General features: G+C 34.5%; 54 protein-coding genes and 1 pseudogene (1 of these 55 running past the window's edge). 53 read left to right on the top strand and 2 right to left on the bottom strand.

Going from position 1 to position 57,671, the window contains the following annotated elements; all coding sequences use genetic code 11:
• Nucleotides 1-43, bottom strand: the 5' portion of a protein-coding gene (locus QRN68_RS01385) for a hypothetical protein (protein WP_285394806.1). The gene continues 104 nt to the left of window position 1, outside the view; the window shows 43 of its 147 coding nt (coding positions 1-43); its start codon is at nucleotides 41-43; its stop codon lies beyond the left edge, outside the window.
• Nucleotides 44-163: 120 nt separating this feature from the next.
• Here QRN68_RS01385 and prsW point away from each other — a divergent pair, with 120 nt between their 5' ends.
• From prsW to QRN68_RS01270, 23 genes are all read left to right on the top strand, one after another.
• Nucleotides 164-838, top strand: a complete 675-nt coding sequence (prsW, locus tag QRN68_RS01380; protein ID WP_285394805.1) for a glutamic-type intramembrane protease PrsW — start codon at nucleotides 164-166, stop codon at nucleotides 836-838.
• A 476-nt stretch (nucleotides 839-1,314) separates the two neighbouring features.
• Nucleotides 1,315-2,139 (top strand): spore cortex-lytic enzyme, encoded by an 825-nt coding sequence (sleB, locus tag QRN68_RS01375; RefSeq protein WP_285394804.1) that lies wholly within the window; start codon nucleotides 1,315-1,317, stop codon nucleotides 2,137-2,139.
• A gap of 16 nt (nucleotides 2,140-2,155) precedes the next feature.
• Complete coding sequence (locus tag QRN68_RS01370; RefSeq protein ID WP_285394803.1) at nucleotides 2,156-3,439, top strand: PepSY1/2 domain-containing protein; 1,284 nt, start codon at nucleotides 2,156-2,158, stop codon at nucleotides 3,437-3,439.
• An 84-nt stretch (nucleotides 3,440-3,523) separates the two neighbouring features.
• Nucleotides 3,524-4,183, top strand: coding sequence for a flagellar brake protein (locus QRN68_RS01365; protein ID WP_285394802.1), 660 nt, complete (start codon nucleotides 3,524-3,526; stop codon nucleotides 4,181-4,183).
• A 74-nt stretch (nucleotides 4,184-4,257) separates the two neighbouring features.
• Nucleotides 4,258-4,932, top strand: a complete 675-nt coding sequence (cmk, locus tag QRN68_RS01360) for a (d)CMP kinase (RefSeq protein ID WP_285394801.1) — start codon at nucleotides 4,258-4,260, stop codon at nucleotides 4,930-4,932.
• Nucleotides 4,933-5,034: 102 nt separating this feature from the next.
• A complete protein-coding gene (gene rpsA, locus QRN68_RS01355) occupies nucleotides 5,035-6,171 on the top strand; it encodes a 30S ribosomal protein S1 (protein WP_285394800.1) in 1,137 nt (378 codons plus the stop codon).
• Nucleotides 6,172-6,369: 198 nt separating this feature from the next.
• Nucleotides 6,370-7,680: a ribosome biogenesis GTPase Der gene (der, locus tag QRN68_RS01350; RefSeq protein ID WP_068982865.1), complete on the top strand. Its 1,311-nt coding sequence runs from the start codon at nucleotides 6,370-6,372 to the stop codon at nucleotides 7,678-7,680.
• Between the two features lie 209 nt (nucleotides 7,681-7,889).
• On the top strand, nucleotides 7,890-8,906 hold the full coding sequence (locus tag QRN68_RS01345) for an NAD(P)H-dependent glycerol-3-phosphate dehydrogenase (protein ID WP_285394799.1): 1,017 nt from the start codon (nucleotides 7,890-7,892) through the stop codon (nucleotides 8,904-8,906).
• 527 nt (nucleotides 8,907-9,433) lie between these two features.
• Nucleotides 9,434-9,646, top strand: coding sequence for a DUF2768 domain-containing protein (locus QRN68_RS01340; protein ID WP_285394798.1), 213 nt, complete (start codon nucleotides 9,434-9,436; stop codon nucleotides 9,644-9,646).
• Nucleotides 9,647-9,668: 22 nt separating this feature from the next.
• Complete coding sequence (locus QRN68_RS01335; RefSeq protein WP_285394797.1) at nucleotides 9,669-10,484, top strand: hypothetical protein; 816 nt, start codon at nucleotides 9,669-9,671, stop codon at nucleotides 10,482-10,484.
• Between the two features lie 92 nt (nucleotides 10,485-10,576).
• Nucleotides 10,577-12,055: a stage IV sporulation protein A gene (gene spoIVA, locus QRN68_RS01330; RefSeq protein WP_285394796.1), complete on the top strand. Its 1,479-nt coding sequence runs from the start codon at nucleotides 10,577-10,579 to the stop codon at nucleotides 12,053-12,055.
• 199 nt (nucleotides 12,056-12,254) lie between these two features.
• Nucleotides 12,255-12,527 carry an HU family DNA-binding protein gene (locus QRN68_RS01325; protein ID WP_004232618.1) on the top strand — a complete coding sequence of 91 codons (273 nt, stop codon included), beginning with the start codon at nucleotides 12,255-12,257 and terminating at the stop codon, nucleotides 12,525-12,527.
• Nucleotides 12,528-13,164: 637 nt separating this feature from the next.
• On the top strand, nucleotides 13,165-13,734 hold the full coding sequence (gene folE / locus QRN68_RS01320) for a GTP cyclohydrolase I FolE (RefSeq protein WP_285394784.1): 570 nt from the start codon (nucleotides 13,165-13,167) through the stop codon (nucleotides 13,732-13,734).
• A gap of 63 nt (nucleotides 13,735-13,797) precedes the next feature.
• Entirely contained in the window at nucleotides 13,798-14,016 is a 219-nt protein-coding gene (mtrB, locus tag QRN68_RS01315; RefSeq protein WP_049666799.1) for a trp RNA-binding attenuation protein MtrB, read from the top strand.
• A 332-nt stretch (nucleotides 14,017-14,348) separates the two neighbouring features.
• Nucleotides 14,349-15,116, top strand: coding sequence for a heptaprenyl diphosphate synthase component 1 (locus QRN68_RS01310; protein ID WP_285394781.1), 768 nt, complete (start codon nucleotides 14,349-14,351; stop codon nucleotides 15,114-15,116).
• Nucleotides 15,117-15,131: 15 nt separating this feature from the next.
• On the top strand, nucleotides 15,132-15,836 hold the full coding sequence (locus QRN68_RS01305) for a demethylmenaquinone methyltransferase (protein ID WP_285394780.1): 705 nt from the start codon (nucleotides 15,132-15,134) through the stop codon (nucleotides 15,834-15,836).
• A 19-nt stretch (nucleotides 15,837-15,855) separates the two neighbouring features.
• Nucleotides 15,856-16,830 carry a heptaprenyl diphosphate synthase component II gene (hepT, locus tag QRN68_RS01300; RefSeq protein WP_285394779.1) on the top strand — a complete coding sequence of 325 codons (975 nt, stop codon included), beginning with the start codon at nucleotides 15,856-15,858 and terminating at the stop codon, nucleotides 16,828-16,830.
• 86 nt (nucleotides 16,831-16,916) lie between these two features.
• On the top strand, nucleotides 16,917-17,333 hold the full coding sequence (ndk, locus tag QRN68_RS01295; RefSeq protein WP_053482577.1) for a nucleoside-diphosphate kinase: 417 nt from the start codon (nucleotides 16,917-16,919) through the stop codon (nucleotides 17,331-17,333).
• 115 nt (nucleotides 17,334-17,448) lie between these two features.
• Complete coding sequence (locus QRN68_RS01290) at nucleotides 17,449-18,486, top strand: tyrosine-type recombinase/integrase (protein WP_285394778.1); 1,038 nt, start codon at nucleotides 17,449-17,451, stop codon at nucleotides 18,484-18,486.
• A 10-nt stretch (nucleotides 18,487-18,496) separates the two neighbouring features.
• Nucleotides 18,497-18,703, top strand: a complete 207-nt coding sequence (locus tag QRN68_RS01285) for a hypothetical protein (RefSeq protein WP_285394777.1) — start codon at nucleotides 18,497-18,499, stop codon at nucleotides 18,701-18,703.
• Between the two features lie 154 nt (nucleotides 18,704-18,857).
• Nucleotides 18,858-19,307 carry a hypothetical protein gene (locus tag QRN68_RS01280; protein ID WP_285394776.1) on the top strand — a complete coding sequence of 150 codons (450 nt, stop codon included), beginning with the start codon at nucleotides 18,858-18,860 and terminating at the stop codon, nucleotides 19,305-19,307.
• Nucleotides 19,308-19,838: 531 nt separating this feature from the next.
• Nucleotides 19,839-20,459, top strand: coding sequence for a hypothetical protein (locus QRN68_RS01275; protein WP_285394775.1), 621 nt, complete (start codon nucleotides 19,839-19,841; stop codon nucleotides 20,457-20,459).
• Nucleotides 20,460-20,529: 70 nt separating this feature from the next.
• Nucleotides 20,530-24,615, top strand: a complete 4,086-nt coding sequence (locus tag QRN68_RS01270; protein WP_285394774.1) for an exonuclease domain-containing protein — start codon at nucleotides 20,530-20,532, stop codon at nucleotides 24,613-24,615.
• Between the two features lie 84 nt (nucleotides 24,616-24,699).
• On the opposite strand, the gene QRN68_RS01265 is transcribed toward QRN68_RS01270, so the two are convergent.
• Nucleotides 24,700-25,041 (bottom strand): helix-turn-helix domain-containing protein, encoded by a 342-nt coding sequence (locus QRN68_RS01265; RefSeq protein ID WP_285394773.1) that lies wholly within the window; start codon nucleotides 25,039-25,041, stop codon nucleotides 24,700-24,702.
• A gap of 156 nt (nucleotides 25,042-25,197) precedes the next feature.
• On the opposite strand from QRN68_RS01265, the gene QRN68_RS01260 reads away from it, so the two are divergent.
• The 30 genes and pseudogenes from QRN68_RS01260 (at nucleotide 25,198) to aroA (ending at nucleotide 57,527) form a co-directional block, all read left to right on the top strand.
• Nucleotides 25,198-25,374 carry a hypothetical protein gene (locus QRN68_RS01260; protein WP_285394772.1) on the top strand — a complete coding sequence of 59 codons (177 nt, stop codon included), beginning with the start codon at nucleotides 25,198-25,200 and terminating at the stop codon, nucleotides 25,372-25,374.
• Nucleotides 25,375-25,498: 124 nt separating this feature from the next.
• Nucleotides 25,499-26,848, top strand: a complete 1,350-nt coding sequence (locus tag QRN68_RS01255; RefSeq protein WP_285394771.1) for an S-layer homology domain-containing protein — start codon at nucleotides 25,499-25,501, stop codon at nucleotides 26,846-26,848.
• A gap of 168 nt (nucleotides 26,849-27,016) precedes the next feature.
• Nucleotides 27,017-27,667, top strand: coding sequence for a hypothetical protein (locus QRN68_RS01250; protein WP_285394769.1), 651 nt, complete (start codon nucleotides 27,017-27,019; stop codon nucleotides 27,665-27,667).
• Between the two features lie 314 nt (nucleotides 27,668-27,981).
• Nucleotides 27,982-28,665, top strand: coding sequence for a DUF6710 family protein (locus tag QRN68_RS01245; RefSeq protein ID WP_285394768.1), 684 nt, complete (start codon nucleotides 27,982-27,984; stop codon nucleotides 28,663-28,665).
• Between the two features lie 325 nt (nucleotides 28,666-28,990).
• Nucleotides 28,991-29,269 (top strand): hypothetical protein, encoded by a 279-nt coding sequence (locus tag QRN68_RS01240; RefSeq protein WP_285394767.1) that lies wholly within the window; start codon nucleotides 28,991-28,993, stop codon nucleotides 29,267-29,269.
• Nucleotides 29,270-29,467: 198 nt separating this feature from the next.
• Nucleotides 29,468-30,097 carry a hypothetical protein gene (locus tag QRN68_RS01235; RefSeq protein WP_285394766.1) on the top strand — a complete coding sequence of 210 codons (630 nt, stop codon included), beginning with the start codon at nucleotides 29,468-29,470 and terminating at the stop codon, nucleotides 30,095-30,097.
• Between the two features lie 124 nt (nucleotides 30,098-30,221).
• The gene (locus tag QRN68_RS01230; RefSeq protein WP_285394765.1) at nucleotides 30,222-30,773 is read left to right on the top strand and encodes a hypothetical protein; all 552 of its coding nucleotides are present in this window, start codon (nucleotides 30,222-30,224) and stop codon (nucleotides 30,771-30,773) included.
• A 603-nt stretch (nucleotides 30,774-31,376) separates the two neighbouring features.
• Nucleotides 31,377-32,288, top strand: coding sequence for a hypothetical protein (locus QRN68_RS01225; RefSeq protein WP_285394764.1), 912 nt, complete (start codon nucleotides 31,377-31,379; stop codon nucleotides 32,286-32,288).
• Between the two features lie 243 nt (nucleotides 32,289-32,531).
• A complete protein-coding gene (locus QRN68_RS01220) occupies nucleotides 32,532-33,893 on the top strand; it encodes a PriCT-2 domain-containing protein (RefSeq protein ID WP_285394763.1) in 1,362 nt (453 codons plus the stop codon).
• A gap of 127 nt (nucleotides 33,894-34,020) precedes the next feature.
• Entirely contained in the window at nucleotides 34,021-36,060 is a 2,040-nt protein-coding gene (locus tag QRN68_RS01215) for a DNA primase family protein (RefSeq protein ID WP_285394762.1), read from the top strand.
• 28 nt (nucleotides 36,061-36,088) lie between these two features.
• A complete protein-coding gene (locus QRN68_RS01210) occupies nucleotides 36,089-36,649 on the top strand; it encodes a hypothetical protein (protein ID WP_285394761.1) in 561 nt (186 codons plus the stop codon).
• Nucleotides 36,650-36,808: 159 nt separating this feature from the next.
• Entirely contained in the window at nucleotides 36,809-38,941 is a 2,133-nt protein-coding gene (locus tag QRN68_RS01205; RefSeq protein ID WP_285394760.1) for an AAA family ATPase, read from the top strand.
• Entirely contained in the window at nucleotides 38,919-40,097 is a 1,179-nt protein-coding gene (locus tag QRN68_RS01200) for a hypothetical protein (protein WP_285394759.1), read from the top strand. The genes QRN68_RS01205 and QRN68_RS01200 overlap by 23 nt, the downstream gene beginning before the upstream one ends.
• Nucleotides 40,098-40,345: 248 nt before the next feature.
• On the top strand, nucleotides 40,346-40,459 hold the full coding sequence (locus QRN68_RS26890; RefSeq protein WP_350224326.1) for a hypothetical protein: 114 nt from the start codon (nucleotides 40,346-40,348) through the stop codon (nucleotides 40,457-40,459).
• A gap of 210 nt (nucleotides 40,460-40,669) precedes the next feature.
• A complete protein-coding gene (locus QRN68_RS01195; protein WP_285394758.1) occupies nucleotides 40,670-42,040 on the top strand; it encodes a DUF4062 domain-containing protein in 1,371 nt (456 codons plus the stop codon).
• A gap of 344 nt (nucleotides 42,041-42,384) precedes the next feature.
• Nucleotides 42,385-42,966 carry a tyrosine-type recombinase/integrase gene (locus QRN68_RS01190; protein WP_285394757.1) on the top strand — a complete coding sequence of 194 codons (582 nt, stop codon included), beginning with the start codon at nucleotides 42,385-42,387 and terminating at the stop codon, nucleotides 42,964-42,966.
• 192 nt (nucleotides 42,967-43,158) lie between these two features.
• Nucleotides 43,159-43,893: a hypothetical protein gene (locus tag QRN68_RS01185; protein ID WP_285394756.1), complete on the top strand. Its 735-nt coding sequence runs from the start codon at nucleotides 43,159-43,161 to the stop codon at nucleotides 43,891-43,893.
• A 319-nt stretch (nucleotides 43,894-44,212) separates the two neighbouring features.
• A complete protein-coding gene (locus tag QRN68_RS01180) occupies nucleotides 44,213-44,968 on the top strand; it encodes a hypothetical protein (protein ID WP_285394755.1) in 756 nt (251 codons plus the stop codon).
• Nucleotides 44,969-45,174: 206 nt separating this feature from the next.
• Nucleotides 45,175-45,300 (top strand): annotated as a pseudogene (locus QRN68_RS01175) (nucleoside-diphosphate kinase); the annotation flags it as partial.
• A gap of 466 nt (nucleotides 45,301-45,766) precedes the next feature.
• Nucleotides 45,767-46,915, top strand: a complete 1,149-nt coding sequence (locus tag QRN68_RS01170; RefSeq protein WP_285394754.1) for a thiolase family protein — start codon at nucleotides 45,767-45,769, stop codon at nucleotides 46,913-46,915.
• Between the two features lie 15 nt (nucleotides 46,916-46,930).
• Nucleotides 46,931-47,698 (top strand): 3-hydroxyacyl-CoA dehydrogenase, encoded by a 768-nt coding sequence (locus QRN68_RS01165; protein ID WP_285394753.1) that lies wholly within the window; start codon nucleotides 46,931-46,933, stop codon nucleotides 47,696-47,698.
• Between the two features lie 230 nt (nucleotides 47,699-47,928).
• On the top strand, nucleotides 47,929-49,554 hold the full coding sequence (locus tag QRN68_RS01160; protein WP_285394752.1) for a long-chain fatty acid--CoA ligase: 1,626 nt from the start codon (nucleotides 47,929-47,931) through the stop codon (nucleotides 49,552-49,554).
• A 294-nt stretch (nucleotides 49,555-49,848) separates the two neighbouring features.
• Nucleotides 49,849-50,088 (top strand): hypothetical protein, encoded by a 240-nt coding sequence (locus tag QRN68_RS01155; protein ID WP_285394751.1) that lies wholly within the window; start codon nucleotides 49,849-49,851, stop codon nucleotides 50,086-50,088.
• An 84-nt stretch (nucleotides 50,089-50,172) separates the two neighbouring features.
• Entirely contained in the window at nucleotides 50,173-50,943 is a 771-nt protein-coding gene (locus QRN68_RS01150) for a CheR family methyltransferase (RefSeq protein ID WP_285394750.1), read from the top strand.
• Nucleotides 50,944-51,320: 377 nt separating this feature from the next.
• A complete protein-coding gene (gene aroC / locus QRN68_RS01145) occupies nucleotides 51,321-52,502 on the top strand; it encodes a chorismate synthase (protein WP_285394749.1) in 1,182 nt (393 codons plus the stop codon).
• Between the two features lie 3 nt (nucleotides 52,503-52,505).
• Nucleotides 52,506-53,597 carry a 3-dehydroquinate synthase gene (aroB, locus tag QRN68_RS01140; protein WP_285394748.1) on the top strand — a complete coding sequence of 364 codons (1,092 nt, stop codon included), beginning with the start codon at nucleotides 52,506-52,508 and terminating at the stop codon, nucleotides 53,595-53,597.
• On the top strand, nucleotides 53,594-53,962 hold the full coding sequence (gene aroH / locus QRN68_RS01135; RefSeq protein WP_285394747.1) for a chorismate mutase: 369 nt from the start codon (nucleotides 53,594-53,596) through the stop codon (nucleotides 53,960-53,962). Before aroB ends, aroH begins: the two co-directional genes overlap by 4 nt.
• A gap of 18 nt (nucleotides 53,963-53,980) precedes the next feature.
• Nucleotides 53,981-55,081 carry a histidinol-phosphate transaminase gene (gene hisC / locus QRN68_RS01130; protein WP_285394746.1) on the top strand — a complete coding sequence of 367 codons (1,101 nt, stop codon included), beginning with the start codon at nucleotides 53,981-53,983 and terminating at the stop codon, nucleotides 55,079-55,081.
• The gene (locus QRN68_RS01125) at nucleotides 55,078-56,175 is read left to right on the top strand and encodes a prephenate dehydrogenase (protein WP_285394745.1); all 1,098 of its coding nucleotides are present in this window, start codon (nucleotides 55,078-55,080) and stop codon (nucleotides 56,173-56,175) included. Before hisC ends, QRN68_RS01125 begins: the two co-directional genes overlap by 4 nt.
• 65 nt (nucleotides 56,176-56,240) lie before the next feature.
• Nucleotides 56,241-57,527, top strand: coding sequence for a 3-phosphoshikimate 1-carboxyvinyltransferase (gene aroA, locus QRN68_RS01120; protein ID WP_285394744.1), 1,287 nt, complete (start codon nucleotides 56,241-56,243; stop codon nucleotides 57,525-57,527).
• Nucleotides 57,528-57,671 lie beyond the last annotated feature (144 nt).

The raw sequence follows: 57,671 nt of genomic DNA, 5'->3' as shown, positions 1-57,671 counted from the left end.
CTGTGGCAAAACCATCTGCTGCTGATGCTTTGCTTTCTTGCAAAAAACATTGTTGGTCTAAAGCCTCCAGCGGATGTCACGGATTTTGAATTGTGCTAACATAATTTAAAGTTTGATCATAATTATGTCAAGGCGAAATTGATTTTTGAAAGGAGCCGGCAACATGATCATTTTATTATCAGCTGCCATTGCTCCCGGTCTAGCGCTTTTTAGTTACTTCTATTTGCGCAATCAGATGGCAACGGAGCCAAGAAGAACCTTACTTCAAACGTTTTTGTATGGCGCATTTTTAACGTTCCCAATCTTGTTTTTACAATATGTACTAACAGAAGAAGGGGTTTTTCGATATCTTTATCTACAAGATGTAGTTTTTTCTAGTGTAGTTGAAGAATTTTTTAAATGGTTTGTTCTTTTAATCGGAATCTACAATCATGTAGAATTTGATGATCCGTATGATGGCATATTGTATGGTGCAAGTATATCTCTTGGTTTTGCCACGATTGAAAATGTTCTTTATTTATTTTCATTTGGTTTAGATACTGCATTTATGCGAGCATTATTACCTGTCTCAAGTCATGCTTTGTTCGGTGTTGTAATGGGCTATTATTATGGACGTGCCAAGTTTTCGAAGCTTGCAAAGACGAAAGAAATGATTGCTATGGCGCTTTGTGCACCGGTAGTATTACACATTTTATATAATACAATTTTAACATTCAAAGGGTACTGGGTATATTTAATGATACCGTTTATGCTATTTTTGTGGTGGTTTGGGCTGCGAAAAGTCAAGCTCGCTCACTATCATCTTGTGCAACATTTGCATATGCATAAAAAAATATAAAGCGTAGAAATCTATAAAAGATTTCTACGCTTTTCTATTTTTTAACTTCTTTCAGCAAGTGTTTTATGTAACGTAAGTGAAACGGCAGTTACAAGTGTTTTATGTAACGTAAGTGAAACGGCAGTTACAAGTGTTTTATGTAACGTAAGTGAAACGGCAGTTACAAATGTCTAAAAACCTGCTGAAATATAGGAACTCAGTCTAAGAACGCCACGTCCTGTGGCAACGACTGAGTGACCAACATCACGTTGGCCCAAAGCCTCAGCGGATTTCACGTAATCGGAAAAGAGTTCAATATAGGATGTTAGCCTAAAATCGCTACCTGACCTGCATCGGTGCCGCTGCCGCTTCGCTTTCGCGCAATAAACATTTGCAGGTTTAAGCACAAAGCCTCTGGACGCAATTTTGCCGAGGCAAAATTGATATGTATAAAATGAGTCGTTTGTTTCAAGCTATGAATAAAAGGAGTGATAATAATGCGTTTAGTAAGCTTAATTTTTGCTTTGATGTTGGGGGTTGGCATATTTGCTATTCCGCAAAATGACGCCATAGCCTTTACCGAGCAACAGATTTCTCGTGGTGCTTATGGAGATGATGTCATTGAACTGCAGTCAAGGTTACAATACTTAGGATTTTATAAAAGTAAAATTGATGGAAAATTTGGCTATAACACATATTGGGCTTTACGGAATTTCCAAGAGAAATATGGTTTACCAGTGGATGGAATAGCCGGCGCTAATACAAAAAAAGCTTTATCTGGCAATTCAGATTACGATGAAGCTTGGGTTAAAGCTCAATTAAATGCAGGTAATCAATTTACCTATTATGGAGGCAAGCCACTTGAACAGCAAGTGAAAACGAACACTGGCGGCGGTGGTGGTGGTGGAGGTAAAAGTAGTGGTAGTAGTAATAATAACGGCACTAAAACTCAAGTACCTCCAAAGTATACTGAAAGAGACGTACAGTTAATGGCGAATGCGGTTTATGGTGAAGCGAGGGGAGAGCCTTATGAAGGTCAGGTAGCAGTAGCGGCTGTTATTTTAAATCGTCTGGAAAGTCCTGACTTCCCAAATTCAATTTCAGGTATTATTTTCCAACCATTAGCATTTACAGCAGTGGCGGATGGGCAAATTTGGCTTGAACCCAACGAACGCGCAAAAGAAGCTGTTATTGACGCTATGAATGGATGGGATCCTTCAGAAAATGCACTTTATTATTTTAATCCGAAGACAGCTACAAGTAAGTGGATTTGGTCACGACCTCAAATAAAACAAATTGGAGAACACATTTTCTGTTCATAAGAAAGGAGGAAAATAAATGAGAACTATGCTTGTTATACTTACTGTGGCAGTTATTGGATTAGGGGCATATAGCGTTCATGTGAATAAAGAAAACGCTAGTTTACAACGTACTGTGCTAGCTCAGTACACAAATAGTTTAACGGATGCATCTGAGAAATTATCTGGTCTACAAAAAGCTGTTTCACAATCTCTATTGTTTCAAGATGACAAAGCAATTGACAATGAGTTAGATTCTGTTTGGCGACTAAGCTCTGACGTTCAATCTTCTTTAGCTACTATTCCTGTCGGGCAAGAAGTCTCAAACGATTGGCTAAGTTACTTAGGACGCCTAGGAGATGAGGCAAAGAAAACAGCAGAAACAGGAGATTATGAAGCTTGGCGAAAAAAAATGCCACAGGTCTCTACAAATTTACAATCACTTTCAGATGAATGGACATCCGCGACAGTAGACTTTTATAAAAATAACGGTAAAATGGATGTCTGGTTACGACAAGTAGATACTAAGAGCCCGAATACAACATTTGATAATGTACAAAAGACATTAAAAGATTACAACGAAAAAGATTTCCCACTGACATTAAGTGAATCGGATTGGCAGAAAAAAATAGAACTTAAAGCATTGCAAGATTCAGTCATTACTGAAAAAGAAGCATTGGAAAAAGTGAAAAATTTATTCCCTATCATAAAAGATGCAACATTTACTGTTACGAAAAGTAGTGATACTGCACCATATCCGTTTTATCATATCCAATTCCACCAAGGTATTCGTTTAGGATATGTCGATTTAACAGAAAAGGGTGGGCATTTAATATCCTACTTAGTGGAACGCCCAGTAGATGAAGCAAGATTATCACAGGATGAAATTAAGAAAAAAGCTGAAGAATATTTAAAACGACTTGGCATGAATGATGTTGCATTTGTGGAATCTCGTGAAAACAATCAAGCATGGCATCTGACATTTGCACGTGTCCATCCTGGAGATAATGCGTTGATTTATGCAGATGGCGTTCAACTAAAACTTGCAAAGGATAACGGCGAGTTACTTGGTGCCAATGCAATGGAATATATTCAGGAAGAGACGATTAAATCACAAACTCCAAGACCAATTGATTGGAAAACTTTCTTCGATAATGATGTGAAAGTAGAGGAAGTAAGAAAAATTTATACAGATAACGGTCAATTTGATCAACGCCTTTGTTATGAGGTGATTGCGGTCCGTGATAAAAATACCCAAGAAACATTCAGAGTTGTAATTGATGCAGAAAATCACAACGTCTTAAAAGTGGAATATTTAACGTAATCTAAGGAAAAAATACCAGTTCATATAGCCAAAATGGGCATCTCATGCGATAATGAATTTATATTTGTGCTCGGGGAGATGCTCATGGAAATAAAAATTGGTACACAATTAGAACTTGAACCAACTTATACAGAGCGTGTTGAAAGATTTCGCTGTAAAGTTGTAGAACAAAAAGACAATATCATTTACATCGATTATCCAATAAATGTTGTCACAAAGAAAACAGCATTTTTAATAGACGGTTCTGAATTTAGTGCTACTTTTCTTACGGAGGACAAACTATCATTTGCTTTCAATACAGAAGTGATTGGACGTAAAGCTGGCAATATACCAATGATTATGTTGCACTGTCCAAAGGCAGAAGACTTTATCAAAATTCAACGTCGTGAATATGTACGAGTTGAAACACCCGTGGATGTAGCGATACAGTTTAAGGATTACAAATATCAGCTAGTAACTGCGGATATTAGCGCAGGTGGTTTGGCAGTTGTCCTAAAAGGGGCAATTGCTTTCCAAGATGATGATGAGGTTAAGTTAACAATTGTTTTACCGTATGCCAATGGGGATATTAAATATGTAATCACGGATGCGACGGTTGTTCGTATAGACGAAAACGATGACAAAAAAATAGCAACTATACAGTTAACAGATACAGATGATGTAGACAAACAGCATATTGTTCGTTTTTGCTTTGAACGTCAGTTAGTCAATCGTCGTAAAGAAACGAATCCTTTTGATGATTGATTTTTAAAAAAGCCCTCTGCTAGTAGAGGGCTTTTTTATGGTACAATGTGGTGTGATAGAAAGTAGGGAAGAATATGAAGAAAAACATTCAAATTGCGATTGATGGACCTGCTGGTGCTGGGAAAAGCACAATCGCAAAAATTGTTGCGGAGGCACTTGGATTTACTTATATCGACACGGGAGCAATGTATCGTGCTGTGACGTATAAAGCAATGCAACAAAACATACATTTAGATGATGAAACAAAATTAGCAGAAATGTTAGCATCTAGCACAATTGAATTAAAACCTTCATCTCATGGGCAGCTTGTCTATTTAGACGGGAAGAACGTGTCGGCAGAAATTCGATCAAATGAAGTAACTTCATCTGTTTCAGAAGTATCGGCTCATGCTAAAGTGCGTGAACTATTAGTGGCACAGCAACAAAAACTTGCAGCTAACGGTGGCGTTGTTATGGATGGGCGCGATATTGCTACGCATGTGTTAAAGAATGCAGAGCTAAAAATCTTTATGTCTGCAACTGTAGAAGAGAGAGCGAGACGTCGTTTTATTGACAATCAAAAGCGAGGAATTGAATCTTCAATTGAGAAACTTCAAGAAGAGATTGCTCTACGTGATAAAATGGATAGTGAGCGTGAAGCATCACCACTAATTCAAGCAAAAGATGCCATATTTTTAGACACGACAGCACTGTCAATTGATGATGCAGCACAGGCCATTTTAAAATTAGCGCAAGAAAAAATGGTGTAAATCCAAAAATTTCAGACATTTTTTGAATTTAAAGGATTTATTTTTGTTTTTGTCTTCAAAATCGAATAAAATAGTAAGGGAAGATGCGAAGGAGGGTTACATATGTCTGAAGAAATGAACTATGCAGAACAAACGTTTAACGAAGGTGATATCGTCAAAGGTATTGCAGAGCAGGTTGATGAAAAAGCGGTAACTGTTTCAATTCCAGGTGCACCATTCGACGGGATTATTCCGATAAGTGAATTATCAAGCTTACACATTGAAAAAGCGTCTGACTTAATCTCTGTTGGAGATGAGCTGGAGTTGATGATTACAAAGGTTGAAGATGAAAACTATGTATTATCAAAACGTAAAGTAGATGCTTTAAAAGCATGGGATACACTTGAGCAACAATTCAACGCTGAGGAAGTTTTTGAAGCGGAAGTAAAGGATATTGTTAAAGGTGGTCTTGTCGTCGATTTAGGAGTACGTGGCTTCGTTCCAGCATCCCTTGTAGAAGATTACTTTGTTGATGATTTCGAAGACTATAAAGGCAAATCTCTTAGCTTTAAAATTGTTGAGCTTGATAAAGAAAAAAACCGCTTAATTTTATCACATCGTGCTGTAGTGGAAGCTGTAAAAGCTTCTCAAAAGAAAGATGTTATTAACCAAATTAAAACTGGCGATGTGTTAGATGGTAAAGTACAACGTATTGCATCATTTGGTGCATTCATCGATCTTGGTGGTATTGATGGCCTTGTGCATATTTCACAAGTGTCTCATGAGCATGTGAGTGATGTGAGCGAGGTTTTATCAGAAGGACAAGAAGTTAAGGTAAAGGTTCTTTCTGTAGACCCAGAAAATGAGCGTATTTCGTTATCTATTAAGGATACGATTCCTGGCCCTTGGTCGAACATCGAAGAGCGTGCTGCTATAGGTACAATATTAGATGGGAAAGTAAAACGACTTACTTCATTTGGAGCATTTGTGGAAGTTTTCCCAGGTGTAGAAGGTTTAGTGCATATTTCTCAAATCGCGCATAAGCATATTAACACGCCACACGAAGCTTTGAAAGAAGGACAAGAAGTACAGGTAAAAGTGCTTGATGTAAATGCTGGAGATGGCCGTTTAGCACTAAGCATTAAAGATTTACTTGAAAATCCTGAGGCTGAGGAAGTAATCGACTATAAATTACCAGAAGAAAACACAGGCTTCTCTTTTGGTGATGTCATTGGCGATAAACTAAAAAACTTTAAATAAACTTGACAAGTGAGGATACAGTTTGTGTCCTTGCTTTTTTTATGGAGGAAGCGGATAGAAGAGGCGAAAATGACGAAAAAAATTAAAAAGAGATGGATAGAACAGTACATAGCGCGCTCTATTGTGGATATGATATGATATAATGGCATTTTTCGTGTATAATAGCGAAAGACAAGAAGTTGGAAGGATGAAGTACAGATGACGAAACCAGTAGTAGCCATCGTAGGTCGTCCGAACGTAGGTAAGTCGACGATTTTTAATCGTATCGTTGGAGAACGTGTATCAATTGTGGAAGATATTCCAGGGGTAACACGCGACCGTATTTATAGTTCGGCAGAGTGGTTAACACATGACTTTAATATTATTGATACAGGTGGTATCGAGATTGGGGACGAGCCGTTTTTAGAGCAGATTCGTCAACAAGCAGAAATCGCCATTGATGAAGCAGATGTTATTATTTTTATGACAAACGGACGTGAAGGTGTAACAGCTGCAGACGAGCAAGTGGCAAAAATTTTATACAAAACAAAAAAACCAGTCGTTTTAGCAGTGAATAAAATTGACAACCCAGACATGCGCGAGATGATCTATGATTTCTATGCGCTTGGCTTTGGTGAGCCTTGGCCTATTTCAGGCTCTCACGGCTTAGGTTTAGGGGATTTATTAGATGAATGTGCAAAACACTTCCCAAAAGAAGATGAAGAGCAATATGGAGACGAGGTCATTAAATTCTCGTTAATTGGCCGTCCTAATGTTGGGAAATCTTCATTAGTAAATGCATTTTTAGGCCAAGACCGCGTTATTGTTAGTAACATCGCTGGTACTACTCGAGATGCTATTGACACACCTTACGCGTATGATGGTCAAGAATATGTCATTATTGATACTGCAGGTATGCGAAAAAAAGGGAAAGTGTACGAAACGACAGAGAAATACTCTGTATTGCGTGCGCTACGTGCAATTGAACGCTCTGATGTTGTTTTAGTCGTTCTAAATGCAGAAGAAGGCATTCAAGAGCAAGATAAAAAAATTGCAGGTTATGCACACGAAGCTGGGAAAGCTGTAATCATAGTTGTGAATAAATGGGATGCTATTGAAAAAGACGAGAAAACTATGAACGTCTTTACTCAACAAATTCGTGAGCATTTCTTATTCTTAGATTATGCACCAATTATTTTTGTATCGGCTAATACTAAACAGCGTGTACATCAAATTTTACCGATTATACAACGTGTAAGTGAAAACCATGCAATGCGTATTCAATCATCTATTCTTAATGAAGTGATTGAGGATGCTGTGGCGCGTAACCCAGCGCCAGCTGATAAAGGCCGCCGTCTTCGTATCTACTATGCAACTCAAGTTGCGATACAGCCACCGACGTTCGTGGTATTTGTCAATGAACCAGAATTAATGCATTTCTCTTACGAACGTTTCTTAGAAAACCGTATTCGAGAAACATTTGATTTTGAAGGAACGCCAATTCGTTTAATTTCCCGTGCTCGTGCTTAGGAAAAAAATATACACATACAGTACGCCAACCCGACGAAAGTTGTTGGGTGGCGTCTTTTTACAAGAGAGGAAAGTATAATTTTTCTAATGTCTACTATAAGATTGCTTCGAAGGTTACTCGAATTAAAGTGTAATACAAGTCTTTCTCTAGCATTTATCGTAGCTAAAAAGGGTGAATTGTCTTTTTTCTTAACAAGGGAGGATTTTAAATGGAAAAAGTTTGTGTGTTAGGGGCAGGCTCGTGGGGGACAGCGCTTGCGATGGTACTTGCAGAAAATGGGCATGATACGCTTTTGTGGACCCATCGAACTGATCAAGCAGAAGAAATTAATAACCAGCAGACGAACAAGAAGTATTTACCCGAAACGATACTACCAGCAAATTTACATGCAACAAGTGATATTTCTGAAGCAGTTGCTCATTCAGAGATAATTGTCGTTGCCGTGCCAACTAAGGCCATTCGAGAAGTGTGTGAAAAAATGATGACATCACTCGATAAAAAAGTACTGTTCGTTCATGTATCAAAGGGAATTGAACCTGATACATTAAAACGGATTTCGGAAATTTTGGCAGAAAGTCTACCAGCTGAATGTGTAGAAGAAATTGTTGTACTTTCAGGTCCAAGTCATGCAGAGGAAGTTGTTTTGCATCATCCTACAACAGTGACAGCAGCATGCGCTAACATTGAAGCTGCTGAAAAAGTGCAGGATTTATTTATGAATCAATTTTTCCGTGTCTACACAAATGAGGATGTTCTCGGCGTAGAAATAGGTGGAGCATTGAAAAACGTCATTGCATTAGCAGCGGGTATTACAGACGGCTTAAATTATGGCGATAATGCCAAAGCGGCACTTATTACTCGAGGGTTGGCTGAGATTTCACGCCTTGGAGTCAAAATGGGGGGGAATCCATTTACATTCTCAGGGCTTACTGGTATGGGAGATTTGATTGTAACGTGTACAAGCGTGCATTCTCGTAATTGGCGCGCAGGTAATTTGCTGGGGCAAGGCATGAAACTTCCAGAGGTACTCGACCAAATGGGCATGGTTGTTGAGGGCGTACGCACAACAAAAGCTGCCTATCAACTAGCAGAGAAATATGACGTTGCTATGCCGATATCAACGGAGCTTTATGGCGTTTTATTTAATAATATAGAACCGAAAATAGCAGTTGATGCATTAATGATGCGAATGAAAAAACGAGAAATCGATGACATGATGCATTAATAATATATATTTGATCCGTTTTGTCATAAAATGGACATAAATAAGGTGTCTCAGAGAATAACTGAGACGCCTTATTCTTTTTAATCATCACTATAGGCGTGTTGATTAGGAAAAAATAGGTTTATTATTGAGCGATAAAAGGATTTTTTTGTTACTATTTTGCCGATATATTTCCATTTTAACTGATTGTAGCGTAGGGCTACTCGAGAGCTCCTGTCGCTTCGCTGTCGTCGCAGAGCATAGCTTCCCGCGAGAAGCGAGAAAGCGAGACAGACGAGACCCTGCACGGAGCGAATGTTTTCCGTGCGAAAGCGTAGTGCTAACGTAGCGACTGCGACAAAGTGAGTAGCTCGTAGCGGAAATCAGCCTCTTCGCATGTATAAAAATGGTTAATCAACTCAACTGTCATCACTATAAAGGTTGTCCATTTAATGATAGTTATTGGACAACTATTTCTTTTTAGCGAAAGCACATAGTATAATATAATTTGATTGTTTTCTGACATAGAGGAAAGGTGGTTGTCTTGAATGGGTCCGTTAGCACATTTACCTGCGCTTGATGTAATGTGGGTATCCTTTTATTGTATTGGTTTTATGATTATATCAGTCGGTTTAATTTATTTAGGTCGTAATAAGGTTTCCAACGTTTTTTTACGTACAATCGTAAATTTAATAGCATACATACTGTTTGGACTTGGCACATTTTTAATGGTACTAATTGTTGCCACATGGCCAGCATAAAAAATAATGAGGTGGAAGTGACATGAAAAAACTAAGTGCTTTTCTATTGGTAATAGCATCCGCAGTTCTTCTAGTTGGTTGTGTATATCCAGAAGACGAAAAAATGGCAAAATTAGTGCCTGATGCTGACCAATTAGCGGGGGTTCAGCGAGCGGTTGATGAATATCGTGAAGCAACTGGTGGACTAGTTCCAATTAAAAACAGTGAACTAGATACTGATATATATATAAAATATTTAATTGATTTTGATAAACTAGTACCTAAATATCTTGCGCAAATTCCTGGAAATGCCTACGAAAAAGGTGGTATTTTCCAGTATATTATTTGGGATCCTGAAAACGAAGCTAAAGTAAAGTTGGTAGATTTAAATGCCGCAGAGCGTATTCGTGAAATTAATATTCGTAAAATGTCTACCCAATATTTACCGATAAAGGATGCAACTGCAGATAATGTATATCAAATTGACTTTGAAGCATTAGGGTATAAAAATGACGTAACAGTGAAAAGTCCCTATTCCGGTGCCGAATTGCCAATGTTTATGACAGGTGACGGCGAATTACATGTCGACTATTCAATCGATTTAGGTCAACTACTAAAAGAAGACAAGCCTGATGTGAAGCCTGGAGATGATATTCGTCAGCTACTTGTCGATAAGTATCCAGTAGTTCCTGCATATTCTGTACCATATACAGTAGATGAAAAAGGTGAGCCGATTTTCTTTATGGAAGCCTATAATAGTGACGCAAAAAAAGCTAGAGAAAAGGTTATAGAAGAAGCTAAAAAAGAGGAAGAAGCAAAGAATAAAAAAGAGGAAGAAGCCAAGAATAAAAAAGAATAAATCAAGAAGCTCCTTACATTTGTGAGGAGCTTTTCATATTTATCTACCAGCTTGCATATAGTGAAAAAGCGTAGATAAAGGAGGCAGAAACCTTGAGTGAAGCAGTATTTAGAGAAATTGCAGAGCGCACAAATGGCGATGTTTATATTGGTGTTGTCGGTCCAGTACGTGTAGGTAAATCAACATTTGTAAAAAAGGTTATGGAATCGGTCGTGTTACCGAATATTGTGGATGAAACAGAAAGAATGCGCGCACAAGACGAGTTGCCACAAAGCTCGCCGGGGCCAGTCATTATGACTGCTGAGCCGAAGTTTGTGCCTGCTCAAGCAACACGTATTGCGGTCGGTGATGATGAAATGACGTTCCAAATTCGTTTAGCAGATTGCGTTGGTTATATCATTGAGGGTACAAAGGGATATGAGGATGAAAATGGGCCGAAATATGTGCATACACCTTGGCACACAGAGCCTATCCCATTCCAGGAAGCGGCGAAAATAGGAACAGATAAAGTTATTCGTGACCATGCCAATATTGGAATTGTTGTAACAACGGATGGTACGGTGAATGGTATAAGTCGTCGTGCGGCAGAGAAGGCCGAAGAGGAAATTGTTGAACAATTAAAAGAAATAGGAAAACCTTTTGTTGTTGTATTGAATTGCCAAATGCCAGCAAGGGAAGAAACGGTACAGCTTCGAAATGAATTATTTGAGCGCTATAATGTTCCAGTGATTGCTACTTCAATTGATCAAATGCGTGCATCTGATATTCAGTATATTTTGCAAGAAGCGTTATTTGAATTTCCAATCCGAACAATTGAGGTTGAGAAACCAGATTGGTTAGATGTTTTAGATGCAACACACCCATTGAACATAGCATTAATTGATTCGATGGAAGAAGTGTTATCATCAATTATGAAAATAAGAGATGTGCAGCAGGCGTCAGATGCCTTTAAAGCCATTGATTTTATAGACCAAAGTGAAGTGGTGCATGTGGATGCGGGTATTGGTACCGCAGTCATTCGAGTGTCATTGCAAGGTGAGCTCTATAAGTCGGTTTGCAATGAATGGCTAGATGAGCCAATTGAGACGAAGCGGGATTGGCTACTCTTTATTAAAGAGGCAGCAGAAGCAAAAGAGGCTCAAAAACGCTTTAAAAGCGCCATTAATGAAGCAGATTCGACTGGTTATGGTGTAACATTGCCGATGATGCAGGAATTTGAGCCAACAGCACCAGAGCTCATTAAACAAAATAATTTTTTTGGTGTACGTATGAAAGCAAAGGCACCATCTTATCATATCATTCGAGTAGATATGGAATCAGAATTCGCGCCACTAATAGGCTCTGAATTCCATAGTCAACAATTACTTAAGGATTTAAATCATGCATATTTACATGATCGTGAAGCATTATGGAGCACACAGCTTTTCGGAACTCCGCTGCATGAGGTATTAAAAGAGGGGATTCGCTATAAAATGGATGCTGTCCCAGCTACAGCCAAAAAACGGATGCGACAAACAATTGAACGTATGGTGAACGAAGGTGATAGAGGTTTAGTAACATTTATTTTGTAGTAATAAAAAGTGAAAAAAAGCGCAAAAAAATAGTACGGGGCTTTTCGTTTTTATGCGAAAAGTCCTGTTATTTTTGTTTTTTGGGTGAAAAATTGATTTTTTGGTTATAATCATGAATGAATACAGTTGCGTAGCGGTTTTCTATGTGTTACTCTTTTTACAGAATTGATTCATGACCCTTTGAGAGGAGGTGAATGGTGTGAATAAAACAGAATTAGTAAACTCTGTTGCTGAAGCTGCAGGTCTTTCTAAAAAAGACGCTTCTAAAGCAGTTGAAGCTGTATTTGATACAATTCAAGATGCTCTTGCAAAGGGTGACAAAGTACAATTAATTGGTTTTGGTAACTTTGAAGTACGTGAACGTGCGGCTCGTAAAGGTCGTAACCCACAAACTGGTAAAGAAATCGAAATCGCTGCTAGCAAGGTACCTGCTTTCAAACCAGGTAAAGCGCTTAAAGATGCTGTAAAATAATACACGTCTAGTAGTTACATAGAGCAGTCTTCATGTAAATAACATGGGGGCTGCTCTTTTTAACTTCTTTCAGCAGGTGTCCAAACATTCGCTGAAATAGAGGAACTCAGTCTAAAACGCCACGTCCTGTGGTAATTTATCTGCACGAAAGCGAAGCGATAGTAACACACGACTGAGTGACCAACATTATATTTCTTCACTAAAAAAAGTTGCGCAGATAGCTAAATAAGTTAATGGTACATAGAAAGATGTAATAAACGAAAGTGTAAGCGTTAGAGATATTATTTTCACAATTTAGGTCCATCACTAAAAGTTGGGCTACCTTTGTTAAAACATATACCAGAATATTAGTTGATCTTCGTTCCGGCTGGACGATTCTTTTGGGACCCTGGAGCGAGCCTCGCGAGTGAAGTGCCTCATCGGACGCCCACAGCTGGAACGGAAATCAACCACACGTAATGGTGTGAGTCACAAATTGTAATATATACTCCTAATTAGAAACCATTAAGTGGCTATTTTGCTTATATAGCGTTGAATTTCTTTTGAATCAAGTAAGTCGTTTTGCGCTTACCTTTTGGATATGCTACGATGCATAAGGAAATGTGTAATGTATAGATACGCAGGAGGGTTTTTACGGATGTCGAATGTTGATTTATTGAAAATAGAAGAGGCAGTAAAAATGATTTTAGAAGCCGTAGGTGAAGATGTAAATCGTGAAGGTTTACTCGATACACCGAAACGTGTTGCAAAAATGTATGCGGAAATGTTTAGTGGCTTACATGAAGACGCAAAAGATTATTTTAAAACAGTGTTTCATGAAGATCATGAGGAATTAGTACTTGTAAAGGATATTCCGTTTTATTCGATGTGTGAGCATCATCTAGTTCCTTTTTATGGGAAAGCACATGTAGCCTACATACCAAACGATGGCATTGTTGCTGGACTAAGTAAATTAGGACGTGCGGTAGAAACCATTGCTCGTCGCCCGCAATTACAAGAGCGTATTACTTCTTCAGTAGCAGATACAATTATGGAAATGCTCTCTCCTAAAGGTGTTTATGTAGTGATTGAGGCGGAGCATATGTGCATGACTATGCGAGGACTTAAGAAGCCAGGATCTAAAACTGTGACATCGGTTGCACGCGGCATTTACGAAGAAGACGAAGTAAAACGTAGAGAAGTATTATCATTTATTCAAATGTCTTAAATTGCATGTCTAATTATGTTATGATGGACTAAGAATTTGTCGGATTTAAGGAGTGTACAGACAATGGCACAAGATTATATTGTTATTCAAGCAGAGGAAGATGGTGTACATGTAATCGGTTTAACACGAGGTACAGATACAAAGTTTCATCACTCTGAAAAATTAGATGCAGGCGAAGTTATGATTGCACAATTTACTGAACATACATCTGCTATGAAAATTCGTGGGAAAGCACAGATTCATACAGCTCATGGTGTTATAAATAGCGAAGCTAAAAAGTAATAGAGAGAAATTACGTTTAATGGTTTTATGTCCAAGCAAAATTGTGATGGCACATATATATCGACTAGTTGTGTAAAACTTAGTAATGTTATTAATCCGATTTTAAGTTATTTCAGCGGGTGTCAAAACATCCGCTGAAATAAGTTAAAGACTCCAGTGGATGGCAGTTGAATTTCTACCGTTTTTTAACGGGGAAGGTCTACTGCCTATCATGTTGAATGAAGCAAAAAAATTTTTATTCCGAATCGTCGCGTATGCTATAATGACTCAGTAAGCAAGCGTTAGGTCTTGAATGCGACTAACATATTTGAAAGTGAAATGGAGTAAGGTCTATGAATGCAACATACATTCAAAATTCAATTGCACAGTTAAAAACAGAGATTTTCATGGATGTTCGTCATAGAACTTTGCAAAAATATACAGGTGTACCTGTGCTCGATGAAAATCAATTATTTTACTTGTTAGTTCCTTTTTTGAATGGTGAAGAGTGGCAACAAGAGCAAAGAGAAGCTGCAATCACTGTTGGGATTGTGTACGCTGCCTTAGCGGCGCATGATCATATAAAAGAATTTGATGCCACATCAAAAGAACAGCAGCTAACCGTTTTAGCTGGAGATTTTTATAGTGGCCGTTATTATGAAATTTTAGCTATGTCAGGGAATGTCGGATTGATTCGAAGTTTGTCGCAAGGAATTGTGGCACGTTGTGAACACCAAATTAAAGTATATGAGACAGAAAAACGATCAATTGAACAATGGTTTGCCTCGATAAGTAATATTGAATCAGGATTAATCTCAAAATTTTTTGAGCTCTATTCATTTAGTGAATATATTCCAATTATGGAGAAGAGCTTATTAATCTTGCGTTTAGAGAGAGAGTGGGCGACATATCGAAGTGGGCAAGTAACTTTAATGAGTAAGGCCCTAGAAGAAAGTGCGAGATATACTGGAGCGACATATAGCAACGTCATCCAGGACAAAATTGTGCAATTAAAAACAGAGCTGTTACAGGTGATAGAAGATACATCGTTTTTACAAAGTGATGTAAAACAGGCTCTACAAGCACGTGTAGAGGCTTCCATTGCTTCTACTAATGGATAAGAGAGGTTTTTCAAAATGGCTAAAACGAAAGAAGAGCACGTGCACGAAGTATTTGAAAGTATTTCGGATAACTATGACAAAATGAATGGTGTAATTAGTTTCCAGATGCATGTTGGCTGGCGCAATGATACGATGAAGCATATGGCAGTAAAACCTGGAGCGAAGGCACTGGATGTTTGCTGTGGTACCGCAGATTGGACAATTGCCTTAGCTGAGGCTGTGGGTGAAGGTGGAGAAGTAAAGGGGCTAGACTTTAGTAAAAACATGCTGAAGGTTGGCGAGCAAAAGGTAAAGCCATATCCACAGATTGAACTAATACATGGAAATGCTATGGAATTACCTTTCCCAGACAATACATTTGATTATATAACGATAGGTTTTGGTCTTCGCAATGTACCAGATTATTTACAAGTGTTAAAGGAAATGAATCGTGTTGTAAAACCAGGTGGAATGGTTGTTTGTTTAGAAACATCTCAATCTGAAATTCCAGGCTATCGACAATTATTCCGTTTTTATTTTAAATATATAATGCCGATATTTGGTAAAATATTTGCGAAAAGCTATAAAGAATATTCTTGGTTACAGGAATCAGCAAATGATTTCCCAGGTATGAAGAAATTAGCGGCATTGTTTGAGCAGGCAGGTTTAGAAAAAGTAACGTACAAAGCATATAGTGGCGGTGCTGCGGCAATGCATATGGGCTTTAAAAAGGTACGTTAATGGGGGAAGGTTTTCACACGTGGAAAAGATGAAGTTAAAACTACTCTATTCCGATTTGAAATCAGATATCGATATTATTGAACAAGAGTTAGAAAAAGCGGTGAACTCTTCTTCAAATTTGATCAATGATGCTTCTCTCCATTTATTGCAAGCTGGTGGTAAACGGATACGGCCAATTTTTGTGTTGCTTGGTGCGAAATTTGGCGAATATGATATCGAAAAGATGAAGGATGTAGCCGTGCCTGTAGAGCTTATTCATATGGCATCACTAGTGCATGATGATGTAATTGATGATTCCAATATGCGAAGAGGACGCCCAACTGTCAAATCACAATGGAACAATAGAGTAGCAATGTACACGGGCGATTTTATTTTTGCACGTGCGCTTGAATATATTACAAAGCTTGAAGACCCATTAGTTCATCAAATTTTAGCGCGCACAATGGTGGAAATTTGTAACGGTGAAGTCATTCAAATCGAAGATAAATTTAGATTAGATCAGGGTTTAAAGGATTATTTTAGACGAATCAAACGAAAAACGGCATTGCTGATTTCTTCTAGTTGTGAGCTTGGTGCAGTAGCAGCAGGTGTTGATGCCAAAACGGTGAGACATTTGAAACGCTTCGGCTACTTTGTTGGCATGAGTTTCCAAATTATCGATGATGTTTTAGATATTATGGCAACTGATAAAGAATTAGGAAAGCCAGCCGGCAGTGATTTATTGCAGGGTAATATTACATTACCGATTCTATTATTAAAAGATGACCCACAGATACAACCTTATTTAGTAAAAGTATTTGCAGGTACATTGACGGAGACAGAACGTCAAAATATGTTGCGGTATGTGCGTAAATCTGACGCGATTGCGCAAGCTAATAAAATGAGTGATAAATATTTGAAAAAGGCTTTACAGGAAATAGAAGCATTACCAAAACATCCTGTCAAGAAAAAACTACGTGATGTCGCTTTATTTATGGGCAAGCGTAAATTCTAGCTTTTTGTTGTACAAAGACTCATTTTTTGTTAATATTTATCGGTAGGTGTAAAACCTGTTATACGAATTTAAGGAGTGTTTTAAACATGGCAATCGAACAAACTTTTTTAATGGTTAAGCCTGATGGCGTAGAACGTCAAGTAGTAGGAGATATCGTAGATCGTTTTGAACGTCGCGGTTTTGTATTGAAAGGTGCTAAATTAATGGTAATTCCTACAGAATTAGCAGAAAAGCACTATGCTGAGCATGCTGAGCGTCCATTCTTTGGTGAATTAGTTGATTTCATCACTTCTGGTCCTGTATTCGCTATGGTATGGGAAGGCGAAAACGTAATTAAGCTTGCTCGTACAATGATGGGAGCAACTAAACCTGAAGAATCTAACCCAGGTACAATCCGTGGTGACTATGCAACAACTGTTTCTCACAACATCATTCACGGTTCTGACTCACTTGCTTCTGCAGAGCGCGAAATTGGCTTATTCTTCGGTGAAGATTTAGTTTAATTTCGAATCTAAGAAGCGTAGCGAAAATAACTACGAATAGAACTCAATAAAAAAATCATCTATTTTTCCGATGTAACTTTTACCTTCTAACAAAAAATGTTAGGGGGTTTTTTATTTGTCAAAATCATTCAATAAAGTTAACACAAACATTGATTTAAGCTTATTGACTATCAAAACTGAAAAAGAACCAAAGAAAGAAATGGTGACAAAAATCAATAACTCAATAGTTAAAATGGATACGTTTGATGAATTGGACAACAGAAATATAACCATTAAACACGCCATACAAATTTTAAATCAACAATGGCGACTAAACGGATTAAGACCAAGGACAATTGATAGTTACAACTATAATTTTAAGCGATTTGTTGAAGTTACTAAAGTGGAATATCTCCACGAAATCAACAATGAAAAAATTTATCAATATTTATCAAGTTTCAAGAATACAAAGGACACATCTCTACATGGTCGTTTAAAGCAAATTAAAGCCGTTTTAAGCAAGTGTCATGATAATGGTTGGTATAACTCGAAGTTTTGGACAAACATCAAAATAAAAGTAAATACAAGCGTTAAGGAAGCTACTACAGAAAGAGAACTGGCACTTTTGTTATCACTTTTGGATAAATCAACGTATTCAGGGGTACGTGATAGCATAGCGATTTTACTTTTATACAAAACAGGTATTCGAATTAGAACATTAGGTGCGCTGAGAGAACAGAATATTGATTTTGAAAATATGCTTTTGAAGTTGCAAGGAGAGATAATGAAATCGCATAGACCGTTGATTCTTCCTTTAGATGATGAAATGTGTACTTTGTTAAGAGAGCTAATTTCAATAAATGATGATGTTAGGAAAGAACATAGAGAAAAGAATGATTATATTTTTCTTTCAAACATAGGTGTACCAATTTCGAATACAGTTTCACCGTCCAATTTAATTGCAAAAAATTTATGGGTATACAGTAAAAAGTGGAATTTAAAGAACATTAATCCTCATTCTATTAGAAGGTTGTATGCTCAGAATTTGGTGAAACGTGGGGCGGATATAAACTTAGTATCTCATGCTTTAGCGCATTCTGACTTATCGACAACTACGAGATATTTGGGGTTAGATGTTGATACAGTAGCAAAAAATTTACGTGATTTTTTATAAGTGCTAACATATGATAACCATCATTAGTACAGAGATAAGTGGATTTCATGAGATAAGAGCCGCCTATAATGAAACAGCTAAAACAGTTACATTTGAAACATTCATTGATTTATCCGTTGGTAAGTTGATTAAGATAGGCGAGGTTACATTAACGAAACAAGAGATATTCATTATGTTAAAGTATTTCTATGATGCAAAGGATAGATGCGCTTTATAGAATGATTGTATAGTTAGATTTTAAATATTTATAAATTAAATGCATGTTAAGGTGTTGGTTGCAAAACCAGCATCTTTTCGTTTTATAGTTGGAATTATTGATTGTTTAATTTATAATATAATTAACTAATGATATGTAATAGGGAGTTGGTCTTATGAATTGGAAAGATAATAAGAATGATAAAAGCAGATATTACGGTACTTGGAATAAATATATGTTCTTAAAAATTGGAAAACAAGTATATAATGATACAGGTAGAGAGTTTACAAAGTTGACTACATCAAAAATTCTAAAAGAATATTTAGATGAGCATCAATTAGGATTTTTTAAATTCGGTGTTGATAAAAAAGGCAATAAAACGAAGTTATTTATTTTATTCAGCAACGAGGAAGATACTTTTTATGGTCTTAGAAATGCAGAGGGCGGTCATAAAGCAACTGTTAGTATTAATCGAATTGTAGATGATTTAAAAGTCGATGGCATTGACTTACCACTTGAACGCTTGAAAATAGAAGCTGTTTCCGAAGCCGATAAAGAGAAATTAGGCGTAGATAAAGAAGCACATTTATTTGAGGTTTTTCTTCCTACAAAGGAAAATGCATAATCTAGCTTTCTAAGGCTGTTTTAGCAATAACCACACATAAGTAAATAAACCAAAATATCATAGGTCATAGATGTAGCCATGCGAGTATAAACGCATGGTTTTTTGCGTTTATGGATTCCATTTGTTGCGGTTACATCAGTTACACAAGTTACAGCTTATTTGACTAAAAGGTTTATTAGGATTTTTTCTTTACTACATAAAAAAAATAAATGTATATCTTAACTATAAAAATAGTGTAACTGGTGTAACCGTAATGGATAAATTAATCATATTAAAAATAAAGTATTCGTTATAAACGTTGATATATCAATGTTTATAAAGGTTTTAGGTTCTATTTTAAATGAAAAATTAACGGTTTTTATGTGTAACCAGCATAGCTATTTTTGTAACTGAGAGGGGTAAAAATGTAACCCATGATAGTAAATTTGTAACCACTACATAATAAAAATTGAAACTGTGTAAAAATCGGTTGATGAAATTAATGTTTGTGTTATAACATGTATTTATCAGATTGAAAGAAAGGATGATGGTATGGTTAATTTAAATGATTTAATAAATATAAAAAATAAGAAAGGTGGTTTATTGAAAGATGGTATTTATGATTTTGTTGTAGAAAATATTGAATGTGAATCAGATAAAGTAGATAAAAATCAAAATCGGTATGAAATGTGGAAATTCAAATTGCGTTTAGTAGATAGAGATTATAGATTAATAAAAAATGTATTAGTCTATGATGAGGCAAATGTGAATGACATAGGGAAAAATCAATTAATGTATTTAATAGGATTTCTGGATATTGACTTTGATAATTTAGCAATAAAAGAGTCGGAATTAAAAGATTTTTTAGTGGGGAAGTTAAAGGAATTGAAAATCGTTAGTGTTGTCTACACAAAGAATGGGAGGAATGAAGTTGGTTGGCTGTACGACATAGAAGATAAAGAAAAGGCGTTAGAAAATTTTAATAGAAGGAATCAAGAATTTAAGAAACTTGATGGGGTAGTAAGCGAAATTGAGAAAGTTGATGAGGTTTCACCAAATAAAGCACATCAAGTTTTGGGAAATAAAGTAAAAGTAAATGAGGAGAAAAACACACGAACTAATGTAAATGGAACAGATGATATTAATTATACTGATTTTATCAAGTTTGATTAAATATGTTCATGCGAGTGAGGTGTAAGTGCTTCACTCGTTTTATTTTTCTAAAAAATGAGGAGGTAGAGAGATGGATAAATATTATAAAGAAAAAAGTATCAATGAAATAGTGGAAGAAAACGAATATGTAAGTGTTAGTGGAAAAATGGTAAGTGATTTAACGGTTAAGGCATGGCACAATGGCGAGGGTGAGAACTTTATTTTTGTTTTAAATGATGGTGCCAGCAATCTAAAGTGTATTATTTTTGTGAATTATAAAGACTACGACGAAAATAGTATAGATACGATTAAAAATTTCTTTGTTAAAGGACACTTCTATGAATTGAAAGGTAGAGCGAGCTTAGATGAAACGTTTACAAATTTTAGTGTGACGAGTTGTGGTATAGGTAATACCAATGCGCCTACTATGCAATTGCAAGTAGATATAGAGGACTGTAAAGATATTACGAATGATATTGGGCATAGATTAGACACAGATGAAATAGGTAGAGTTGAATTTAAAGTGATTAGTCAATATTCCACCATGCAAAGCATTGTAAAAGAAGCAGCCGCTATAGAGCTAACCAATAGATTTAATTATCAAGGTTTAGGCTTTGTAGAAAAAGGAACGGTAAGAGGTTTTCCTTTGATAGAGCAACAATTGATGCAATATAAAAAGGTGATGGCGGAAGAATATAAGAACAATCCAAGTAAGCAGAATCAAAAACGCTTAGAGAATATCGAAAAAATGAAGATGTTTTATGGCGTTGATTTTTTAGTTCATCAAAATCGGTATCTGCATTACTTAGTAAATAGTGAGAAATTATGTGAGAAAAGTGATGAGAACAACAGTGAGAAATTTTTGAGAAATGTGAAATATCTAGTATTTGACATAGAAACGACAGGTATTTACCCACTTTCACATGAAATTATTGAAATAGGAGCAGTAGTGGTTGAGAACGGTAGGGTTGTCAAAGAGTTTAATGAATTGATTAAGCCTAAAAATAAAATCAATCAAAATATCAGCAATCTTACAAATATTACAAATAAAATGGTAGAACATTGCAGAGATGAAGAAACCGTACTAAGACGGTTTTATGAATTTATCGGTGATGAGGAGTATGTATTAGTCGGACATAATGCTAGGGATTTTGATATAAATTTTATCAATGTAAAAAGCAGAATGTACAAGCTGAATGAGAAATTAAATGATTTTGCCTTAATTGATACCATGTATTTAAGTATGTATGTGGAGGAAGAGGTATTAGCGAAGCAAAGAAAACGCAAGAATTATAGCTTAAAAGGCATGTTAAAAAAATATGGTATCAAGATAGAAAATCACCATAGAGCCGTTTCTGATAGCTTGTATACGTTTAAATTGTTCCAAAAGTTGTTAGAGGATATTGAAGCTCACAATAAAGATTTAGTAGGATGTAATGAGCCATTAAAAAATCAATTAGATATGCGTTTTCCACAAATGGTCACACTCTATGCCTTAAATCGAGAAGGCTTAACTTTTATTAATCAGCTAAGTAGTAAGGTCAATACTGATACAGCAAATAGAGTTTTAAGTTGGGAGGATATAAATGTTGAAGGGCATCGAGAAAACATTTTAGTCGTAAGTAATGGCTTTTATTGCAAAGATATTTTTGAAAGCCTACTAAACGGCAAATTTGATGAGCGTGTTTTAGATAATTATGATGTGGTTGGTTTCAATAGCCCGTATAGCAATCATCATTTTGAGGATATACCAGCAGCAACATTAGAGCAATTAATCAAAATTGTTGATGGTATTTGTCAAAAGCGAAATAAAACAGTTATCAGCTTGGGCGAGGTATTATACCTTCATAAGTATGAGGAAAAATATTTAGATATGCTGTGGTTCGATAATCGAGCGAAGATGTTTTTAGATAAGAATATCACCATCATTAGACAATATTTTGATAATAAAATTCAAAAAGGACTAGCTTTTACTGATACTGAACAAGAGATATATAACAAGTTTATTCAAGGAGATTTAACAGGCGATGATTTATTAAATGTTAATATTGAAGGTTTAAAACTTGAGGTACATGGTGGGAGATTCCATCCCTACATTCAAAATAAAGAAATGGCTCGAAAGAACGTCTACTATAAATCAACGAAGGAATTATTGAATGAATTTGATTTTCTCGGAACAGAAAGAGCAAGAGAAATTGTTTCTACGAATACAATCAATTTACTAGATAGATTTTCTTCTTATGAGGTAGTACCAACACATGCGTTAGTAAAGCCATCTATGTTAGAAGGCAATGAGAAGGAGAAGATGCTTGAAGTCGTAGAAAGAAGGTTTAAAGAGCTATACGGTGAGCATGTCGATAAGGCAATTCAAGAAAGGTTAGATAAAGAGCTAGAAATGGTCTTTAAAGGCGGCTATGAAGTCGTATTTTATGGCAGTTATTTATTAGTTGAGGAAAGCAAGCGCAAAGGCTACTTAGTAGGTAGTCGAGGAAGCGTTGGGAGTATGTTGCTCGCTTATGTAATGGGTATCAGCGAGGTTAATTCATTACAACCACATTATCAATGCGATACATGTAAAACGCTTAAATTTTGCGAAGATGAAAATGTAGTGTGTGGTTTTGATTTGCCTGTTAAGCAATGTGTTTGTGGTGGTTCTTTAAAGGGAAATGGTTTTGGTATTCACTGGAGTAGCTTTATGGGCTATGGCGGTGAAAAAACGCCTGATGTAGACCTGAATTTTAGTAGCGAGATTCAAAAAGATATTATTAATTTTATCACCAGTTTATTCGGTGAGCGTAATATTGTACGAGCTGGCACAATTAGCACGCTTGCCGAGGGGAAAAGTAAAAAAATTATATGGGAGTACCATAAAGCTAAGGGAAATATAAAAGTAGAAACGCTAAAAGAACGTTACGATAATGATGTTAGTGATTTTTATGAATTAGATGATGAGGGAACTTTACATCCAATTGATTACATTCATTTTGATAAAAATAATCACAATATCATTTATATAGAAAAATTAAAACAAGAGGAAAATGGCGAACAATTAGTAGAGATATTAACATTTGATTTCGACAACTTAGTTTTTCAAGAAACGTTAGATTTTTTAAACGGTGTAGCATTTAGCAGCGGTCAACATGCTGGAGGGATGTTGGTGATTCCAGAGGAGTTAGATGTACATTATTACAGTGGTATCACCTACAGTAAGGATGGCTATGATGCCAGCAATATTACATTACAATCAGAATATAAGCCATATGAGGATGCAATTTTAAAGTTTGATATTTTGAGCCAAGATGATAGCACAAGGCTGTATTATTTGGAAAAAGAAACAGGCATTAATATTGGTGATATTGATATGTATGATACTGATGTGATACAAGAATTTGCATTAGGGCACACTGAAATGATAAGTGAATTTAACACAAACTATTCTACCAATGTCACCATGCAAGTAAGCCCTCAAAAATTTAGCGATTTAGTAGCGATTAGCGGTTTAACACATGGTAAGGGCTTATGGGATAATAATGCGGATATGTTGCTACAGAACGGCAAGACAATTAGTGAATTAATTACAAGTCGGGAAAACTTTAAAAGGCTTCTCGTTCAATATGGCATCGAAGAAACATTAAGTAATCAAATTGTGGAATTTATTCGCAAAGGGAAATTGCATAATGAAAAGAATAGAGTTACCAATTTGATTGAATGGAAAAAATATGAACAAGTTTTAATGGAGCATCATGTAGAGGAATGGTTCATTGAAAGCATCAAAAAGGTTAGATATTTATTTCCATTAGCTCACGCTGCTGCTTATGTTATTAATGCTTATAGATTAGCTTGGTTCAAAAAATACTATCCACTTGCCTTTGTGAAGGTCATGATAAATCAGTCTTTATCTGATAAAGATGTGGATAAAAGTATCTTTTTAAAGGACAGGGAGCAAATTGATAAGTTAATTTCAAAATATGAAAATCCAAAAACATTTTACACGCTGCCTAAAAAAATAAGAAAAAGTTCGGCTCAAATGTATTTTATGCGTTGGTTGTTTGATAATCATATCGAGCTATTGAGAATAGATGAAGATAAATCAGATGCAAAAAGAGCTATAATTGAAAGAGAAAAAATACGTTTACCTTATATGTTGAAACGATTTAGCATAACAGAAAGTGAATAGCTAGTGTGTATAAAAATCCATTCAGACCATCTAGGTAAGAATGGATTTTTATATATCACGATATAGATAGAAAAAGTAGTGCTATTATCGCTCAAAATGTTTTTTATATGTCTTGATAACATCGAGAATATATAGTTGTTCTTCTTCTGATAGTTCGTTTGCAAGGGCATAAATGTCTGCAAGCACTTTAGCACTTTGAGCAACATCCTCTTTTTCATGCATTTCCCCTTCACCATTTAACAGCCATTCTTTATTGATTTTTAAACATTGGCTAATGGCGTTAATCACAATCATCTGTGGCTCAGTTTTATTTTTTTCAAGATTAAAAATAACACCTCTTGATACACCAATTGTTTCAGCAAGTGCCTCTTGTGTGAATCCCTTACCTTTTCTAGCATGAGTTAATCTTTCTCCTAAAGAATCCATTAAACTATCACCTCGTAATTTATTATAACCAAATTAAAAATCATTATCAAAGCATTCTTGCTTTGTTAGTGAAAACGATATAATTATTTTGCGTTTACAATGAAAAATAGATATGTTACTATTCATTTATAAAGCAAAAATAAGGTGGTGGATGAATTGATAAAGCAGAATGAAGCCGTTTCATCGGTTCGGATTCTGAATGAAATCATTGACACGGCAAATGAGCTACCAATTGAATGTCAGGAAAGAATTCTTGATATTTTACGTGGTATGTCATTTACGAAAAAATCTTTGGCAAAAGAATCCGAACAATTAGATGAGTCTAAAGAGTAGAATAGCAGTCAATACCATGAGCAAATCCACACTAGATAACAAGTTTATTTAAAGGGTTTTAAAGGCTATTTTTAATACATTTTATGAATAGCCTTATTTTTTATAATTTTTAGGAGGCGAAATAATGAGAAACAAAGTGAAATTAGGTATGTGTAGCGCATTATTAGTAAGTAGTTTAGTAGGTGGAACTTTAAGTACAAGTGACATGGTAGCACATGCATCAAGTCATGTAGCGCAACAGGTAGGCAATCCGTTTAAAGATGTGAGTAAAAAGGATGCTGCTTATGAAGCCATTTTATGGGCTAGTAAAGAAGGTATTGTTAGCGGTTATAAGGATGGCACATTTAAACCAAATGATAAAGTCACAGAAGCCCAATTTGCAAAAATGCTAGTGAATTACTTTAAACTGGATGCTGCAAAAGGCACGTTAATGAGAAATAGTGGGGAACGGCATTGGTCTGATGATTTTTATGACCAATTAGCAAGCTATAGTGTGCCATTAAACGGTTATGTCAATGAGATACAACGTTTTGAACCTGTGAAACGTGGTGTTGTAGCCGAAGCACTCGCTTATCTTGCAAAGGATGAGATGACTTTAAAAGATAGCATCCAATTTTTATACGATAATAAAGTATCAAGCGGTCAAAACCCAACAGAAAAATTGATTGAGCAACATTTTGGCTATGCGAATGATGTCACTCGTTCACAAGTGATTGTCTTCTTTTATAAGCTACATTTAGCGAATATCAAGTCAGTACAAGGGAAACAAGCACTTAGCCAATATGCTTCCAATGATGACATTGAGAAACTAGCAAAGCAAGGTACTAGCTATCTGTTTTATCTATTGACGAAAGGCAGTATACATGTAGATTTAGAAAGAGGAAAAATCCGTCAAGAAGAAACAGAGGACTACAATAAACGATATAAAGCATTATTTGATTCAGCTACGTTTAAATTTGCAGAGCGTGTAAAAAATAAAAGTGCTGGTCATGAATTGTTTGATTTTAAAGCGTTGGATAAGCTGGAAAAGGAATTAAAGCCTGAAACGATTCAATACTTAAATCAACATTATGTAGTAGACGGAGCAACAAGTGGTGATGACCATTATTTAATATTCTTTGTAGATAAAAACGACAAGTATCTAACAATTAATTATGGGTCAAATGATTTCGCTACAACATTATACGGGAAACGTAAATATCATGTAAGAGCTACAGGGAACACACCTACTGCCAATCAAGCATTGGCTATGATTGTGAGTGACATTACAGGGGAAAAACGAACGACTACTGAAATAGATTCCTATAAAAATTGGATAGATAATAAGAAGAATTTATCATATGAATATGGCTACGCTGGGAATCTTGTAGTTCGTTTTGGTATCAAAACATATTTAACAGGTTTTCCATATAAAGATGGCGAGTTTAGTTTTACTTATTTCCCCGATAAAACGAGAAATGGAGATTATGAGTAAGAATAATCATTTAAGAAGCTGATACTATATAACAACTTTGCATAACATAGCGATTGATAGAGTAGACGAAATATACTTTAGTTACTGTCCATGCAAAGTTGTGATTTTAATAACGGTTGTACACATGACTGTATAAATAAAAATCACTGTAAAAAGGGAGTGGCAATTTTGAAAAAGAATGTCTTTCTATTATTTATGATAACAATACTATTAGTTGGATGTAGCAGTGGGAAAGGGGGAACTAAAACAACTGAAAAAGACGTTGTTCAAGCAACCGAAGATACATATAAGGATTACTATGGTACATATTATAAAGTGCAAGCAGGACAGCTAGATGGTAATTATTTTGATGATTACGAAACGGTTCCGTTAGAGGACTTTGATGGTTACACAACGATTCAGTTAAAGAGTGATGGCACATATATTGATAAATATGATAGCTATACACAAGACGGTGTTCTATTTAGTAAAACCACGAACAAATATGAGTATAAATTTGATGGTTTTAATGTAGTTCGTAATAGAAATATTAATGAAAATAATTTTAAATCCAAAAAAAGTATCATACTATATGATGGAGAGCATTATTATAAAAAATCAGTCTTACAAGAATATTTAGATGCTGATGCTACGATTCTTAAAGAGGATGAAAATTCAATCGTATATGATATTACGAAATGGAGAATCGCAAATAATGAGCGAGATGCTGAGGAAAATCATTTAGAGAATGACTTTGTGACAGTGGATGGGCTTTTAATTAGTGTCAATTATTATTATGATAGTGACGAAACAAAAGTATCAGTTTATGAAAAAAGATAATAATGTACAGTTTATGTGCGTGAAAGATGGCATGGACGACAAGGCTTTCAAATCAAATTCTCTGATGAATGATGGGCATATGGAAATCTAAATATGGCTAATGAATCTGATTTAACAAAATGTATGAAGCAATTTATTTACCAACAGGTGAAGAAATTGAGCAAATGGTAAATGATGAGGTGGGTATTGAATAAAAAATTTTATAAAAATTGTAAAAATCTCTGTGAAATGTTGCAGAGATTTTTTTTGGTAACTAATAAAGAAGGAAAATCTCTCTTATTGTAGAATATGGTCGTTAAGAGGAGATGAAAAATTTGATATTCAAAACTGATGATTTAACGAGAAAGCGATTTAAACATGCTTTAAAAATTGCAAACAATATAATTGAGGATAATGAAAGTATTTCATTAAATTCAATCAACCATCCAATTTATAAAATAATCCATATATTTGCACGAGGTATACAATCGCATTTTTTACAAAATATAATCACTACGTATGAACATGACATACCTCATCAAAGAGATATAAATTTATTTCATCCAGAGTATAATTTGATAAAAAAGCATAATATACCTACTGAAATTTTTAGTGAAATGTATACTGAAAAAGAAGTCATGATAGATTTTAGCATAGATGTTGTTCTCAGTTTCCCGTGGTCTTTAAGTAGGTTTTATAGTGTAATGGCAAATATAAAAAGAGGGGAATGGGAATATAAACCGACAAATCATATAGCTCACTACATAGAACCATTCAAAATAGGAATAATTATCAATGGGTATCATTCAAGCACAATAGGTATCCTTACATCACAAGGAACGATGCCGGCTAAAGTGATTGATATGAGTATATTCTATAAATGGATATATTCAGATGGCAAATATTATTATAATCGCAGTACAAACAAAAAAATTGACAAAGTAACTTCATTTGAAGAATCTGTAATTTATGAAATAGGGAGATTAATTTATAATAAACAAATTAAAAATATCGAGTAATAAGTATTTATTTATCAAGAATAGGAGATGTAAAAATAACTAGTTCTGGTGGTACTACTGGTAACAATTTAAAACAAATTGATGAGCTGAGAAAAGATAGTGGATGTACTTCTGTTAATAAGGATTTAAACAAGGTTAACGATATACATTATACAAAACCTACAAAAGAAACATGTCCTACTAATAAGAACCTAGTAACTAATTTAGATAGTAAATTTGACTTTGCTACTTCAGATATTTCTACATATGTTTTTGATAAATCTGAAACCTTTCTCTATCTTATGCCGAATAAGTTTTTATAACAAAAAGGAAAGGGGTTTTTAATATGTTTAACGATTCAATGTTAGTGAATGATATGGATAGCATTATTCGTCAAAAAACAGCCACTACAGGATATTCTACTTATGAGGTGGTTAAAGAATTAACAGATTTCGATTTGAAGTTATATGATAAAGCATTCAAAGCTGAAAATAATATTCGTGGTGAAATTACTACAAAGGACGTGGAGTTAGTTAGCGATGTAGGAAATTTTATTTTTGACGAAAAGCTGAATAGGGATAAAAATACCGTCTTTGGAGATGGAGATTCATTTGATATATTTTAAATAACTTTATAGTGTTCAATAAACGTTACTTACACAGGTAGCGTTTTTTTTATTGCAAAATTTTATATACATGGGCATAATGAGTTGCATTTTTGATTAACTAAAACTAAATAATTAATGAATTTACTATATTTGTATTTTATATATTCGATATATGGTATATTAGTTATGATTAAAACGATTTAAGAGGTGTTACGAATGTCATTTTTAGAGCTTCAAGTACCAGTACAGGTAGCAATCATAACCGCTTCAATAGGGGCAATTACGCTGTTTTTAAATACTCTACTTGGGAAGTTAAATCTAACTAGCCAAAAACAGAGGAGATATATTGATACTATCAGTAAAGAAAGAATTGAGTGGTTAAATAAAATTCGAGACAGTTTTGTTGAATATACAATGCTTATGTCAGAGTTAACATTGCTTGTGACTTTATATGATTTGGATGAGGTAACGGTTGAAGATGAAAAAGGGAAAGAGCATTTTGATAAATTACTTCAATTAGAGAGTATAAAACAAAAGATTTATTTGTTGCTAAACCCAAAAGAAGATTATTCTAAAAAACTTAGTGTACTTTTCAATCAAGTATCAAACTTACTAACAGAATACATTAGCAAGTCAGTAGATGATGATTATAAAGAATTAAATAACTTAAGTGCTAATATACATTTTATCCAACAAGTAATTCTAAAAGCTGAATGGAAACGAATCGTCATAGAAATAGAGAAGGGTAGAAAATTAGACTCAAAAGAAGTAAGTAAAATTTTTCAAGAAGTTGCTGAACATATTGATAAAGAACGAAATGAAAAACTCTTTCCTAAAAACTCTTAATAGTTCTATTGTGTAATAGTTCTATTGTGTATAGTAATTGTTATTTGTTAAAAACAATGGAATTTTATCGAAGGAAAACTTCTCTTTTTGTCGAATTTAGTAGATGGAAGGATGGGGATGTATTATGACTGATGAGCAAAAAGCAATTGATGTTATAACAAACTTTTTAAATGATACAGATAAAAGAACAATGCTAGTAAGGGGTTATGATAACGAAGCTAAGTTAATAGCGACACTTTCTTGTTTAAATCAAGTATTTAATAAGGGAATTATAAGAACTGGTTCTATGTCTGATATGTCATATCATATTAATCGTGCGTTTAATAAAGATTTACTACCTAATTCAATTAAATCAACAGCTATTTATAAATTGGGGAAAATGAGTGTGAATTTTAGTAGTTATGCAACTCATACACAAAATAATCCCAAAGGCAATGAAGATACTTTTACTTTGTTTTATCCAGTCGAATCGGTACTTAAAAATTCAAAAAGGTACAATAAGTTTTTGGATGAAATTAAGTGTACACAATCCAGAAAAATAATACTAATCACTACCAATGAATGGGGTATAGAAGAATGGGATATTGAAAATCATGTAGACGAAAACTTCTTCTATAGTGTTGAGAATGATAATCCTCAAATTATGAAAAACTTAAGAAGTAACGGTGCGATATAAGTCTTATTTTTATAATTTTTAGCACTCTCATAAGTAGATATTTTATAGACTAGGTTACAAATTAATAATCTCATATAAATGTTCAATAAGCGTTACTCATATCGAGTAGCGTTTTATATTGCAAAATTTTTATATGTAATTGTGTGGAACGCTAAGAATTAAAGGTACTGGTTACATATTTGGCTATGTCGGTTACACTTTTAGCCTTGCTAGTTACATCCATTTTTGCACGAAATTTTAATTATGAAATACATACTTGATTTAAGAAAGGTCTTATAAGCGTTGATATATCAAGGTTTATAGAGCTATTAACTTTATGAAATACTACATAATATTATTTACAATGGATAATAAATAGATATGGGTTACACCAGTTACACTATTTTGATAGTTATGATATACATATATTTTTTTTCTTTTAAAAATAAATTTTATAATAAACCTTTTATGTAAAAAAGGTGTAACCAGTGTAACTGATGTAACTAGTTAGAAAAGCTAAGTAATGCGCGTATAAGTCGATGTTATTATATGTCGTTTTTAGCAGGAAATCTCTGGATTTTGTCTAAGACTATTACTATGGGTAAATAACAACGAGGTGAGATTGTGGGATTAAAAATGCCGAAAGCATATTCTAATAAACTAAAAAGAGATGTAACGATTGAAGAAGCTACAAAAAATAACATTAAAGATGAGCTTTATTGTAGTAATGAGAAATGTCGAATTCCGTTAACTTTTGTTGGTAATTCCAAACGGAAGAACCGCCCAGTTAGTGCTTATTTTAGAAGGAGAGGGAAAGTAGAGCATATAGAAAAGTGTGGTTATAACACGTTAGGTCAATTAAATATTGCAGCACGAGATTCAGACGATGCATTGGTTAGTTTAAACGATAAAAAGTATAGCTTAAGGCTTAATTTAATTTCAAAAGCAATTAAAAATAGTGATTCATCAAAAAAGAAAGAAAGCACAGATGTGGATGTTGATAATACAAAACAGCCTACTAAAAATTATATTTCTTCAGGGAAGATTTCAGCATATTTATCAACCATGAAAAAAATAATGCAAATTAAATCCAAAGTTGAAGATGAATCTGAACTGAAAAAATTAATAGAAATTCAATTTAATAGTGAGAATATTAGATGGTCTGATTTTTATTTTGAATTTGATGACTATGAAAAATGTTTTAGTAAACTTATGAAGAACAAAATTAATTATCCCCTTTGTATAGAGGGGGAGATTAAAAATTTTGAAAAATCAAATGAGAATTTTTCATATTACTCCATCAAGCTTAAACTTAAATTTCTTGGAGAAAACGAAGATGGTAAAAATAAATATGCCTCTGTTTCGATATTGTTCAATGACGAAAACATTTATGAAAACCTTAAAAAAGAGTTTGAAAGTGGGAAGAAACATGTAGCATTTTGTTCAAATATGAGAGCTAAAAGAGTGATAACTTCAAGTGAGTTTTTAAACATAACAGGAGTTGTGTATAATACGAAGCAGATTTATATGTATTAAACAAAAGTGCTTCAAAGTATTGTAAAGTAATTTAGTTATAAGTAATGGAATTTTACCAATTCAATCATATGAACGACAAATCTAAAGTTTAAAAGCATTCTCATCTTGAGAGTGTTTTTTATTTTGAGTTAAATTGTAAGGTTGGCATATAGAAATGTTTTTATAATTGCGTAAAACTTTATAGACGATACCTAAATGTTTATTTTATGATTCAATTATAAAATGTTTAGGAGGTTTTGTAGATTGATAGATAATATGAATGATTTTTTAGAATATTTATATCCTAGTGATATTAAATATAAAGGTAGGTTTTTATTATTTAATATAGATACAAAGGTTAGTGTGTTTATTGATGTGCATGATAAAGATAGTGTGGCTGATTACATTCAAGCAGAAGCAGCTAAGGGGTATACGGTTCAAATCAATTTAGCTTTGCAATCAGAAAAGGAAGCAAAACTAAAAAAGGTAGGGGAGGATAACACCAAGCATGAAATAGTAGCAGCACTCTATAAAAAGTACATCAATCAAGGGTATGGCTATCAAGCCGCACAAGCGGAACGAGCGTTGCGTAGTATTGAACAAAAGGAAAGAGAGTTAGGTATCAGCTTAAATAAGAAGAAAGCTGAATTACAAAATGCTTTAGTTTGCTATGATACCATGTGGCAAAAGTTAAATGAGTACAGTAATCACGATTTTCATGGTTATTTTAAAGAGGATATAGAGGTACTTACTCAAAATATATTAAAGCGTGTCAGAGGCACTTTAGATACCATAAGCGAGGTATTTGGGTTATGGCTAGATGTTGATGTCAATATAGACGGACATCATAACGAGCAGCATCATCAATATTTTGATAGCTTCCAGCAAGCGACTGACTTTATGATGTCACTACCAATTAAGCCTACTATGATTGTAAATAGCGGAGGCGGACTACATGTCTACTACAAATTTAATGAGATATTAAGGCTTGAAACGATAGAAGAATGTGAGGAAATCAATTTGATTTATAGGTTGTTTAGCGAGTACGTCAATCAGGAGGCTAACAAGATAGGTAAGAAAATTGATAAGTCCAATGTTTTAAAAATGATGCGTGTGCCATTTACTTATAACTTTAAAAATAAAGATAAACCGAAGCTAGTTACGATTGAGTATTTTGAGGATGCCAATAAATTGAAATATGAGGATGTAAAAGGATTTTTAAAAGAAGCGATTGAAAGGGAACAGCGAAAGATAGCTCATGGCAAGCAACAAAGCCTCTATTCATCTGATAAAAAGGCTGATGGTGATTTAATTTATGAACGCTGTAATTGGGTGCGGCACAAGGTAGATAACCAGCATGAATGTAGTTATGAGGAATGGAATTTATTGTTGATGTTGTGCGCCAATATAAAGGATGGTTTTAACAAGGCGCATGAGTGGAGTAGGGATGATGCTAGGTATAACTCGCTTGAAGTTACAAGAAAATATCAAACATTCGTTGAACAAAAAATGAAACCATTCCTTTGTAATAAAGTAAGTAGGAGTAGTTTATGTAAAGGCTGTAGGTTATTTAATCAAGGTAAATCACCTATTCGTTTAGGTTATAGTGATAAGTATAAAAGATGATATGTTTGTATGATTGATATGATTTTTAAAATAAAATTCGAAATGTACAAAAATCAGTTGATGATATGAATGTTAATATAATAAGATGAGATAGTAGTAAAAATAATATAAATGGAGGAGTGATATTTTGAATTTAAAAGAAAAAATGAAAGTGATGGAGATATTTATAGAAAGGATGGTGAATAAGGGAATTAATAATTTAAGCGCTGATGAAATGAAGAAGTTGCTTGCAATGAAAGAAGAATTAGCGTTATTGCAACAACAAATAGATGGTGAATTGGCTAGTGAAGAAGTAGACAATAGCTATAGAAAAGATTTCTTTATTAATTTACAGCATGTTGAGGGTGAATTAGAGCAAGTTTTGGAGATAGGAGATATTTGTTTAAAAATTGATAAGGAAATAGCTGCTTTAAAACAATTAAAGTCTGCTATGAGCCTTGAGGAAGATGAGCTATTAAATTATTATTTGCTAAGTTTGTTGTATGTGGTAGAGCGAGAGAGTGGCTATGCTCATTATTTTATAAGATATAAAAATAAAATTTTGAGAGAGTTGGATGTGAAAGCGAAGGACTTTGATATAGTCTATCAATCTATCAGTAAGTTATTAGCAGATTATTATAAAAATTTGAAGGATAGTAATATGGAAACAATCAACGCTGAAAAAAATAGAATGAAAAAATATTTGATTGATAATCGGTTAAATTATTGGCTTGTAGCGGAGGAACTGCTAAAAGAAGAACATTTTATGCGAGAGGGTAATATGAATTATATCTATGATAAAGGCGTTTATGTGGATTATCACAAGGTAATGAATAAGAAAATCAAAGATAAATTAGGCGTGTTATATAGTGATATTAAGAATAATAGAGAAGTGCTAAATCAACTGGACATTGAATTAACACAATATAATGATACCGAAAAACACACGGATTATCAATATAAAAACCAACTTGCCACGACAATTAATTTTATGAATGGATTATATGATTTAAAAACGAATGAGCTAAAGCCTCATACGCCTGCTTTTTTATCAAAAAATCAAATTCCTTACAATTATAACGAGCGGTATGATGAGCAATCTATGGAGATTTTGATGAATATTCTACATACGATTGTAGAAGAGGAGTCCATTCCTGTTTTATTAGAGTATATTGGTATGTGTATGACAGTGGGTATGTTGCATCAACAATTTGTTATTTTGTATGGTGAGGGTGGTAATGGTAAGAGTACATTATTAAGTCTTATCACCAATTTACTAGGTGCAACGAATGTAAGTAATGTGAGCTTAGAGGATTTATCCAATGATAAAAGTTTCACGCTTGGCTTGCTAGAAGGAAAGTTGGCTAATATTGGCGGTGAGCTAGGCAAGAATGGTGTAGTGGATATGAAAAATCTAAAGCTATTGACTGGTGAAGATAAGGTAAGAATGGAAAAGAAATTTAAGGATAGTGAATTTAAAAGCAGCTATGCAAAGTTGATTTTTTCTTGTAACTTTATTCCACCATTTAATGAGAGTGGTGAGGCAATTAAAAGGCGATTAAGAATTGTTAATTGCCCATATAAAGTTGCTGAAAAAGCTGTTTATAATAGTGAAGAAATAGCAATGTATGTAGCAGATGAAAAAGTTATTGCATGTTTAATACATTTGAGCGTCAAGGCTTATAGCAATGTTATCAATCATACAAAGCAATTAACAGTTACACCAACAATGGAACGGCTTATTGAGGAGTATCTTAATTCTTTAAAAGTTGTAAAGAAATTTATGATGGAAAATGTCACGCTGCTAGATTATGAAATGCGTCATGGGAAGCATGAATTGATGACGGAATTGACTTATAAAAATCAGCAGAATGAAATGGAAGTATTGAAGTTATTAGAAAGCGATTATATGACGCTGGACGAGCTGTATGAATTATATTTTGAATGGTGTAAAAATAATAATTATAGAGCAAAAAATAAAGGGAATTTTGAACTGGATTTGAATGCGGATATAGAAGGATTTGAGAAGCGAGTTGTGAAGAAGCCTATTAAAAAGAATGGCAAATCGAAGCGTGTACAACAGTGCTTTGGTGTGATTAAAGGCGAGTTGGAGGATTTTATAGAAAATAAAGTAGAGCAAGGTCATACGAACGGCAATGTGGTCAATTTAAAGGATTTAATGGGATAAGCATAATTAAATATGAAGGAGCTATTTTATGAAAAACGATAAAAGTAAAGTTATTCAAGTAGATTTTGCGAATAAAGGTCAAGAACAGGATGAGGGCATTTTTATTGAGGAATTCAATGAATTGCTTGGGGTGAGCAGCAATGAGATTGATTTGGAAGGTTTTTCATGTGACTATGAGGCGTTTATAGAGCGTGATTTTCAGGTATCTTTAGCAGCGTATTATCAAAATGTAGCGGAAGAAAAAGTGGCATTAGAAAAAATTATTGAAAGAGAAGCAGGCGTGGTATGGCATTATATTAATAATGCCAATGGCTTGCTGAAAGTAACTGATTTTTACAATATTAAAGAAAAAATCAATGATAGATTTTCATTTGCGGGTATAGAACTTGATAGAGCTTTGGAGATAGAGGGTTTTATTGTCTTAGTATTCAAAGAATGTGAAATAGATGTGGATGATTTTTCTGACGAGATTGAAGGTATTTGTACAGTGGAAGAAATGAAGGAATATTTTAATGCTGAAATTTTTAATGGATTAAGTGAAGAGCGACAAAAATATTTAAGAAGCATCTTTGAAGATACAGAGGAATAGGAAAGGTGAATGGAATGATAACAAAATTCCATTCGCTTTTTTGTATGATACATATATTAATTATATACTTGAAATTTCTGTATTTTTTTTTGTGAAATGGCTAAAAAGCACAATATTGGTATATAATTAGGTGCTGAATAAATCTAAGAGGTGGTCAATATGAACTTATTATATTTATATTTGGAAAAATACAATGGAATTCAAAATCAACAATATAATTTTACAGATAAATATTTATTTAACTTTGATAAGAATAACAAAATATTACATATTCAAAATAATGAAAAATACATTCCTGACTTTTTTAGTATGTCAGGTAATAATGTACTAAATATTAAAGCGATTGTTGGAGAAAACGGAGTTGGTAAATCCACTTTATTAGATTATATTATAAGACTGCATAATCATGGTTTAGTAGTTGATGAGGATTATCAAAAATATATATTAATATATACTAAAAATGAAACAATTTACATATTGATTAATAAAAATATGATGAATTCATTATATGTAAATAATCGAAAGATAGATATAGGACTAAATGAAATTATAAACATAGAAAATTTCGGGTTAATTAAAAATATTCATTTAACTACATATAGTTATTTAGATAAAAAATCACTAATTAAAAAGAAAAATTATTATATTGTTGAAAATAGCGACTTATATCATGATACTTCATTAATTTATTTTTCTAATCAATTTAATTTTAGTTGGATGAAGCAAGAGGCGGAGAATATGATTGATATCTCTTTAAACAATCGTATGTATTATAACGAAGCATTTCCAAATAATTTTCTAACATATGAAGGTCATCTTCAAAATCCTGACCAAAGATTTAAAATGAATCTATATCAAAAATTTGAAAATAAAGATATAAAAAATAAAATAGAGTTTATTTCAAATTTAGAAAATAGGGATTTCTTGGATGAATATTTAGAGTTACCATCTCACATTTATATTGGTTTAGATTTTATGGATTCAAAATTGAGAACATCTATTTGGGGGCCGGATGAAAAAGATTTGCTAAGATATGAAAGAAACGTAAACACGCAATTTATTACTGAAAATATTTTATATAAAAGAATAAGTCAAAATTCAACAGATATAAAAACAATTATAAAACAATCTATATTAATGAGAATAATTGATGGATATTTTAGGGATTTTGAAGAACTATTATTTTTTAAAAAATATATAAAACTTTTTAAAGCATTTGAGGAAAAATATATTGAATCGCATATGGAGGAATATATTAATATTGGGGCAATGTTATCTCTATTTAATAATGCATTTAAAGAATTTGTTCCCGAGATGAAGATAGATAAATTTGATACTATTAAAATTGCTACTAATATAGAAAGGTTAACATATTCATATATCGATTTCATATCTTTTATATTAACTGACTTTTTTATGTATACAGACGATTTTTGTGAGTACCTAGAAGTATCCACTACAAGTTATAATGCTGTAGACAATGGCGTTACCACTTCTAATACAAAAGCAGGAGTTTTAAAATTAGAAACAACAATAGAGCATACCAGGTTCATGCAAAAATTCTTTGAAAACTACGAAAAAATATACACTTCAAACGAGTTTTTTACCTTTAAATGGAATAATCTTAGTCAAGGTGAAGAGAATTTATTTTCATTATTATCAGAATTATACACAGCAAGAGGCAAGTTAAAATGTAAAGACGTAATATTATTAATTGATGAAGGAGACTTGACATTACACCCAGAATGGCAAAGAAAATTTATTTTCTTATTATTAAATTTTATACAGAACCAGAACTGCTTTAATCAAAATAGATTTCAAATATTTCTGACGACACATTCTCCTTTATTAATATCAGATTTACCAAAAAATAATATTTTATTTTTATATAAAAATTCTAATGAAATAGGCATTGTGAATCAAGATATAGATATTGATAATACATTTGCTGCAAATATTCATAATATATATAGTCAGGGGCAATTTTTAAAGTCTACTACTGGAGAATTTGCTACAAAAAAAATTGAGTTAATATTAGATAGTATTAATTCTACTGAAGATTTAGAGTTTTTAGAAAATTTGCCAGTGATTCATAAAAAAACTGAACTAATAGGGGATGAGCTTATTCAGAATCAAATGTTTAGGCTCATTGGAGATAGACAAAGACAATTGCAATATAAAAATAACTCATCTTCTGAAGCGACTTTAGAAAAACTTAGAGAAATACAAAAACAAATTGATATTCAAATTAGAATTATGGAGAAAAACAATGATATCAATAAAAAAAGATAGAAGATATATAGAATCTAAACATTTAGATAGTTTGTTTGAAAAAGTACAAGAAAGAATTTTAAATCAAAAGAAAATATATAAAGATGATTTAGCGTTTAGAAAATTTAATTTGATATTAAATTATTTAATATCGAATCTAGAGATTGTTTTAACTGGTAATCTTGATGATTTGAAAAATGTAATTATTGATATTGAAACAAATTATTATATTTCTGATTCAAAAGTTAAAGCGCTTATTAGAAAAAGAAAAAAAGAAGGTATAACAATTGCTTCAAAAAGATTACCAATGTTTATAAGGAATAATAAATTAGAAAAATATTTTACTCAAACTGTTATTAAGAATTACAGAAGAATTGCAGATTTCGAAAGAGATTTAAAAAATATAAACAAAAAAAATTGTTTGGTTTATATTTATAAAATAAAGCAAGAGAAAAAGAAAGAGACTATAACTTTCGCTGAAGCATTGAGTGAAATATTTGATTATAAGGATTTCTCGGAATATAAGGAAGAAAGGTTAAATTGTTGGGATGCTTACAAATATACAGAGATGTTAAACTTGGAAGTTTGTCCGTATTGTGATAGACAATTTATTCATACTATTATTAAAAAAAATAAAAAAACAAGGGCAGTTTTAGACCATTTTTATGCAAAATCGTTATATCCATATTTATCCATATCTATATTTAATTTAATTCCGTGTTGCAATACTTGCAATAGTAGTTTCAAAAAAGATATTGATTTGTTAAGTAATGAAGTTATTTATCCGTTTGAAGAACAATTTCACAATAATGTAGAGTTTAAAATAAATCATAAATCGTATTTAGGTATGATAGGATTAGGGATAGAATTTGATATAGATTTCATGATAACCACTAGCGACAAAGAATTAATGAGGAAAATAAACAATTCAATAGAAGTGTTTGGTTTAAGAGTTGTTTATTCTAGTCATAATATTTATGTTAAAAACTTACTGAGAAATATTTATATTAACAGTTCACAGAGAATAAAAGAAATAAGCTTAAGATATCCTAATTTATTCAGTTCTACTAAAGAAATTGAAGAAGCCTTATATTTAGGTTTAAGTAATGAAAAAAATATTGGAAAATATATATTATCTAAATTATCATTTGATATTATTAAAAATTATAAAAGTTAAATATAAAATGTGTTTGGAAACTTTGAAGAGGGAGTTAATGAGGTAGTTTAAGTCATTATGAAAAGCAAACACTTAGACCCAGTTAGACATAAAGCTAATTTTTCGGATTTTGGGTTGGGGTATATTTGGAATTGTGATACTGTTTCTTTAGTTAGGTACAATAACTTGTTGATGTGGATTTCTATAATGTATTAGTTTTAAGAGAATCGGTGGGAAGTTTTTAGACCTAAAAATAATCTAAGCAACGTGTGGGACATACTTTTGAGGTGGTCAAGAGTCATACATATAAAGAAGTTAAAACGATGGCGAAGATTAAGAAAAGTAGGTTGATTATAAAAAAAGCTTTTATTCTATATTATTAAACCTTTATTAGAATGGGTAATAGATTCCCCGTATAAAAAAACTGAAAATTTAAAAATGCTCGTAGATGTGGAAATGTTGGATTTTCTAAAATAATATAGAACTTAATCAATCATTCAGCATAGAGTGGAGTAGTAAAATTCCTTTTTGTTCCTGTTTGATAACCTTAATGGTAATATGGTGATTAATATAGAGTATTGGAGTGAAGTCAGATGGGAGATAAAAAGTATCAAGTCTTTATTAGCTCAACCTATACAGACTTAGTAAATGCTAGAGCGAAAATTAGTGAGCAAATTCTTACACTCTATCATTTCCCGATTGGAATGGAGATGTTTAGTGCTGGGGATGATGACCAATGGACAGTAATAACAAATACCATAGATAAGAGTGATTACTATGTTATTATACTTGGACATAGATATGGTTCATTAGCTGATGATGGATTTTCATATACCGAAAAAGAATATGATTATGCTAAGTCGAAGGGTATTCCTATAATGGCATTTATTAAAGACCGTAATGTGCCTACATCCCCTAATGAACGTGAGAATAATCAAAAGAGTATTAAAAAGCTAGAAAGATTTATAGAGAAAGTAACACAGAATAAAATGTGTGATTTTTGGAGTAATGAGGATGAGCTTACATCCAAAGTTACAGCAGCCTTATTTAAGGCATTTACATTGACTCCCCAAATTGGATGGATAAGAGCAAATACCATTGACACTACTAAAACATTAGAAGAACTTACTAAATTAAGTGCTGAGAATAGAGAACTAAAAGAGGAATTAGAATCACTCAAGAAAAAGTTGCAGTTTAGTATTCCTGAAATATTAGTTGAGATTAATAGAGATGATAAGGTGAATATCCCTTTTAACTACGAAATGAAAGTTAATAAGTTAAATTTATATTCAGTGATAGAAGAAAAAGATGTACCCGAGCATTTGCAACCATACATAACAAAAGAAAGCATTGATAAACATAATTTGTTAGTGGAGGAAACTAATGTTAAAATTGAAGATTACAATAGAGAATTAGAAAGTTATAAAAGGGCAAAAGATATGGGTACAGAGTATGAAATTACGCTTTGTAACGATGGAAAAGCAAAAGCTACAAATATTTTTGTTGATATGTATTTTCCGGAAGAAGTTAAAGTTATTGAGGGAGGGATTGATGATTTAACAAAACCCGAAATTCCTGAGTTACCTAAAGACCCGTTACAAGTAGCAGAGGAGAAATATTATGAGGAGCGTTTTAATTTCCCGTTAGCTGATGTATCACATTTTTATTCAGATAAAGCTCTATTTGGAGGAGTAGAATTAAATAGAGGAATTTTAAACTGGAGTTCTTCGAATAGTTTAAATAATAATAAGAATAATCTTATTTCATTTTCTGATAATGAATTGACAATCAAGTGTTCAAGTTTAATGCATACTAGGAAAAGAATCTTTAGTGAGAAGTTTTTAATTGTACCTAAAAGTGTTGGTGATTTTAAGATAGAAATGAATATAATATGTGAGGAGTATACAGAGGCTATTAATAAGGAAATAGGCATAAATGTATATAAAGAATCTTTAAAAGCTTAAGGAATTGATAATTAAATTATTTGTATAAGGTCTTTGAAACAAGTTCGTAAATATGTAATACTCCTCCTATACCTTCATTGTTCTAAATTTAGCTATTGCTATGTTGAAGAAATTGGTTTCCTAAAAATCAACTGAATATGAATTGTAAAAATCTCTGTGGATGTTGCAGAGATTTTTTTGTTTGTGCAAACTAGTATATGGGGTACTATTAATGAATGTATGCTTTTTAGAATTAGCATACATATGAAATATTGATATTAAGCCATTCGCTTATTGATACTCTATTGAATGTATGGTAATGTGAAATTAATTAAAATAGCATACAAAAAAGAGGTGGTAAAATAATGGCTAATTTGAATGAAAAGAAAGGCATGTTAATTGATGTACAACCCATAAAAAGTAAACAAGAAATTAATGAATTAATCGAAGCATTAGGGATGTCACAAAATGGATTACGTGACCAGCTATTATTTAAAATAGGTGTTTCGACAGGATTGAGATGTGGTGACTTAGTTGCTTTGAAAGTGGAACAAGTGAAAGGCAAATCTTCATTCAAGATTCGTGAAGGTAAAACGAAGAAGGAAAGAACGGTTTATTTGAATAATCTTATGGCTGATATTGCAGATTATATTGAAACACTGTCAGCTGATGCTATTTATTTGTTCCCTAGTCGCAAAGGCGATAGTCACATCACAACGACACAAGCGTATCGCATTATTGCTAAAGCTGGTGATATGATAGGCAACCATTCAATAGGAACACATACAATGCGTAAAACATTTGGCTACACATACTATCAAGCAACTAAAGATGTAGCTATATTGATGGAGATATTCAACCATTCATCACAAAAGACTACACTGCGATATATTGGGATTACAGAGGAAACAATTGAAAACAGCATAAAAAGCATTTCATTCTTTTAGTAGGAGCCGCAGGAACATGTTTAGTTGTTACGTTCTTTTTTAGTAATACAGAAGTGATTCTGAGAGGGATTTTAAATGATAGCAGGGGGCTAGATTACCGATATTTAGGTAGGGAGTGTTTTTGAACAGAGCGTCACCTGCTACAGCTACACGAATTTAATTCGGAAATAAAAAGGGATTAGAGATGATTTGATGAATAAGATTGATGATGAAAAATTTATTTTGAATATTGTTAAATTATTTTTATATTATTTAATTTTCATTATGTTTTTTGGAGGAACTTTCCCTCTGATAAGTTATTTAGTAGGAGGTGATAGTGAATCTATTTTGGATTTTTATATTGTATATTGGGGAGCAATAATTTTTTCTTTAGTGTTTACAATAATTTTAGGTGTGTTGCATAAAAGTATGACTTTAACGACTGTAGGATATCGTTTTTCAGTGATTTTGAATATTATTGCTCAGCTCGGAATAAGTTTTAGTAGTAGCTATTTATGGATTTTAGTATGTGGAGTGATTATGGAAATTTTTAAGGAGATGGCTGTGTTTAATGGTTTATTAGAAGTTCGTTATACTTTATTTTTTTTGATGATAGCGTTTATTGGAATGTTAATTACTTCGGGGATATTATTTAGATGTTCGTCTACTCTAAATAATTATTTTTTAAATTTTTTTACAAGTGAATATTTGGTACTATCTAGTATTCAAATAAAAAAAATTTTATCTTCTACATACGCAGAAAAAATTTATGGAATAATGACTATTTTTGTAACAATTGCTTGGCTTAATAATGATAATCTTTCAATGAAAAATTCAACTAAATATTTTGAAACTGTTTTTAATACAGATTTGATTGTCCTTGCTTTCTCATTATCTGTGTATGTTAATTATGTAATTACTTTATTTTTTAAAAGGTGCACTAATTAATATTATTTAACAACTAATTGATATACAATGAAATAAGTAAGGTCTTTGAACCAAGTTCGTAAATATGTCATACTCCCTTGTGGAGAAAAACGTAAAATAACCATGATGTTACATGAAAGGAGGGCTATATTAGCTCTCTTTTTTGTCGCACTAAGAATGTAAAATCATGCATTTACATAGTCTAGTAAGATTACGCTCAAGTCATTTTTATCATAGGTTGCTTCATATAGGCGTGACCACGCTGTGGCAAATTAGTATAGTGTGTATCTCAAAGAAGACGTACATAGATAATATGAAAAAATTTTGAGGTGGTGAATTAGTGTTCAAACAGCGTAAATGGATTAGTAATGAAATACTTAATTGGGAAAGCTATAGTGAAAGTAGTACAGTTCTTGAAAAAGAGAAGGGTGAAAGAGCATTTCGAATTTGGGAGCATGCAAAGAACCTTATCGAGAACAATGAAACGGAATTTCACTTAGCTGATGGGATAACCAATTTGAAAAGAGCTTTGAATCATCGATTAAAGTTAATTGAAGAAATTTATGGTTTTAAGTTTGTAGAGATAAATAATAAACCTAAGGGCTATATGGAGATACTAGAAATTTTTGGCGTTATTAGACCGTTTTTAATGAAGCGTTTGTTAACAATTAGAAATGGTATAGAACATAATGACGAAAAACCACCTTCATATGAGCGATGTATAGAGTTATTAGATGTTGTATGGTACTTTTTAAAATCAACTGATTTAATGGTGCAATTTGCTGTAAATGATTTAGCATTTGAGCTTGAGGTGAAAAATGATAAATCGTATTATTTTGTCTTAAAATATGTAAAGCATGAACGGGATATATTTATTATTAACGGTAATATTCCTGAAAAATTAATATATGATGAACTTACACCTGATACTATTGAAGTAGTATTGGGCGAAATCGAAGGAATTAAGGATACGAGGCTTTCAATGGCATATGAAGAAAAAGTAATTAAACTTCCACGTAGTTCGATTCATGGAGAAATAATACTCAGTGATTTTGACAAGATAGGGATTATAAATAAATTTGTATTTTCGTATTGAATAAAATCATTATTTTAAGTGAACGAATGTAAGTAGGTCTGAGGGCTATCGTCTAATTTAAAACTTGCTAACTTAGCTATAAGTAATGTATATTTACTATTTATAGAAGGTAAAAATTTGGTTATATTTTAGTTATTTTCGTTTATTTTAGAGAACCCTTGATATTAGTGATTTCGTAGACAATAGTTAAAGTCTATTTTCTTGGTAGTAACCCAGGTACAATCCGTGGTGACTATGCAACAACTGTTTCTCACAACATCATTCACGGTTCTGACTCACTTGCTTCTGCTGAGCGCGAAATCGGCTTATTCTTCGGTGAAGATTTAGTTTAATTTCTTTCAGCAGCAATTATGCCTTGGCGTAATTGATTTTGTAAATACATTAAGCAATCTCAATTCAATTTGAGGTTGCTTTTTTTAGTGCTCTAAAATGGAGTGACGGTTGCTTTATTAAAGCGACGGATAAAAGCCTAGAACTAAAGAATAGACCTATTAAAACAGTGGATAGAATTTTCTAGATACATATAGAATTGTTAAATACTTCTTAGTAATGTAAAATAAAAGATATAATATTCTGATAATTAAAGTTTTTTAACTTCTTTCAGCATATGAATCTGGATGTAAGCTACTTTTCAGCAGATGTCCAAACACCGGCTGAAAGAAATTAAAGCGCCGATTCCGGACGCAATTATGCCGAGGCATAATTGATTAGCTTAATAATCAAGAATATATTTCATAACATCTAAATACATTGGATGATAGGAAATGAGAGAATTGACAGTGCAAAGGGGTTTTTAAAATGAGAGAAGTGGTGATTGTAGCGGCTGTTCGTACAGCAGTTGGCAGGAGTAAAGGGGCGTTAAGCAATGTTCGTGCTGACGATTTAGCTGCAGATGTATTGCAAGAGGTTGTCCATCGAGCTGGGATTGAAAAGGCACAAGTGGAGGATGTTATTTTTGGCTGTGTGACGCAAACGGCTGAGCAGGGAGCAAATATAGCTCGTACATCATTGTTAATGGCAGGCTTTCCAGAGACTGTACCAGGTGTGACAATTGATCGACAATGTGGTTCAAGTCAGCAGGCTGTACATTTTGCAGCACAGGCCATTTTAGCAGGCGATATGGATATTGTCATAGCGGGTGGGGTTGAAAGCATGACGAGGGTGCCGATGGGTTCTAACATGAAGGGTGCCCATGAAGGTAAAAGGTTACAAGAAAACTATACAATTATACATCAAGGGTTATCAGCTGAGAAAATAGCGGAAAAATGGAACTTATCAAAGGAACAGCTAAATAACTATGCTTACAATAGTCATAGACGAGCATTAGCTGCTATTGAAGCGAATCATTTTAAACAGGAAATACTACCTGTCCAAGTTATGCAAGAAGACGGCTCAGTTACAATGTTTTCTGTTGATGAGGGACCTCGTGCTGAAACGACAGTTGATAAATTAAATGGACTAAAAACTGTCTTCCAGGAAGATGGTGTAATAACAGCTGGAAACGCAAGTCAAATGAGTGATGGTGCTTCTGCTGTAGTTGTTATGTCTTTAGAAAAGGCACAGGAGCTGGGCATACGGCCGCTTGCTAAAATTATTACTAGAGTGGTCGTTGGCTCAGATCCGACGTTAATGCTAACGGGTCCAATTGAGGCAACTAGGCAAGCGCTAGAACGCTCAGGTCTTACGATAGAAGAAATTGATACGTATGAAGTGAACGAAGCTTTTGCGCCTGTACCAATTGTCTGGTTGCGTGAGATTGGTGCAGATTCAAATAAATTAAATCCAGATGGTGGAGCAATTGCTTTAGGGCATCCATTAGCAGCGACGGGTACAAAATTGTTAACAACGATGCTGTATCGGATGGAGCGAGAAAATTTACGCTATGGATTACTTGCTATATGTGAAGGTATGGGGATGGCGAATGCCACTATTATTGAAAAAATGTAAAAGGGGTTGTGTTTGATGAAGTGTCATGAAGTGATAGCGGTTGTAACAGGTGGAGCGTCTGGTTTAGGAGAGGCGACTGTTCGAAAAATTGTTGCAGAGGGCGGCAAAGCAGTAATTTTTGATCTTAATGACGAGCGAGGACATGCATTAGTAGAGGAGTTAGGGGAGAATGTCCTATATGCACGTGTTGATGTCACAAAAGAAGCTGATGTAGCGGCAGGGCTTGCGCAAGCTGTAGCAACATTCGGGTCCATTAATGTCACAGTAAATTGTGCAGGAATTGCTGATGCAAGTAAAGTAATTTCAAAGCGTGGTCTACATGCCCTTGATATGTTTGAAAAGGTGATCTCAGTCAATTTAATTGGTACTTTCAATGTTATTCGCCTAGCAGCTGAGAAGATGCAAAATAATGAACCAAACGAGGATGGTCAGCGTGGGGTTATTATTAATACTGCATCTGTAGCGGCGTTTGATGGGCAAATAGGGCAAGCTGCATATAGTGCATCAAAGGGTGGTGTGGCAGCGATGACTTTGCCAATTGCACGAGAGCTAGCTGAAATTGGTGTACGTGTTATGACTATTGCACCAGGGTTAGTAGAAACACCAATGTTTGCATCGTTACCAGAGCCGGCAAGAACAGCACTTGGCACAATGACTCCGTTTCCTAAACGACTTGGGAAACCATCTGAATATGCACTATTGGTCGAAAGCATTATTCAAAATGGTTTATTAAATGGCGAAGTAATCCGTTTAGACGGCGCAATCAGAATGCAACCAAAATAGGGGATAACCAGAAGGTGCTCTACTCAGCTTGCTCAGAGCTTAGTGGATGAATGAACGCTGAAACCCATCTTCTTTAATCTGTTTTTTATTGCTAGAAGTAGAAAGATATTTGCGGATAGCGGACCAAAAGATTAGGTTTATCAGCATATTTTGTTTCGTATGTATTTGTTGGTAGCAGTAGTTAACCTTGGACGATTAAAAAATTTTTAAGAACAAAGGGGAGCGTTTTTATGCATATGATGGATACACCTTTATTATTAACAAGTTTTTTGGATCGAGCAGAACGATTTTTCCATGCGAAAAAAATTTATTCGCGGACAAGCCCTACAACAATTCATGAGATTACCTATAAAGAATATGTAAAACGGACTCGTAAATTAGCAGATGCCCTTACAAAGTTGGGAATGGAGCGAGGTATGAAGGTTGGTACCTTTGCTTGGAATCATCACCGCCATTTAGAAGCATATTTTGCAGTTCCTTGCGCAGGAGCTGTATTGCATATGATTAATATTCGATTATCGCCTGAGCATATTGCTTATGTCATTAATCATGCAGAAGATGAAATATTACTAATTGATGATAATTTAGTTCCACTTATAGCACCGATCGTTTCGCAGCTTAAATCAGTAAAGCATTATATCGTAATGGGAGATGATATCGCGCTAGAAAACATCCCATTACCGAATGCTCTTTCTTATGAGGCATTACTTGCAGAGGCAAATGATGATTTTAAATTTCCAGAGGATCTAGATGAAAATACACCTGCCGGTATGTGCTACACAAGTGCGACTACAGGAATGCCAAAGGGTGTAGTGTATACTCATCGTAGTATTGTCCTTCATAGTATGGTAGCGGGACTATCCGAGGGTGTTGGTATAAGCGAGGCAGATGTTGTACTACCTGTCGTACCAATGTTCCATGCGAATGCGTGGGGGTTTCCGTTTGCTGGTGTATTATTTGGTGCTACACAGGTGCTACCAGGACCAATGTTTACACCACAGTTACTACTGGATTTATTTGAAACATATAAGGTAACACTGACAGCAGGAGTACCTACAATTTGGCTTGGTGTACTACAGGAGCAGCGTAAAAATCCTCGTGATTTATCCTCTTTACGTTTGATTGTATGTGGTGGTTCGGCATCACCGCTTGGTCTAGTTCGAGGCTTTGAGGAGGAGCATAAAATTCCTTATATTACGGGCTTTGGTATGACCGAGACATCGCCACTTGTAAGCCTATCTACGTATTTAACGCATATGCAAGATTATACAAACGATGAGAAAATGGATGTTCGTATTACACAGGGGCTAACGGTGCCGCTCATTGAAACACGGGTGGTCAATGAAAATGGGGAAGTACCTTGGGATGGCAAAACAATGGGCGAATTAACAATTAGGGGCCCATGGATTGCTGGAGAATACTACAATGATGAGCGAACTACAGACGCCTTTAAAGATGGCTGGCTCTACACGGGAGATATTGCGGTAGTGACAGAAGATGGTTATATAAAAATAACAGATCGTACAAAGGATTTAATTAAAAGCGGTGGAGAATGGATTTCTTCAGTGGAGCTTGAAAATGCTTTGATGTCACATCCTAAAGTGTTTGAGGCCGCAGTTATAGCAATCCCGCATGAAAAATGGATTGAACGACCTCTTGCATGTGTTGTACCAAAACCTGAATTTAAGGATTCTATTACGAAATCAGAGCTATTAGATGATTTGCGATCGCAATTCCATAAAACATGGATTCCTGATGATGTTGTGTTTTTAGATGAGGTACCTAAAACCTCTGTAGGAAAATTCATGAAGATAAAATTGCGAGAAGAGCTAAAGGATTACCGAGTTGAGGTTTAATAGATTTAATCTTTGAAGGTGGTGACTAACTGCCTTCATTTTTTACGTAAAAAACTGGATCATTACCATAACGAGAGGTTGATTTCCGTTCCGGCTGGGCGCTTTGAAGTATTGTTTGTAAGAAAAAAGTATATGGGGCGGAGTCAGTCTAAGTCCACATACATGGAAAGTGCCATAAAGTGCATTAGAACCAACCGAATCAACGGAATATTTTAGCTAAATTAATGAAAGAATGAATAGAAAAATGAAACTATTTTTTCCATTTTGCCGTATAATCATTAGTAATGAAAGGAAGTGGACGTATTGGAAATTGCAACGATTGCAATTTTGGGAGGCGTATTAATTGCATTAGCAGGTATTTTTACTGATGCAAACACAAGAAAGCAAAAAATTAAATTAAAGGCTATAGAAAAGGAAGTAGAGCTAGAAAAGCTCAGACTAGAAACATACACGATGGAAACTGAAAAGATGCGCCTAGAATTAGAACATTCAAAAGTTTTACTATTAGAGGAAAAACAAAACTCAACTAAGTAACGTAGATTACATGTGAAAGACTATTTCAGGAATGGCACTTTTCCGCTATAATTGAAATACGACGCTAGAGGGGAAGATGACCGTATGTCTGATTATGAACAATTTATAGAAGGTATAAAGCGCAAAACAGGAATAGATTTAGCGTTATATAAAGAAGCGCAAATGAAAAGACGATTAACATCTCTCTATGAGAAGAAAGGTTATCGTAATTTTGTAGACTTTCTAAAGGCACTTGAACAAGATCGTGACTTAATGAATGAGTTTTTAGACCGTATGACGATCAATGTTTCCGAATTTTATCGAAATGGTAAGCGTTGGGAAGTATTGCAGAAAAAAATATTTCCGAAATTACTGCAATCTAATAAGCGTTTAAAAATTTGGAGTGCTGCTTGTTCAACTGGGGAAGAACCTTATTCTTTAGTAATGGTATTATCTCAATTAGTACCATTATCTCAAATCCAAATCATCGCTACTGATTTGGATGAAAACGTCATTCAAAAGGCGAAGTTAGGTTTGTATCCGGAGCGCTCATTAGCAGAAGTGCCGAGTGATATTAAAGCAAAGTATTTTGAACAAGAAGGTTCTTTCTATAGGGTCAAGGATGAGATTAAACGTTGTGTGACTTTTAAGAAGCATAATTTACTTAATGATCACTATGATGCTAATTATGATTTAATTGTCTGCCGTAATGTCATGATTTATTTTACTGAAGAAGCTAAGGATCAGATTTATACGAATTTTAGTAAAGCATTGCGCAAGGATGGGATTTTATTTGTTGGATCAACAGAGCAAATCTTTAATCCATCTCGTTATGAGTATGAAGTAGAGGATACATTCTTCTATAGACGAAAATAGTTAATAATATGAGAAAAGCAATCGTACAGTAGACAACATGAATGTCATGTACATATTTTAAGGCTTCAAATATAGATAATCGTACGCTTTTCGCTTGTTATAAGCAAAAAGCGTATTTTTTATAAGAAGCACTTCATTTCAGTAGTGTAGCGAATATGTTTGTTCAATGAAATTTATACTATCTTTTTTTACACGAATTGTTCAGAATATTCGAATTTGCCGCGAGTGCTAGTAGTTTATGAGTTGCTGGAACAGTTTGAAATTTGCAAATAATTAAAACTGTACTTTAAAGACATTTGCAAAAGGACTGTTTTTTTAGAGAATATATGTTATAGTGAAAAATACATACTTTAGCGAGTTGAAGGGAGAAAGCGTTTATGCGTTACTTAACAGCGGGGGAGTCACATGGACCCCAATTAACAACAATTATTGAGGGCTTACCGTCACTCTTACCAATTACAGCAGAAAAAATTAACCATGATTTAAAACGACGCCAAGGAGGACATGGACGCGGTCGTCGTATGCAAATCGAAACAGATACAGTGGAAATAGTTGCTGGTGTTCGTCACGGACAAACACTTGGTTCTCCTGTAGCACTCGTAGTCACAAATGATGACTGGAAGCACTGGACAAAAATTATGGGAGCAGAGCCATTAGCAGAAGATGTGAATCCTGAAGAGATCAAACGCCAAATTTCACGTCCACGTCCAGGACATGCGGATTTAGTAGGTGGCATGAAATATGGACACCGTGATTTACGCAATGTATTAGAGCGTTCTTCAGCGCGTGAGACAACTGTTCGTGTTGCGGTAGGTTCTGTTGCAAAGGCGCTATTAAATGAATTAGGTATTTCAATTGTGTCACATGTAACAGAAATTGTTGGCATTAAGGCAGATACTTCTTTAGTAGAAGGGAAATCTGCAGATGAAATTCGTGCCATTGTTGAAGCAGATCCTTGCTATTGTGTTGACCCAGAGGCTTCTGCAAAAATGGTAGAGGCGATTGATGAAACGAAAAAAGCGGGTGACTCAATTGGTGGCGTTGTTGAAGTGATCGTTGAAGGAATGCCAGCTGGTGTTGGTTCATATGTTCATTATGATCGAAAACTAGATTCAAAACTTGCAGCTGCAATGCTATCTATCAATGCATTTAAAGGTGTTGAATTTGGAATTGGGTTTGAAATGGCACGTCGTAAAGGCTCTGAAGTACATGATGAAATCATTTGGTCAGAGGAAGAAGGCTACACACGTGCAACAAATCGACTGGGTGGTTTAGAAGGTGGAATGTCTACTGGAATGCCTATTGTCGTACGTGGTGTAATGAAACCAATCCCTACATTATATAAACCGTTACAAAGTGTTGATATTGAAACAAAAGAGCCATTTAAAGCTAGTGTAGAGCGCTCGGATAGCTGTGCAGTACCGGCAGCATCAGTAGTTGCGGAGCACGTTATTGCCTGGGAAATAGCAAATGTAATATTGGAACAATTCCATAGTGATCAATTACCTCAATTAAAAGCTCAAATCGACGAACAGCGTCGTTATACAAAGGGATTCTAATTTATGCGAGTACAAGTAGCGACGAAATCGCATCAATATGAGGTTGTACTTGGGCATAAATTTTTAGCGGAAGCAGTAAAAGCATTTGACAATATGCTACAAAAAGCTGATAAGCTCATTGTTTTTACGGATGCTAATGTATGGGCAGCACAAGGAGATTATTTCAAGGCTAATTTCCCTTATGATTTTGAAGTCTTTGTCTTACCAGGTGGTGAGGCATGTAAAACCTTCGAACAATACAATGCAGCGCAAACATTTTTACTTGAACAAAAATGTTCACGTAAATCATTTATTTTTGCATTTGGTGGGGGAGCCGTAGGTGATTTAACAGGCTTTGTTGCAGCCACTTATATGCGTGGGGTACCGTTTATTCAAATCCCGACAACGATTTTAGCACACGACTCAGCAGTAGGTGGTAAAACAGCTATTAATCATCCACTAGGAAAGAATATGATTGGTGCGTTTTATCAACCTGAGGGAGTAATATATGATACTGTATTTATCGAAAGCTTACCTGAGCGCGAGGTACGTTCGGGAACAGCGGAAGTGATAAAGCATGCGATGATTTCTAATGCAGTATGGTTAGAGGAATTAATGGCAGAAGAGACAGTTATTCATTTTAGCACGGAAGAGTTAGCAAAGCATCTTGGAAAAGGTATAGAAGTGAAGGCGCATATAGTTGCAGAGGACGAAACCGAGCAATCCGTGCGAAAATTTTTAAACTTAGGTCATACTTATGGGCATGCAATTGAAGCGGCTGCTGGGTATGGAAAAGTAGCACATGGAGAGGCAGTAATGATTGGACTCGTTTATTGCTTATTATTAAGTGAACGATACGGCGAGTTAGATCGTAATTTCACTACAGCATTTTTGCAATTTGCATTAAAAAATGGCTATCCATTTGAAGCTGTGAAAGAATATTCTTTTGAACAGTTAACAGAGTATCTAATGAAAGATAAAAAAGCGGAGTATGGTATTTTACAATTTGTATTATTAGAAAAAATTAGTAAACCATTTGTGCGACCAATTGATATAGCTGAGTGCAAAGAAGTAGATGCCGAATTCCGACAGCTATTAGCGGAGGTGCTTGTATGATTCGTGGACTTAGAGGAGCAATTACAATTGAATCTGACAAGCCAGAGTTTGTATGGGATGAGACAGCAAGATTAGTACGTGAAGTAGTAGCAGCAAATAATGTGGAGGTAGATGATATTGCTTCTATACTTATATCCACAACACCTGATATTACGTCAGCATTTCCAGCACGTGCCGTACGATTAATGGACGGGTGGCAATATGTACCTGTTATGTGTACACATGAAATGGACGTGCCAAACGCACTGCCACTTTGTATTCGTATATTAATACATGCGAATGTGGAAGTGGCACAAAAAGATGTAAAGCACTTGTATCTTAATGATGCAGTGAAATTAAGACCAGATTTAGCCCAAGCTAAATAATTAGAGGAGATGTTTGAGATGAAATGGAAACAACAATTGGACGGTATGAAAGCATATAAGCCTGGTAAACCAATTGAAGAAGTACAACGTGAATATGGCTTACAAGAAGTCGTAAAATTAGCATCTAATGAAAATCCATTTGGGTGCTCACCTAAGATAACAGCTTATTTACAAAATAATTCAGCAAATCATGCTATCTATCCAGATGGCTATGCACAAAATTTACGTACGGCTGTTGCAAATCATCTAGGTGTCAATGAAACACAGCTTCTTTTTGGTAACGGCTCTGACGATATTATTGCAATTATTACTCGTGCACTGTTGTATCCAGGTGTGAACACAGTCATGGCAGACCCATCATTCTCTCAATACTGGCACAATGCTGAAATTGAAGGTGCAGAGGTACGCAAAGTTCCTTGTATTGAAGGTGCGCATGACTTAGATGCAATGCTAGCAGCCATTGATGATCATACATCAATCGTTTGGGTTTGTAGTCCAAATAATCCAACGGGGGTTGTAATACCTGATGTTGAATTGCGTGCATTTTTAGCTAAGGTACCAAGTGACGTACTAGTAGTATTAGATGAAGCGTATATCGAATACGTAACGCATCCAGGTCACAAAGATACGCTATCATTAATCGACGAGTTTCCAAATGTACTATTATTGCGTACATTCTCAAAAGCATATGGTCTTGCTTCTTTCCGAGTTGGTTATGCAATAGGGCAACCAGAAGTAATTGCTAAGCTGGATCCCGTAAGATCGCCATTTAATAATACAATTTTAAGTCAAGCAGTTGCGACAATTGCTATAAGTGACCAAGAGTTTATAAAAGCTTGCCGTGAAGCGAATGAAAAAGGTAAAAAACAATATGTTGAATTTTGTGAAAAATATAATTTAAAATACTTCCCTTCTGATACGAACTTTATTTTCTTTAATACGAATGCTGATAGCGATGTTGTTTTCAATGAGCTTATGAAGCGAGGCTTTATAATCCGTAGCGGAAATGCGTTAGGATTACCTGGGTTTATCCGTGTGACCATCGGAACTGAGGCTCAAAATGAAGCATTGCTTGGTCACCTTGAAAACGTCCTAAAAGAGCAAGGGGTTTTTGGATGACACGTAAAGTGCTCGTTATTGGGCTAGGTCTAATTGGAGGCTCGATTGCCTTAGCATTACAAAAGGCACCTGAAACAACAATAACAGGCTATGATATGGATGCAAAAACACGTGAACATGCGAAAACGTTAAATATTGTTCATGATATTGTGACAGATCCGAAAAAAGTTGCAGCCGACGTGGATGTCATTATTTTTGGAACTCCCGTCAACGCAACACTTGAATGGATGGAACAATTAAAAACATGGCCGTTAAAAAATAAGGTAATCGTAACAGATACAGGTAGTACAAAAAAAATGATTATGCAAAAGGCGGGGGAATTACGTGAGCTAGGCATTACTTTTATCGGTGGACATCCAATGGCAGGTTCCCATAAAAGTGGTGTATTAGCTGCGAAGGCCCACCTTTTTGAAAATGCGTATTATATGCTAACGCCACTCGCTGGTGAAGAAATTGTGAATATGGCACAGCTTGAAAGTCTATTAAAATTTACACATGCAAAAGTTGTTAGTGTATCTGCTCGTGAGCATGATCATATGACAGCTGTAGTTAGTCATTTTCCACATGTCGTTGCTGCTTCTCTTGTGCATCAGTTGGGCGGAGAAAATGGGGAATATCCGATGACACGTTCACTTGCTGCAGGTGGCTTCCGTGATGTAACGCGCATTGCCTCGTCCAATCCGATTTTATGGCGAGATATTACATTGCAAAATCGTGATGAGCTTATTGCACAACTAGAAGGCTGGGAAAATGAAATGACTCGTGTGAAGGAGCTGCTTTTAAATGGTGGTTCAGATGACATTGAAAATTATTTTGCGGTAGCCAAAGAGCTAAGAGATGAATTACCGATTAGTGCAGGAGCGATGTTTACCTCATTTGACTTATATGTTGATGTTCCTGACTATCCAGGGGTTATTTCTGAGGTGACAGGCTTGCTTGCAGACGAAGCGATTAGTATTACCAATTTACGTATCGTAGAGTCACGTGAAGATGTTTTCGGGATTCTTGTTATTAGCTTACAAAGCGAAAGTGACCGTGAACGTGCAGCGGCGTGTATACAAAAGCGTGCAAATTATGAAACATATATTTCATAGTCATAAATCATAAGAAAGCGTCGGAATTACGGCGCTTTCTATCTTCATATTGGAGGGAAAAAACGATGAGTGAAAAAGTATTACAATATGATAAGCCTTCCTTACAAGGGACTTTAACGATTCCTGGTGATAAATCTGTTTCTCACCGTTCCGTTATGTTTGGAGCTATTGCAACGGGTAAAACGACAGTTGACGGCTTTTTATTAGGTGAGGATTGTTTAAGTACAATTGATTGTTTCCGAAAGCTCGGTGTTAAAATTGAAGTGGAAGGAACAAATGTATCGATCGACAGTCCGGGTATAGATGGGTGGCAAGAACCTACAGAAGTACTATACACAGGAAACTCTGGTACGACGACACGCTTAATGCTAGGGATTTTAGCTGGTTCTAATGGTCACTCAGTAATGACAGGGGATGCGTCTATTGGAAAGCGACCAATGCGCCGTGTGATTGATCCATTACGTCAAATGGGTGCACACATTACTGGAAGGGCAGATGGACAATACACGCCATTAGCCATTCAAGGTACAACATTACGAGCTATAGATTATCATATGCCTGTTGCGAGTGCACAGGTGAAGTCAGCTATTTTACTTGCAGGTTTACGTGCTGAGGGTACTACAATTGTTCGAGAAACTGAAGTATCTCGAGATCATACTGAGAGAATGCTTCGTCAATTTGGAGCAAAGGTTGATGAGGTGGATGGTGTTATTTCAATAAAAGGAGGGCAAACTCTAACGGGGACGCATGTTTCTGTTCCAGGTGATATTTCATCTGCTGCCTTTTTCTTAGTTGCAGGAGCTATCTGTGAAGATAGTAAAATAATGCTAAAAAATGTCGGAATTAACCCAACACGAGATGGGATCATCGAAGTGCTTCAAAAAATGGGTGCATCTATGACACTTATTCCGGATGAAGATAGTCAATCAGAGCCGACAGCAACAATTACAATTGAAACGTCAGCATTAAAAGGCACTACAATCGAGGGAGATATTATTCCTCGTCTTATCGATGAAATCCCGATCCTTGCTTTATTAGCAACGCAGGCAAATGGAAAAACTATTATTAAGGATGCCGAGGAGTTAAAAGTAAAGGAAACAGACCGGATAACGGCTGTAGTGGATGAATTGAAAAAACTAGGCGCTAATATTGAAGCCACCGAGGATGGAATGATTATTGAAGGACCAACACCATTACGAGGTGCTAGTCTTAAAACCTATGGTGATCATCGTATTGGAATGATGGGTGCTGTTGCAGCACTAATAACAGATGGGGCAGTAATTTTAGATGACGCAGAATGTATAGCGGTGTCTTACCCACCGTTTTTCGAGCATATAGAGGAAGTAAAGTAAAATGAAACGCCAGCAAATGGGTTTCGTCTGTGCGAAAGCAAAGCGACAGCAACAAATGTTTTCTATAGCGAAAGCAAAGCGACAGCAACAATGTTTTCTGTGCGAAAGCGAAGCGACAGCAACAAATGTTTTCTGTGCGAAAGC

This window comes from Lysinibacillus sp. fls2-241-R2A-57 (assembly GCF_030209535.1).
In the GTDB taxonomy this organism is placed as follows: Bacteria; Bacillota; Bacilli; order Bacillales_A; family Planococcaceae; genus Lysinibacillus.
Note: the sequence above shows the minus strand (reverse complement) of the source record. Positions and strands in the feature narration are given on the sequence as shown.

What these genes read in the sequence shown, in the direction of transcription:
- prsW (WP_285394805.1), top strand. Translation starts at nt 164, where the DNA reads ATGATCATTTTATTATCAGCTGCCATTGCTCCCGGTCTAGCGCTTTTT.
- sleB (WP_285394804.1), top strand. Translation starts at nt 1,315, where the DNA reads ATGCGTTTAGTAAGCTTAATTTTTGCTTTGATGTTGGGGGTTGGCATA.
- QRN68_RS01370 (WP_285394803.1), top strand. Translation starts at nt 2,156, where the DNA reads ATGAGAACTATGCTTGTTATACTTACTGTGGCAGTTATTGGATTAGGG.
- QRN68_RS01365 (WP_285394802.1), top strand. Translation starts at nt 3,524, where the DNA reads ATGGAAATAAAAATTGGTACACAATTAGAACTTGAACCAACTTATACA.
- cmk (WP_285394801.1), top strand. Translation starts at nt 4,258, where the DNA reads ATGAAGAAAAACATTCAAATTGCGATTGATGGACCTGCTGGTGCTGGG.
- rpsA (WP_285394800.1), top strand. Translation starts at nt 5,035, where the DNA reads ATGTCTGAAGAAATGAACTATGCAGAACAAACGTTTAACGAAGGTGAT.
- der (WP_068982865.1), top strand. Translation starts at nt 6,370, where the DNA reads ATGACGAAACCAGTAGTAGCCATCGTAGGTCGTCCGAACGTAGGTAAG.
- QRN68_RS01345 (WP_285394799.1), top strand. Translation starts at nt 7,890, where the DNA reads ATGGAAAAAGTTTGTGTGTTAGGGGCAGGCTCGTGGGGGACAGCGCTT.
- QRN68_RS01340 (WP_285394798.1), top strand. Translation starts at nt 9,434, where the DNA reads ATGGGTCCGTTAGCACATTTACCTGCGCTTGATGTAATGTGGGTATCC.
- QRN68_RS01335 (WP_285394797.1), top strand. Translation starts at nt 9,669, where the DNA reads ATGAAAAAACTAAGTGCTTTTCTATTGGTAATAGCATCCGCAGTTCTT.
- folE (WP_285394784.1), top strand. Translation starts at nt 13,165, where the DNA reads ATGTCGAATGTTGATTTATTGAAAATAGAAGAGGCAGTAAAAATGATT.
- mtrB (WP_049666799.1), top strand. Translation starts at nt 13,798, where the DNA reads ATGGCACAAGATTATATTGTTATTCAAGCAGAGGAAGATGGTGTACAT.
- QRN68_RS01310 (WP_285394781.1), top strand. Translation starts at nt 14,349, where the DNA reads ATGAATGCAACATACATTCAAAATTCAATTGCACAGTTAAAAACAGAG.
- QRN68_RS01305 (WP_285394780.1), top strand. Translation starts at nt 15,132, where the DNA reads ATGGCTAAAACGAAAGAAGAGCACGTGCACGAAGTATTTGAAAGTATT.
- ndk (WP_053482577.1), top strand. Translation starts at nt 16,917, where the DNA reads ATGGCAATCGAACAAACTTTTTTAATGGTTAAGCCTGATGGCGTAGAA.
- QRN68_RS01285 (WP_285394777.1), top strand. Translation starts at nt 18,497, where the DNA reads ATGATAACCATCATTAGTACAGAGATAAGTGGATTTCATGAGATAAGA.
- QRN68_RS01280 (WP_285394776.1), top strand. Translation starts at nt 18,858, where the DNA reads ATGAATTGGAAAGATAATAAGAATGATAAAAGCAGATATTACGGTACT.
- QRN68_RS01275 (WP_285394775.1), top strand. Translation starts at nt 19,839, where the DNA reads ATGGTTAATTTAAATGATTTAATAAATATAAAAAATAAGAAAGGTGGT.
- QRN68_RS01270 (WP_285394774.1), top strand. Translation starts at nt 20,530, where the DNA reads ATGGATAAATATTATAAAGAAAAAAGTATCAATGAAATAGTGGAAGAA.
- QRN68_RS01265 (WP_285394773.1), bottom strand. Translation starts at nt 25,041, where the DNA reads ATGGATTCTTTAGGAGAAAGATTAACTCATGCTAGAAAAGGTAAGGGA.
- QRN68_RS01255 (WP_285394771.1), top strand. Translation starts at nt 25,499, where the DNA reads ATGAGAAACAAAGTGAAATTAGGTATGTGTAGCGCATTATTAGTAAGT.
- QRN68_RS01240 (WP_285394767.1), top strand. Translation starts at nt 28,991, where the DNA reads ATGTTTAACGATTCAATGTTAGTGAATGATATGGATAGCATTATTCGT.
- QRN68_RS01235 (WP_285394766.1), top strand. Translation starts at nt 29,468, where the DNA reads ATGTCATTTTTAGAGCTTCAAGTACCAGTACAGGTAGCAATCATAACC.
- QRN68_RS01230 (WP_285394765.1), top strand. Translation starts at nt 30,222, where the DNA reads ATGACTGATGAGCAAAAAGCAATTGATGTTATAACAAACTTTTTAAAT.
- QRN68_RS01210 (WP_285394761.1), top strand. Translation starts at nt 36,089, where the DNA reads ATGAAAAACGATAAAAGTAAAGTTATTCAAGTAGATTTTGCGAATAAA.
- QRN68_RS01205 (WP_285394760.1), top strand. Translation starts at nt 36,809, where the DNA reads ATGAACTTATTATATTTATATTTGGAAAAATACAATGGAATTCAAAAT.
- QRN68_RS01200 (WP_285394759.1), top strand. Translation starts at nt 38,919, where the DNA reads ATGATATCAATAAAAAAAGATAGAAGATATATAGAATCTAAACATTTA.
- QRN68_RS01195 (WP_285394758.1), top strand. Translation starts at nt 40,670, where the DNA reads ATGGGAGATAAAAAGTATCAAGTCTTTATTAGCTCAACCTATACAGAC.
- QRN68_RS01190 (WP_285394757.1), top strand. Translation starts at nt 42,385, where the DNA reads ATGGCTAATTTGAATGAAAAGAAAGGCATGTTAATTGATGTACAACCC.
- QRN68_RS01185 (WP_285394756.1), top strand. Translation starts at nt 43,159, where the DNA reads ATGAATAAGATTGATGATGAAAAATTTATTTTGAATATTGTTAAATTA.
- QRN68_RS01170 (WP_285394754.1), top strand. Translation starts at nt 45,767, where the DNA reads ATGAGAGAAGTGGTGATTGTAGCGGCTGTTCGTACAGCAGTTGGCAGG.
- QRN68_RS01165 (WP_285394753.1), top strand. Translation starts at nt 46,931, where the DNA reads ATGAAGTGTCATGAAGTGATAGCGGTTGTAACAGGTGGAGCGTCTGGT.
- QRN68_RS01160 (WP_285394752.1), top strand. Translation starts at nt 47,929, where the DNA reads ATGCATATGATGGATACACCTTTATTATTAACAAGTTTTTTGGATCGA.
- QRN68_RS01150 (WP_285394750.1), top strand. Translation starts at nt 50,173, where the DNA reads ATGTCTGATTATGAACAATTTATAGAAGGTATAAAGCGCAAAACAGGA.
- aroC (WP_285394749.1), top strand. Translation starts at nt 51,321, where the DNA reads ATGCGTTACTTAACAGCGGGGGAGTCACATGGACCCCAATTAACAACA.
- aroB (WP_285394748.1), top strand. Translation starts at nt 52,506, where the DNA reads ATGCGAGTACAAGTAGCGACGAAATCGCATCAATATGAGGTTGTACTT.
- aroH (WP_285394747.1), top strand. Translation starts at nt 53,594, where the DNA reads ATGATTCGTGGACTTAGAGGAGCAATTACAATTGAATCTGACAAGCCA.
- hisC (WP_285394746.1), top strand. Translation starts at nt 53,981, where the DNA reads ATGAAATGGAAACAACAATTGGACGGTATGAAAGCATATAAGCCTGGT.
- QRN68_RS01125 (WP_285394745.1), top strand. Translation starts at nt 55,078, where the DNA reads ATGACACGTAAAGTGCTCGTTATTGGGCTAGGTCTAATTGGAGGCTCG.
- aroA (WP_285394744.1), top strand. Translation starts at nt 56,241, where the DNA reads ATGAGTGAAAAAGTATTACAATATGATAAGCCTTCCTTACAAGGGACT.